A 57,671-nucleotide genomic window follows, 5' to 3' on the forward strand; every position below is an offset into this window, starting at 1 on the left:
ATCCTGGCCAGCGTGGCTCGATTTTGTCAGCGCACTTCAGAGACAGGACACTAGTGGCGGCTTACCGGGAATTTGAACAACGGGTTCAGTTACTGAGTTCGACGAGGGGCGACAAGACGGAGATGGTGTTGGCCGCCGTTCGTCATTTGCCGGATCGGTTCAGAATGGTGGACGTCGAACGGCTCTGCCCTCACGTCACCAGGGACATGATTCGCGTTGTGCTCAATAAATTGAAGAAGCAGGGAGAAGTCTGGTCCGAAGGCGCAGGCGCTGCGGCAGTTTGGCGGAAACGTGGGAATAACCCATGAATGGTGGTAATGGAGGTGGTAATAACTCCGCGTGCGAGCGGCGCAGGGCTTTCTATGAACGCCACAAGTCCGTCGCGGTCGTGATGATCCTGCTCGTGTTCCTCGCCCCGATCGTCGGCGTGTTTGTCGATGGGGTACGCGGGGCGGTCCTTGGACTCGCGATTTCAGTTGCCGCGTATTACATTGCCCCGTATGCCACGCCTCAATAGACCCATTCGCCCGCACCGATGATACCGAGCTGAGGCGAGCGGCGACGAAGAGCTGCTTGCGGAAGCCCAGTGTCCGTACTACCCTCTCTACTGTATCGCTGCCTGACGTTCGTTCTGCTTTTCGCCCATCGCCGTACCACGGAGAGACGCCATGGAAGACTCATCGCTCGGGGATGTGTTTGATGCCCACGTGAGGCATGAGTTCGTGGACCACGACGTCGACGCGACGATGCGGACGATGACGGCGGAGCCGTACCTGATTCATCTCCCGACGCTTACCGGGGGAGACGGCGCCGCCGAGGTTCGCCGCTTCTACGAACAGTTCTTCGTGGGGAAATGGCCGGTCGATACGAACGTGACCCGCATCTCTCGAACCGTCGGCACCGATCAGGTGGTCGATGAGCTCATCCTCAGCTTCACGCACGATGTGCGTCTCGACTTCATGCTGCCCGGGATTGCTCCGACGGGAAAGCGTGTCGAACTGCCGACCGTCGTCGTGATGAAGTTCGAGCACGGCAAGATCGCACACGAGCATATCTACTGGGATCAAGGATCGCTGCTGGCTCAAGTTGGCCTGCTCGATCCACGGTCGCTCCCAGTGATCGGCATCGAGCAGGCCGCGGCGCTTCGCGCACATGCCGCGCATTAGCAAGACTTAGTATGGCACTGAGCGGGCGCTCACAGGCCCCGCCGGCTCACAATCAGGCCGACGCGCTCCTATGGCGAAGGGCTGCTCCATGTTGTCCTTACCGTTCAAGCCCTAAACGTTTTTGGCCTCTGCTCACAAACTCCCGGATGCCTACGGTAGGGAGACGATCGTCGCCTGGATCGCAAGGAGGTGTCTGATGCCGATGTACGAGTACAAGTGCCTCGACTGCGGCAAGGAATCGGAGGTGAGTCTTACCTTGAAGGATCACGAAACGGGCGCCGCCACCTGCCCGTCCTGCAAGAGTACGCGGATGGAGCAGTTGATCAGCGCGGTCACGGCGAAGACCAGCCGCAAGAGCTGAGGTCGAATCGTCAATCACGGATCACGGCCTTCCGCCGCGGTTGCGGAGACCCGGGCGACGTGCCAGCATTGGTCGGGAACGCGCTAGAACGCTCGGGAGGGGGCGGGCGGGGCTGGCTTGTCCGGTTGCTCGAAGATCAGGAGCTGTGGGCCGATCCTGATGCGGTCCTTGTGAAGCAACGGCTGCTCGTCGACCCGGGCGCCGTTCACGTAGGTGCCTTCCGCGCTGCCCAAATCTTCGACATAGTACGTCGAATTGATGTTCACGAGGCGGGCATGATACTCGGACACGTCTCGATCGGTGAGGATGAGATGATTGTCGAGCGCCCGCCCAATTGTAAATTCCATTTCCTCCAACGGTAGTTCTTCTTCACCGCTGCCCAACAGGACGACCCGCAGTTTCGCCTGTCCCATGATGGATCCTTGTTTCATGTTACGCACCGGCTCCAAGCATGCATGGCTCCTGCCTACTCGATTCCTTTGGTCAATGGCCGTGTGGACGTTTCGCAGGAAGTGTGCCGGGTGCATTGACGCAGGGCCGACCATTTAGAGAAGCGTTCGAACAGAAACGATCACCCGTCCACGGCGAAGGAACACATTCTGTCACTGGCACTCGAAAAATGTACCGGCGGTCCGTTTAGCCCGCACGGGGTCATTTTGCCTTGATGCACTCGATATCCAGCTTGATGAGCACGTCATCGCCGACGACGAGCCCGCCGTTGTCGAGCGTCTTGCTCCAATTGATGCCGAAATCCTTGCGATTGATTTTCCCTTCCGCGGTGAAGCCGGCGCGAAGATTGCCCCAGGGGTCCTTGCTCACGCCGTTGAAATTGCCGACGAGCGTGATCTCCTTCGTCACGCCGTGCAGCGTCAGGTCGCCAACAGCCGTGTAGTGATCCCCCGTCTTCTGATAGCTCTTCAGCTTGTACGTCATCGTCGGGTATTTCTCGACATCGAAGAAGTCCGGGCTCTTCAGATGCGTATCGCGCTTTTGGTGGTTGGTCGTGATACTCGCCGTCTTGATCGTGGCCTCGATGGTTTTCACCGTCTTGGCATCCGGGTCCATCTCGATGAATCCACTGTAGTCCATGAACTGTCCGCGCGTCTTCGAGACCACCATGTGATCGATGGAAAAGCCGATGGTCGAATGCTCCGGATCGACGTTGTAACGGGCCATTTCCGCCGTCGCGGTGTCGGCCCCGGCCCATACCGCGAAGACAATCGCCCACACTCCGTACGAAACTCGTCGCATGTCTTCCTCCTGTCTCGTGCCTCTTGTGGCTCTTGTGCTGCGAGCCGCATCGCCGCCACGTCGGCGCGCCAGAGTACTGACTTCCCCCGAGACGGTCAAGAGCCGGCACTTCATTTTCTTTTTCTCTCGACGCAGCCATCTCCGACTCGTCGGAGAGCGGTATAATGAGGCATCATGCGAGCCCTCGTGAAGACCGAGCGGGCGCCCGGCCTCGTCCTCCGGCAGATGGCCGAACCCCAGCCGGCCGAAGGTGAAGTGCTGATCCGGGTCAAAGCAACCTCCCTCTGCGGGACCGACGCCCACATTTATCGATGGGACGAATGGGCACACAGCCGCATTCACCCGCCACGGATCATCGGCCACGAACTCTGCGGCGAGGTGGTCGAACTCGGACCAGGTGTGACAATGGTCGCCGTCGGCGATTATGTTGCGGCCGAATCACACCTCACGTGCGGTGTCTGTTTTCAATGTCGGACCGGGCAGGCGCACGTCTGCAAGAACTACCGGATCTTGGGCATCGATGTGGACGGCTCCTACGCGGATTATCTCGTCTTGCCCGAGCGGGTGCTGTGGAAGACGGCCGCGGACATTCCTCCCCATCTTGCGTGTGTCCAAGAGCCCCTGGGCAACGCCGTCTACGCCGCGCTGGTCGAGGATGTCGCCGGACGGTCGGTCTTCATCAGTGGGTGTGGACCGACGGGGTTGTTTGCCGCAGGTGTGGCGAGAGTGGCGGGCGCCTCGGTGATTCTCGCGTCCGATGTCAGCGACTATCGGCTGGGGCTCGCCAAGCAGATGGGTGTCGATCACACACTGAACGTGCAGGCGGAATCAGCCGAGACAATCGAGAGCACCATCCGGGATATCACGGGTGGGGAGGGGGTCGACGCGGCCCTGGAGATGTCCGGCCATCCCGCGGCGCTTCACTTGGCATTCCGTTCGGTGAAGAACGGCGGCCGGGTGACCTTGTTCGGAATTCCCACCGGTCCCGTCTGCTTCGATCTGACCAATGAAATCATCTTCAAGGGCATCCGCGTCTATGGCGTCACCGGCCGACGGCTCTTCGATACCTGGTTCCGCTTGGCCGGACTCTTCAAGGCCGGCCTCGACATCCGCCCGGTCGTCACACATACGTTCCCGTTGGAGAAATTTGCCGACGCGTTCGCCCTCATCGAGAGCGGCCGGTGCGGGAAGGTCGTCCTCCGTCCGTAAGCGTCGGCCTCACTCCGATCTCCTCGCGCGGGGTTCGTGAAGAGCCGGCCGGCTCCCGCTGGCTGCGGAGCCTGACCTCATTTAGTCGACACGCCGGGCGCCTCAGGGCCGGTTGATACCGCTTTCACCTTCGCTTCTTTGTACTCACCGTCCGGAGTCCATCCTCCACCGAGCGCCCGATACAACTGGACGACCGAGACGAGATGAAGCCGATGGGAGGCGGTCAACGCCAATTCCGCATCGAATAGATTCCGCTGCGCGATCAACACGTCCACATAGCTCGCGAGCCCACCTTTGTACCGGAGATTGGCAAGTCGCAGGGCCGAGCGCAGGGCCTCGACCTGCGCTTGTTGGGCGTCCCGCTGCTCGCGGGCCGTCTTGACGGCGATCAGCGCGTCTTCCACCTCCCGAAAGGCCACGAGCACCTGCTGCTCGTACTGGGCGACCGCCTGTTGCGCCTGCGCTTCGACCGCTCGCTGCTGGAATCCCAACGCCTGGGCGTTCACGAGCGGCGCGGTAAAGCCAAACCCGGCCTCGAAAAACTGTCCGTCTTTCTTGCCCCCTCCCTTGACCAGTTGGTGCAGGATGGGGTTTGCATAGCCCATGATCGAGGTCAGACTGATCTTCGGGAAGCGATCGGCCTTCGCGGCGCCGACCCGCGCGGTCGCGGCGTGCAGGTCCTGCTCGGCCTGAACGATATCCGGCCGACGCTGCAGCAATTCAGACGGAAGCCCAGGGGGCACCTCCGGCGGCATGATTTGTTCCGTCAACGTGAGGCCGCGCGCGATCGTTTGCGGATTCCGGCCCAGCAGCACGCTCAGCTCATTTTCCTTCTGGATCATCTGACGCTCGAACTCGGCGGCTCGCGCGGCGGCGTTCGCCCGCTCGGCCTCGAACTGATCCGCATCGAGCTTCGTGATCGTGCCGTGCCGGAGCTGCGCTTGAGCGATCCGGACCGATTCTTCCCAGGACCTCAGCGTGCGGCGCGCGATATCAAGCTGCATATCGAACTGCAGGAGGTCGAAATAGGCCTGCGCGACGCTGCTCACCAGGTCGAGAATGATCGCGCGCCGGTTCTCTTCACGGGACAGCAGGTCGGACAAGCCGGCCTCCGTGGCTCGGCGAATCCGTCCCCAGACGTCAATTTCCCAGCTCAGATTGGCCGAGAGGTAGTACGCAAAGGGATTCGGGAAGCCCGGGAACGTAAAGACGGTCTGCCGGCCAAGGACCGGTGCGTTCGTCGAGGCGATGAAGCCCGGCGCAAAATCCATCTTGGAAACCATCAGGCGCGCCTGGAACTCTTCGACCGTGGCCATCACGCGCTTGAGATCCTTGTTCTCGACCATCGCCGTGCGGATGAGCTGCTGCAGTTGCTCGTCGCGCAGGAGCTGCCACCACGGCAGATTCGCGAGCGAGGTCATCTCCGTATCGCTCATGACGCGGAAGTTTTCGGGCACCGAGACGGCGGGCCGTTGATAGTCCGGCCCCATCGCGCACCCCGTCAACAGCAGCACCGTCAGGAGCAAGAACAACACTTTCTTCAACCTTGTTCGACGCCGAGCGTCGTGGCACGCGAACAGGATTAACGAACGTCCTTGCTGGAAATCGCCACGACCGGTTCTTGAGCTACTACACTCCATAATTATGGGTTCACCCTTATTCGGTGCGGAACCTCGTGACCTGCGAACAGGGTTAGCGAACGTCGGAGCCTTGAATCGCCATTGCCGGTTCATGAGCTACGATGCGCGACCTGAAGCGTTCGCTCACGCTGCGGACCAGGATGAAGAACAGCGGCACGAAGAAGATCGCCATAAACGTGGCCGCGAGCATGCCGCCGAGCACGCCCGTCCCGATGGACTGGCGGCTGGCGGCCCCCGCCCCCGTCGCAAACGCCAGAGGGCCGACGCCGAGGATGAACGCCATGGACGTCATGATGATCGGGCGAAACCGCAAGCGCGCGCCTTCGACGGCTGCGTCATGCAACGAGAGCCCGGCCTCGCGGCGGTGATTGGCGAACTCGACGATCAGGATCGCGTTCTTCGCCGCGAGACCGATCAAGGTCACCAGCCCGATTTGCAGATAAATGTCGTTGGTCATCCCGCGGACCCACACCGCCGCCAGCGCCCCGAACACTCCGAACGGGACGGCGAGGATGACCGCGAACGGCACGGTCCAGCTTTCGAACTGCGCCGCGAGCACCAAGAAGACCATCAGCAAGCCGAAAGCGAACGCATAGACCGACTGATGGCCCACCTTGCGCTCCTGGTAGGAGATGCCGCTCCACTCGAGCGCGTAGCCTTTCGGGACCAGCACCTCCTGCGCGATCGCCTCGAGCGCATCGAGGGCTTGCCCGGAACTGTAGCCGGGCGCGGAGGCGCCGAGGACCAGCGCCGTATTGAATCCATTAAAGTGGGTGACCGGATCGGGGCCGCTCGTGTATTCGGTGTCCACCACCGTGTTCAACGGAATCATCGCGGGCCCGTGACTGTTCACGGAATTGGCCCGGACGTACACGTTTGCGATATCTTCGGGCCGCATGCGGTATTGCGCCTCCGCCTCGGTCTGAACTCGGTACACGCGCCCGAACTTCACGAAGTCGTTCACATAATAGTTGCCGAAGTAGGCCTGCATGGTGTCGAAGATCTCCGAGATCGGGACACCCAGCGCCTTCGCCCGCTCCCGGTTCACGCGCGCATAGAGACGCGGCGCCGTCACCCGGAAGCCGGTTCCGATCCCGCCGATGGCCGGGTTCTGGCGGGCCTTCGCGATGAATTCCTGAGTGACGGCAGAGAACTTGCCAAAGTCTCCACCGCTCGGATCTTGAATCTGCGCAGAAAAGCCGCCCGTCGCGCCCAGACCGCGGATCGAGGGCGCGTTGAAGGCCAGGATCAAGGCTTCCGGGATCTTTGCGAACTCCCGATAGGCCGCTCCGATGATGCCCTGAACACGCTGCTCGGGCTTGGTGCGCTCGTCCCAGTGGCGAAGCGGCAGGAACATCGTGGCCGAATTCGACCCGCGTGTATTGAACACGAAGTTCATGCCCGACATCGCGTCGGTGGAATGGATCGCGGGATTGGCGAGGAAGTACTGCTCGAGCCTGGTGAGCACCGCGTCCGTCCGCTGCTTCGACGCGCCGTCCGGCAACTGCACGATCGAAATGAAATAGCCCTGGTCCTCGTCAGGCAAGAACCCCGGCGGGATCACCCGGAAGATCAGCGCGGTGATGCCGATCAGGATGACGAAGACGGCGAGCGCGATCACCGGTCGGTTTGTGACCGTCCCGACAGCGGACGTATACCGATGCTGCACGCCCGCGAACGCGCGATTGAACAGGCGCCAGAACCCGCCGGCCCGCTCCGGGTTATAGCCCGGTTTCAGGACCAGCGCCGCGAGCGCGGGGCTGAGCGTGAGCGCAACGAAGCCCGAGATCACCACGGAGATCGCGATCGTGATGGCGAATTGCTTGTACAGTTCGCCGGTAATGCCGGCGAGGAACCCGACCGGGACGAAGACCGCGCAGAGGACCAGGACGATCGCGATGACCGGTGCCGTCACCTCCGCCATGGCTCGCTTGGCGGCTTCCTTCGCCGAGCAACGTTCTTCCCGCATGTGCCGCTCGACGTTTTCCACGACTACGATCGCATCGTCCACGACGATGCCGATCGCCAGCACCATCCCGAACAACGTCAGCGTATTGATCGAAAACCCGAACGCCGCCATGGCCGCGAACGTGCCGATCAACGAAACCGGCACGGCAACCGCGGGAATCAGCGTCGCGCGCCACGTCTGCAGGAACAGGTAGACGACCAGGATCACCAAGATCAGCGCTTCACCCAACGTGATGACGACTTCCTTGATCGAGACCTCGATGAACCGGGTCGTATCGTATGGAATGTCGTAATGCATGCCGGGCGGAAACGATTTGGACAGCCGGTCGATCTCGCCGCGCACCCGCTTGACCGTATCGAGCGCGTTGGCGCCCGGCGCCAAAAACGTCAGCAAAAAGACGTTCGGCTTGCCGTTCCACCGACCTTCGAGAACATAGGATTGGGCTCCCAGTTCGATGCGCGCGACGTCCTTCAGGCGAATCATCGAGCCGTCCGGCATGGCGCGGACGATCATCTCCTCGAAATCTTTGACATCGGTCAATCGCCCGAGGGTGATCACCGGAATGGTCAACTCGGTCCCTTTCAACGCCGGTTCACGGCCGATCTGGCCGGCGGGAAAGTCCCGATTCTGCTCTCGGATGACGTTCGCGATATCAGTCGGGATCAGACTGAACTGCGCCATTCGGACCGGATCGAGAATGATCCGCATGGAATAGTTCTGCTGCCCAAAGACCTGCCCCTCCCCCACGCCGGGAATCCGCTTGAGGTTGTCGATCACGCGAAGAATGGCGTAGTTCGAGATGTAGACCGTGTCGTGCGTGGGATCGCTCGAGCTCAAGGCGATGACGCACAAGAGATCGGGAGAGAACTTCTTGATGCTGATCCCTTGCCGCACGACTTCGGGCGGCAACTGGGGCTCAGCGAGCGCCTCGCGGTTCTGCGTCTGGACTTGCGCGATGTCGACGTTCGTGCCGATCTCGAACGTCAGGCGCATACTGAGGTGGCCGTCGTTCGTGCTGGTGGAATCGTAGTACAGCAGATTGTCGATGCCGGGAAGCTGTACCTCGATGGGCCGGGCCACGGAATCGGCGACCACTTCGGCGCTCGCCCCGGGATAGTCGGCCTCAAGTTGCACGACCGGGGGCGTGATCTCCGGAAACTGCGCGATCGGCAATGCCTGTAACGCGACCAGGCCGACGACCACGATCACGATCGACAGAACCGACGCGAAGATAGGCCGGTCGATAAAGAATGCGGAACTCACTTCGGCGCCTCGCCGCTCGGCTGGGTCGGCTTCGCGGGGGATGCCGCTTCCGGTGTCGCTCCATTTGCCGACACCGGCACCGCTTTCACGGGCCCCCCTGGCGTCACTTTGTGGAAGCCGTCCACGATGACCTGTTCACCGGGTTTGAGCCCTTCTTCGATGATCCATTGGTTGCCCTCCCAGCTCGCGGCCTTGACCGACCGCATCTCGGCCTTCTCACCCTCGGCGACGACGAACACGATCGGCCCTTTCGGCCCCTGTTGGACGGCCCGTTGGGGCACCAGAATCACGTCGGTCTTGACCGTGCCCTTGAACCGGACGGTCACGAATTGGCCGGGCATAAGCACGCGATCGGGGTTCGGGAAGACCACGCGGGCCTGCCGCGACCCCGTCTCGGTCTTGAGCCCGACATCCGCGAAGTCGAGGACGCCTTCGTGCTCATAGATGGAGCCGTCGGCAAACTTGAGGACCCCCGTGAGCTCGTAAATCCCGGGATGCTGCACGCGTTTCGCGATGATGTCGCGGCGGCGCTTGAGCAGGAAACTCTCGGGGGCGCTCACGATGACATACATGGGATCGACTTGGTGAATGATCGTGAGTAGATCGGTCTGCGCCGAAATGAGCCGCCCCTCATAGAAGCGCGTCCGCTCGATGAGCCCGCTGATCGGCGCAACGATCAGTGTGTTGTCCAAGTCCCACTTGGCTCTGATGAGATCGGCCCGGAAGGTATCGAGCGCCGCCTTGGCGGCCAATTCCTCCGCGATGGCATCATCCACGTCTTTTTGGCTGACCGCTTGCTCGGCGAGCAACGGCTTGACGCGGGCCAAATTCTGTTGCGCCTGCACCAACCGCGCTTCGGCCTGCTCGATGCGGGCCTTCGTGCTCGCGACCGCCGCCTGGAACGGCACCGGGTCGATCTTGTACAGCTTGTCCCCTTTCTTGACGTCCCGCCCTTCCTGAAAGTACAGCTCTCTGAGAATCCCCGTCACTTGAGACCGAATCTCGACCGGGCGAGACGACTCCGTTTCACCGATGAACTCCGGCTCATCGGGCACGTCTTGGGTGCTCACCGTCATGACCCTGACTTCCGGCAACGGCGGAGCGGGCGATGAGGCCGTTTCCTTCTGACACGCCGCAACGAGCACGAGGAGCACGATCCCCGCGATCGAGCCCATGTATGCCGCCGGCTTCTTACTGAATGCCCGTCCTCGCTTCATCTTCTTCCAATCCCGGAGTCGTCCGTAAGCAGACGATGACACAGCTGCACGGAGAGATTCAATCGGGCGCCGCGTCGGATCACCGTACGGAGGCCGCGACGCCGTTGATGGTCTTGCCCGCTTCAGAGAGCGCTTGCGCAAGCGTGATCAACCCGCGCGGGCGGCAGCATCCGTTGTCTTGAAAGTCGATGTGGCCGCTCTCGAGGCCGGCGTACATCTCCCTGAAGAGCCGGGCGGTCGACTCCGAGCATCCCAGCCGAGTGAAGGTTGGAACGACGGCGTCGAGCGGCAGCACTTCGACCTGAACAGGACGATGAAACACATCGGCCGCCACACGTGCCACATCGGCCGGACTGTAGAGTGCCGGGCCGGACAACTCGAGCACGCGGTGCCCCTTCGGACGATCCAGCAAACATTCGGCAGCCAGCAGTCCGATGTCACGGGTCGCAATCATCGGAATCGCCCGATCGGCGGAGAGAAATGATGGCAGCACGCCGCGCGAGCGAGCCTCGTGTAACGCCGGCACCCAGTTTTCCATGAAGTAGGGCGCGCGGATGATCGTCACGTTGCGGGCCGCGCCTCGAAGCTGCGCTTCGGCGTCGTGCAGCACCTGAATCACGCCCGTTCCTTCGGCGTGGTGGGCTCCGATGGACGACAGAAACACGACGTGCCGAACCTCGCTGTCCCGGACGGCATTCGCGACGGCCGACACCAGGGCACGCCGGTCGGTAAGATAGTCGGGAGCCTCATAATGCGGCGGCACAAGGAGATAGGCTCCGTCCACATTCTTCAGTGCCTCGGTCAGCGCCGCCCGATCACTCAGGGAGGCGACAACGATCTCGGCGCCGTTCGCCTTCCACGGCAGGCCTTTCTCTTCCGATCGTACCAACACCGAGACCGACTGACGGCGGGACAGCAACGTCTCGGCGACCACCGATCCAGTATGGCCCGTCGCCCCTGCCACAACAAACATGGTTGTCCTCTCTGGTTCAGCTGTCAAAAAATCAATCCAGGATCGGTCGGCGCCGTCCCGGGTGCGGCGTTCATCGTTGCGCCGGGACCGTTTGGGCCGCGCTTGACAGCCGGCGGTCGAGGCGCAGCCTCGGCCTGGGGAGCGCCGTTCGGCCGGTTGCGCGGCTTGGATGAATCGGCCGTCGGCATCGAGCGCCTGAGTCGCTCGCCGCCGGCAGTCGGTTGGGGGCCTTCGATCGTCTTCTCGATGGCTGCGGCATTGGCGAGCGGGAGAAAGCCAGCCGCTCCTCCGATGAGAGCCACCGCAACGAGGGTGGCCCTGAGCAATCTACCGTTGAACATCATCGTGGTCCTCATGTCAGCCCACCGCCTTGAAGGCCTTCACATCGATGTCGGCGGCGACTCGTTGGCTCAGCCATCGGGTCAGCCACCCGTCGACCGACCACTTCCCCCCGCCGGTTGCCAGCAGGGCGAGCGCGATGCCGATGACCAGCAGGTGGTACTCGAAGCCTTCGCCGGTCTGTTTACCGAACCAGTTCATGAAGAATCCTTGCGGCCAGTGAACCATGGCAATGGCCCCCGCCATGATCATAATGTAGCTCACCGCGGTCACGCGGGTCAGGAAGCCGGCGATCAACGCCAGACTCCCGATCGACTCGCCGATGATTACCAGGAAAGCGATCAACCATGGGAGGTGCATGACGTTCGTAAAGTAGCCCATCGTGCCGCTGAAGCCATTGCCGCCGAACCACCCGAGCAGCTTTTGCGCGCCGTGCGCGAACATGACGACACCCGCGCTGACGCGTAAGATCAGTCCCGCCCAATTGTCGTCCGTCTTGACCAGATCGTACATATCGAACCTCCTCTTACTCGGCTCCATTCCTCACGACGTCATGAGGAACGACCGGGCCGTTTCCTCACTACATCCATGACGCCGCGTGTCGCGAGCCAATCCTTCATGAGCAAGCCGAGCACGAGCATCGGCCCCATGACGAGCAGCGCGTACCAGGTCCACCACATCGATGTATTCATGTTCGACCTCTTGAAAAGCTTCCACGATCACGATCGGTGTGTACAGCAAGGTCCATTCCAGGCTGCCTCGCGTCAATCGGGGGAAATTTTTTGAATGAAACACGGGCGTTCGGGCAGTGATCGCAGAAAGAGGGCCGAAGATGACGAAGCGGGCGGACGATGGATCGTCAGTGACGAAGGTGCTCGTCACTCCTGGGAAGGCCGCGGCTGGTCACACGTGGGGCCGAGAGATGCCGAGCTTCTTGATCTTGGAGTTGAGCGTCGTCCGCTTCATACCCAAGCGGGCGGCGGCCCCCGACGGCCCGCCGATGCGCCAGTTGCTCTCCTTTAACGCCAGGAGAATATGCTCGCGCTCCGCGTCTTCGAGGGTCCCTGCGCTGGTCGTTTCGGGGCGAACCGGTGCCGCGAGTTCGGCGACGGGGACGGCAAGCTCGGCTCCGGTGGAGAGGATCACGGAGCGCTCGATGAAATTTTCCAACTCGCGCACGTTACCCGGCCACGAGTAGCGGGACAGTGCGTCCATCGCGGACACGGGGATCATCGTGATCGTCTTTCCCATTCGGGCCGCATACCGCGCGGCAAAATGGCGGACGAGGATCGGGATGTCGCCGGGGCGGGCGCGCAGCGGGGGCAGCGTGATGGGAAACACGTTCAGGCGGTAGTAGAGATCGCTCCGGAATCGTTGCTCGCGGACCAACACGGCGAGGTCGCGGTTGGTCGCGCCGATCAGCCGGACGTTGACTGTAATCGTACGCGTGCTTCCCAGCCGCTCGAATTCCTGCTCCTGGAGCACGCGCAGCAACTTCGATTGCAGCTCCAGCGGGATGTCGCCCACCTCGTCCAAGAACAGCGTGCCGCGATCGGCGAGCTCGAACCGGCCGATCTTCTGAGCGATCGCGCCGGTAAAGGCGCCCTTTTCATGGCCGAACAACTCGCTTTCCAGCAGGCCGGTTGGAATGGCGGCGCAGTTGAGTTTGACGAACGTCCGATCGCGCCGCCCGCTCAGATGGTGAATGGCTCGCGCGATCAACTCTTTGCCGGTGCCGGTCTCGCCCAACACGAGCACGGTGGAATCCGTGGGCGCGACGATCTCGACCTGCTTCAACACGCTCTTGAGCGGCTGGCTCTCCCCGACGATGTTTTCGAAGTTGTTCTCGGTTCGGATCTCCTCTTCGAGATACAGCTTTTCTTTGGCCAGCTTGTCCTTCAGCGTCGCGATTTCCTGATAGGCCAGCGCATTTGCGACGGCAATGGCGAGTTGACGCGCCACGTGGTCGAGCAGATCGATCTCGTCGTGCGAGAAGGGGACCGCATCCACGCGGGACACGGTCAAGGCGCCCAACGGTCGTTCATGTGCGATCAGCGGGAGGCAAGCATGCGCGCGGACGCCGGCCGCGACCAACACCTGCGCAACCTGCGACGGCATGGTCTTGAGGTCGTCGGCTGAAAAGACAACCGGTTTGCGCGTACGAAAGGCAATCCCGCCCGGCGTGCCGTCGACGGGGGCTAACGTCCCCTCCTCGATCCATTCGCGCCCTATGCCGGTCCCGGCATACAACCGGAGGCGGTCGGATTCCGGGTCATAGAGGACCAGGCTTGCGCGATCGTGACGCACGGCCCGTTGCAACGGGTTCGCGACCACATCGAGCAAGCGCCGGAGATCGACGATCGAGACGGCGGCATTGTTGAGGTCGAGCAAAAGGCGCAACCGGTCCCGTTCTCGGCTCAATGCGTCGCGGTGCAGGATATTGTCAACGGCCACGGCGACCTGTTTGGCAACTTGGGAGAGAAATTCGAGATCGGTCGGGTGGTACGCCGCTCCTTTTTGGCTCCCGAATCCGAGCGCACCGAGCCGGCGAACGGCCGTCGTCAAGGGCACGATGCACACCGCCTTCGTCCCATCCTCCTGCATCAGCCGGGTGACGGCCGGCCACCGTGTTTCTTGGCCCACGTCTGGAATCAGCAGCGGCTGCTGATGTCGCCAGACCCAGCCATCGGGGCACTCGTCGACCGGCCATTCGTGCCCTCCGATCATCTCGCCGTCGACATTCGTTCGGATTGACTGTAAGCGCATCGTCTTACGGGTCTCGACATACAGCGAAAGGCCAACGATGTTGACATCGACGACATCCGGGAGCCGAGCGGCCAGCTCATCGAGCAACGCCGCGAATTCGACGTGCCGCGCAATCGCCTCCGCGACATCGAGCAAGGACCGATACCGGCGGGCGAGAGAGCCGTCTTGATCCGGCCTGTCGTCGTTCATGTCATATTCTCGTGCTCATGAGCATACGTGACCGCACGATCGAAAACCAACCGGCGCAGCCGAGCGGGACCTCGTTGAACGTGCCGTCCTCCTCGAACTACAATGGATTCGATTCCACCATTCTCCGTGGGATCAGCAGCCCATGGCCTACCGATCGTTTCACACCGCCGTCGAACAGCAACTCAAGGATATCCGCGCCGCCGGCTTGTATAAGACCGAACGGGAGCTTCTCGGCCCGCAAGGCGGGCGCATCGAGGTCCGGCAAGGCTCCGTTCTGAACCTATGCGCCAACAACTATCTCGGGCTGGCGAATCATCCGGCGATCCTGGAGGCGGCCATCGAAGGCCTGCGTCGGTATGGCTATGGGATGGCCTCCGTGCGGTTCATCTGTGGGACGCAGGACCTACACAAGCGATTGGAAGCGGCGATCACGTCGTTTCTCGGGACGGACGACACGATCCTTTATAGCTCGTGCTTCGACGCGAACACCGGCCTGTTCGAAACACTGCTCGACGAGCGTGACGCCGTGATCAGTGACGCCCTCAATCATGCGAGCCTGATCGACGGCATCCGTCTATGCAAGGCGAAGCGGTTCCGGTACGCTCATTCCGACATGGCGGAATTGGAAAGGGTGTTGACAGACGCCCAAGGTGCCCATCTGCGACTCATCGCCACCGATGGCGTCTTTTCGATGGACGGTGACCTCGCGAAGCTGGATCAAATCGTCGATCTCGCCGACCGCTACGACGCCTTGGTCGTCGTCGACGACAGCCATGCGACGGGGGTCTTGGGCCGATCGGGCCGGGGCACCCCTGATGAGTTGGGAGTGGCGGATCGCGTCGACCTCGTGACCAGCACATTGGGTAAAACGTTGGGAGGCGCGTCCGGCGGCTTCACGTCCGGGCGGCGGGCGATCATCGAGCTGCTGCGGCAACGCTCACGGCCATATCTCTTTTCCAATTCGCTCGCGCCCGTGATCGCCGCCGCCGCCCTGCGGGCGCTGCAGCTCGTGATCGAGGGCGATGCGCTGCGAGCGGTGCTCCGCGACCACGCGACCTATTTCCGCGCGGCCCTCAGCGATCTCGGCTTTCGTCTGGTACCCGGCCATCATCCGATCATTCCCGTCCTGCTCGGCGATGCCACGCTTGCCACACAAATGGCCGATCTCCTGCTGAAGGAAGGGGTCTACGTGATCGGGTTCAGTTATCCGGTCGTGCCAAAAGGGCAGGCTCGGATTCGCGTGCAAATGTCCGCGGCACAGACGCGCGCCCAGCTCGAGGAGGCGGTCGCGGCCTTTGCCAGGGTGGGTCGACAACTCGGCGTCATTCGCTGACGTACGATGAGAAAGGCTGGGCCGACTATGAGCCGCTGCCGAGGCAGTGGACCACCGCCTCGGCGATCGCCGATTCCTCATCGACTGCGACGACGAGCGCCGCCGGCGTGGCTGAATCGACACTGATCCGGGCGGTCTTTCCCGTCGGCACATTGACTGCTGTTCGATTGCGCGCCTCGTCCAGCCGCAGCCCGCACCACTCCATGCCGCCACAGATCCGGGCTCGAATGTCTGCCGCATGTTCTCCAATGCCGCCGCCGAAGACGACCGCATCCGCACCGTCAAGCACCGCCAGATAGGCGCCGATGTACTTGCGCACGCGATAGCAGAAGAGGGTGAGCGCCAGTGCCGCCGCCTCATCGCCCTGCGCCTCCGCGTCGAGGAGTGCGCGCACATCGTTCGAGCGGCCGGAGAGGCCCAATAAGCCGGACCGTTCATTGAGCCACTGCTCGACCGTTTGGGGTGACACGCGCTCTCGTTCGGCGAGATACGCCACGATGGCGGGGTCCAGATCGCCGGATCGCGTGCCCATCACCAACCCTTCGAGCGGCGTCATCCCCATCGACGTGTCGATGGATTGCCCGCCCGACACGGCCCCGGCGGAACAGCCATTTCCCAGTTGCAGGGTAATCAAGCGAAGAGCGGTGAGGGGTTGGCCAAGAGCCCGCGCGGCCGCTTCTGCGAGCGACTTGTGCGCGATGCCGTGAAAGCCATAGCGCCGAATCTGATGTCGGGCAGCGAGATCGCGCGGAATGGCGTAGGTGGCCGCGACCATCGGCATCGCGGCGTGAAATGCGGTATCGAACACGGCGATCATCGGCCGCGTCGCGCCGAGGGCGGCACGAGTGGCGCGAATCACGGTGAGGCTGGGCGGATTATGCAGAGGCGCCAGCATGGTGAGCGCGTCCAGCTCGGCGATCACGTCGCCGGTCAGCAGCGTGGGCTCACGAAATCGTTCACCGCCATGAACGACGCGATGCCCCACGGCCTGAACGGCCTGCGTATCGATATGGCGGAACAGCCACGCCACCGCGGCGCCATGATCGTGAATCGGCTCCTCAGGCGTTCGCCGTTCGTGGCCGATCATGGCCACCGCGGCGCTTTGGGATCCGATTCCGGTCACGGCGCCGGAGAGAAGAGTACTGAGTGCTGAGTGCTCGGCGTCGGACCGGGAGGTCGAGGAAGGCGGAGCCTCAAAGAGACGAAACTTCAGGGATGAGCTCCCGGCATTGAGAACGAGGATCCGCATTAGATAAAGAAGTGCTGAGTCCCGAGTGATGAGTGATGAGCGGAAGAGGACTCGGCAGGTTCTTGGCGCACTCTGCACTCATGACTCAGCACTCAGCACTTTATCATCTCCTCACTGTCGCACGGCTTGCGCTCGCTTCTGAAGATAGGCGTTGCGGACGGCGCCGTACAGATCGACCGTGGCTTCCTCCACCCCTTGGAACGTCTCCAGATTAATCGAGCGTTCGTTGACGATCTCTTCGGTGCGCGCGCCGAAGTTGGCAAAGAAGGCGGCATCTTGATCTGTGACCCACGCCGGCTGCCCCACACGGATCGTCGCAAATGCAAAATAGTTGATCGGATCAAGCATGATGTCCGCGACATAGCCAAGCGCATCACGCAACGTAAAGGGTGGGAGCAGCGGCAGGACGAGGTACGGGCCCGGCTTCACACCGTAAAAGCCGAGGGTCTGGCCAGTGTCTTCATCCGGCGTCTCGAGGCCGAACACTTCCTTTGCAAAGTCGAGCGTGCCCGCGATCCCGAACGCCGTGTTCACCACAAAGCGAGTCAGCTCGATGCCGGCGCCCTTAAACTTGCCTTGAAAGATGTTGTTCAAGAAACGCGGAACGAACCGCACGTTGTGAAAGAAGCGACTGAGCCCGCGCTCGATTTCATCCGGCATCACTTTGTCATACGCCGTCGCCACGGGCTTCAAGACATACCGGTCGATCTTTCGATTGAGATTGAACATCGCCACATTGAACGGCTCCCAGGGGTCGTACTCTTCGACTTCCTCGGCCCGCTCGCCGGGTTTCGCGAAGGGATCGTACAGCTCCTCTTCGAGCCCTCCGGCCTCCGGGGAGACGGCCGGCGGGGGGCCGGGCGCACCCGCTTCAACAGAGGGAACCTTCGGAAGTGGCTTGGATGGCTGCGCGGCCGGCCGCGCGGCCGCGGGGCTGACTTGAGCGGGTTCAGCCGGCCGTGGCCTGCTCTCACCTTCCGGGCGTGAGGCCGGTGTGACTGCCCGACCTTCCTCCGATTTACGATCCGCCAACTCCGCGCACCCTTGCGAGATGAGCATCGCCACAGCCAGTGCGATCGTCTTGAGCGCCCCGTGCCTCCGTCGCCGCACTCGTCCCTCCTGAGACAGTTCCCACTAAGCCAAATTGCCGCGGCACTGTAGCAGAAGCGGCGGACGCAGAAAAGCCCCGAACAGTGCTCAAGAAGAAGATTGTGTCCTAGGATTAGAATCCCAAAGCGTGCGGCATGCCATCGTCGCCTGTTGTTCGGAGAGCCGCCGCATGAGTTACTGTCCCTCTTTGGGAAGCGCGCCTTGAAGAGCCGTTCGGGAATTAAAGGCATAGTGAAGACCAACGTACGGCGGCTTGGACGGTCCATTCAGGCCCAAGGGCGCATTATCCCCCGTTACTCCCAAGCGTACCGATGACTGCAGGTACGAGCGCGGAGACCTTGATCTGATAGGTAGCCAGAAAGAGCTTATTAAGGGTCGCAAGGATACTAAAACAAAAGAACAGATAGAGAGCGACACCGGCAGTGCGCCGGGCTTCGCGCTTCACGACGGAGAGGCCGTCCATACCTCCTGCTCTCGAGCCGGCCGGAGACCTTCACTTATCGTCTCGCCAGGGAAGATAGGAAGATACTGTCAGGAGTGACAGGTGGTCACCCTCCCAGCGGCGACGCTCATGCTGCACCTCTTCGGTTGCTCTCCGTCGGCCCGGGTCCATCCGGCCCAAGCTGACGACCGACGGTGGCGTACGCGCCTCCCTCATCGGCTCCGTGACAACCTCCGAGTGCTGAAGGACGATCTTCGCTCAGCCTTGCGGTAACGGTTCGCAGTCGGAAAATGGCCACCACAGCCGAGGCCTCCCCTCAATGTTGGCGGACCAGGAAGGCGGCGGCATCGTCCGTCCATTCCAACTCGCTGTACAGAAGGCGGCGAATCAGGCTCAGGAAGGAGATTGTTGGGGTGGCTGAGGGGGAATGAGAAGATGGCCCGTTCTCGTTGACGCCGGATTGCAGGGAAGGTGGTAGCGGCGTCTTTGAAGCGACGACGCGTATCAATTCGGCGGAGACGTGCGTGCCGGCGGGAAGTCGCGCGACCGCGTGGATACCGCGATCTCGTAGTCGGTGTGAGGGATACGACCATGGCATGCCCGCTCTGATGAAGTTGTCCTGACTGTAGTCGTTCGGGAATAACAACACCGCATTCGAATCCAGATCGACGTTGTAGAGGTAGATATAGGCGTCGCGGGACGTCGTGACGGTCATGATCGCTTCATCGCCGTCGACATAATTGGATCGATTGAGGGAGAGGTGCACCCGAAAATTCCTGTCATGCTCGTCGCGTTCGGGTGCGATACACGTTCTGATTTGAGCCGTGTATCGGCACGCCGTACAGCCGACATCATCGGTCAACTCGCTGAAGATGACCTCTTCCTGGACTTGTCGGCCCTGATGGCTCGCGCGGAGCAATGTTTCTGTCAGGCTGTATTCACCGCGCAAGGATTGCTCCTGCTGAAAATCGAGAAACCGGTGGTCGAGCCGAACGCCCAAGACCTGCTCCATTGCTGTTCGCCGGGCATCCGCGATCGCCTGCGCTCGCGCTTGGTGTTTCGTGTCCTGCTCCCCGAACGGCACAGATGCGCGGGACTCCACCCACATACATCCCTCGGCCTCGGGTCCTTGCACCCGAGGAGCGGCCGGCGAGGCCTGCTCGTGTCCTCTTGTGTCCCTGGTTGCTTGCCGAACATCGTGAGGCTCGCTCGTGCACGAGCCTAGCGCCAACGTGAACAACATGAGTCGAGATGGCAGCGACCAATCACCCATACAATCGCTACTCGAACAGAACCAGACTCCCTTTCAGACTTTCCAGGTCGCCTAAGAGCTGCGGCGTCTGTTCGGTGTTGTATTGGCGTCGAGCCACTCGTTCGACCTGCGGCTTCAGATATTCAAATAGCTCGGGCACCTCGATCTTGCCATCGTGGTTCATGTCCGCTTCCCCACCAAGCCCCTTTAGCAGGAAATAGGTCATGAGACCATGGGCTTTGTCATCATAGCTGCTCGAAATCTGAGTACTGCCGCTCGCCGCAATCACGATGGTCTTGCCGGTTGCGATCACAGGGTTGGTGACTTCCGTCACAATCGGACGCATCGACTTCGCCATCAATGATCGTCCCCCGGCGCCGGAGAAGCACGAATCCAAGATCACGACGACTTCCTTGGCCGGCAGATCGGCGAGGTGCGCGTACAGGCGCCTCAGCGAATAGCCGGTGTTTTCGATGAAAGTCAGATCGCCATCATAGGGCAGCAAGAACGCATCACCCGTTTTGGCGTTGAAGGTGCCGTGCCCCGAGTAATAGATGAAGATGACGTCATCCTTTTCGACGCGATTGGCCAGCCAGGTTTCAAAGTATTTTTCCAAATCGCTTTTCGACGCGCGGTGATTAATCAGCAGTGCCACGTTTTCCGGCGGGTAGCCAAGCGTCTGCGACACATAGTCGGCAACGACGGCCGCGTCTCGCTCGGCAAATTCGGCCCGCGGCAGCGGATCCCTGTATGTCTCGACCCCGACGACAACCGCATGGGCCTTGTTTCGTATGTGGGTCGTCTTTCGGGGTGAATCGACATCGCTCACCTTCACAAGGTTCGATGGGCTACCGGCCACCGGCTGTGCGACGGGGACAGTTTTAGGAACGAGCGTCACGTGGAGCGTGTCTGGATCGACGCCATAGGCACGCTCGCTCACGAGGTCCACGCCCAGGCCGATGAGGCCATAGCCTAAGAACGCCAAATTGCCCCATACCCACCCGCCGAATTTCCGGAGCAGTTTGACGTCTTGTGGTTCATACCCGTCCTTTTCAATATGAATGGTCGGTTCTTTTCCCCGTCGAATGGGGAGGGTGACCGGCTGAACCGTTTCGTATGTTTGGCCGTTCACGAATGCCTTGGCACCAGGAGGACTTGTGGCAAGCGTCACGTCGACGGTACTGCCGGCCATAATCGTCGCACAGCCAGAAAGGAGCAGGATCACCAGGACAAGGGGAACGAACGTGAGGGTTCTCATGGCGAGCCTCACAATGGAAATCCGCGGTAGCCAGAGGCAGAACGGAGAAGGCCCTCTTCCTCCTCAGGATCCTGACGTCAGGAGAGGTGATGGCTCAGGTGGAGCCGCCGTTCGTTGATCACGTGTCCTGCGGAAGAGAACGTGCCTTCCGCCTCCCGACTCACTCCAACTGCTTCGAGCCGTTGATCAGCATAGATCACGGTCGTCCACCAGCCGGCAGAATACCTGCTTGCTGGGCGCCGTGAAAAAACCCCGCAGTTCAGTCCGGCCGAACGACGTCTTTCACGTTCCTATGGAATAGTTGTTATAGCGGCCTTCAGGTCACGGGCTCCTGTTTTGAAAGCCGTAACCCCGGCGCTCTTCACCCTGCTCGAACCCGTTGCGCAGCACCATAATCCATGTCACAAACCGTATGGTCGACACAGCGAACGCCCGGATGCCGATGGCGCGTCCCAGCCTGCTGTCGGGAGAAAAGGGGGCGTGGCACAGCGCAAGAATGGTGCATACCGTGGCAAGTACGCACATCTTGAAGACAGCTTCGGGGAAAGTCCAGGCAGCAAAAGGACGATGGGGATGACATAGAGAATGTCGCCGCCCCAGTCCCGAGCGGGGTCAGTAGATCAAGCGCGAAGACGCACAAGCCGAGGGTCGCCCCGAGAAACTCGATTCGCGGCACAGTGTCGAACCTATGAAACCACCCTTGGAACATCTCTTGAGGTTCAACGCTACGAGAAACGCCCCCCACCGCCATGGGGACTCCTTAGGCTGCGTCATCCTTATACATCGGCGAGCCGCGAAACAAATCTGTAAAAAGTGACAGCATGGGAGAATGCGATAGAGATCCGACATTCTCTCTTCGTCGGTCAGAAGGTCGTGTCATGCCGCTTCACCTTCCCGAGGATGGCGAAGGCATCCATCCTTCAACAGAAAGCGGATCACTGAAACGCGAGAGGTGTACCTCGGCATTCGACGGCGGACCACTTCCGGGAGAACAGTTACGAACACCGGCTCGTTATTCCACACGAAAACGCTTTTCGAAACTCTCATCCGAAATTCTGCCACAACGGTCCCTATAACGGTCTCTCTATTGACAGCTATAGGTGTGCGCTCGCATCGTGCATTGAACGATCGTTGTGTCGTACATCTCGGCATAGAGGCATTCGGTAAGTGATGGTTCGATACCGATTCCCCAGGCTGCCCGCGCGCAGGCAGGCGCTGGTGGGGCGGTTTCGGCAGCACCATGCATTGCTGGTCAGCCAGATGCTGGCTCACCTCGATTATTTGGAGGAAGCCATCGAGCGGCTCAGTGAGCCCGTTGGCGAGCCGCTGCGCTCTTTCGCGGCGATGCTGGCGCCTCTGGATGCGATCCCGGAGGTGAACCAGCGGACGATTGAAGGCATCGTGGCAGACATCGGCTTGGACCTGCGCCCCTTTCCGTCGGATCGGCATCTGGTGAGTTGGAGCGGCCTCTGCCCCGGCCATCATGAGAGCGCGGGGAAACGCAGGATCGGCACGCCCCGGAAGGGCAACCGGTGGCTGCGCTACCACGTTGGTCGAAGCGGCCATCGCGGCGGTTCGCGCCAAAGACAGTCGGCTCGCCGCCCGCTATCGGCGCATCATGCGTCACCGCGGACATAAGAAGGCAGTCGTGACCGTCGCCCAACACCATCCTCGTGATTGTCTATCACATGCTCAAGCACGGGAGCCCGTACTACGAACTCGGGGCCGCGTATCTCAATCAGCGCGAACGGGTACACGCCACGCGCCGCTATGTCAAACAACTGGAGCGTTTGGGCCACCGCGTGATCTTTGAGCCGGCGGTTTACCAACGGCGGCATTTTCGAAGTAGGTTCTCGTCAGCCCCCTGCTGCTTGTCTCTGATGAAGAAACGTGGCCCCGAGGCGCAGTGAAATGCCCACTACTCGCTGCTCCTTCGGTCGTCGTTCTCGCGTCCTCTATAGCGTTCATACACGCTGTGGCCGTGCGCCTGCTCATGTGCGTTGACGCCCGCTTTCTGCGTTAGCGGCCATTGCTCACTACAGTCATCACAGACGAAGACCCATTCCTCGTCGCGACTGTCTTGAAAAGCGGCCAAATTCCACTTGGTCATACATACCTCCGGGTGACTTGGCTTTGAGACCAAGGGGTGGTAATACGTGCAACGTTTGCCGCTTGCCAGTATAGGCTCAGCTCCTACCTTGACAATCCTAGTTTGTGCTACGGGAGAACGTTTAGGTGCCGTCGTCGCGGAGACACATACAGCAGGCAGGAACGCGATGAATAAACAGTTCCATCGAAGATCACCATGATCGCCGACGCGCTCGTCCGGAAAGGTCGCCGGGAGAAGGTGGGCGAAAGGGAACGCCCGCACCTTCCCCCGGCAGTCACGCGGCTTTCGCCTAAAAAGAGTTCCCAGATCGTTCGTCTTGGATGCTGATGATTCGCATCATCTCATCGGTCAACGATGTGCTGTTGGTACGATCCGGCGTGCTCATGGGTCTCTCTTGCAGTATGCCGAGCAACGTGACCACTTCGTCATTGACCCTCGCCTGATCTCCCTGACCGACGGCCGCACGCAGTTTGTCGAGCTGCGCCTGATACGCCGGTGTACCACTCTGCGCGACGATCACGACACTCGCGCGCTTCTGATCTTGTGCCGCCGCATTGCTCACCGCCATGCCGACGCACGCGGCGATTGTCAGAGCCGTCGCTGTCCCGATTGCCCACGCTTTCATAACGCCTCCAATTAGGTGATGTAGTAGGTGGAAGGGGAATCGTTTCTTGGTCCATGCGTGTCCCTACACTCAACAACGATGCCAGTGCGCCGCGCCAGCACCGATTGCCAACAGCAGGGGCGAAAGTCACCCGGATGGGTGAGCGCCTTTAACCCATACGGATTGTTTTGGGCTTTGTACGGATGAACGATCCATTCGCGACACGTATCAAGACCGATACGCCGTGTATCTTTTCGGTTGATGCGAAGGAGACATCAAGCTAGCAGGATAACAATTCCACGCTTCGCAGCATTTTGAGAGTTAGCTCGATGGCGAGTGAGGGTTGAGACGTTGCTAGCCCTCTAAACTTAGGTATGAACTACGAATTGCAGCGCCGTAGGCGGCTACGATAGCATTGGACACCTTCACAGCCTACGTGTTCACCTGTGACAACCTTCTGGCGTTCCGAAGTCACCATTCCAGTAGTCCTGACGTTCATCGCCGCGCTCGATCTCCTCACACCGGTTGGCATCGTGCTATGCGTGTTGTACGTTGTGCCCGTTTACCTTTCGAGTCGCTTGCCGTTCGCCCCGACTCGACAATCGCACTCGGTATACGGTGTGGCGGCCGTGAGTAGTGCTTTGACTCTCCTTGGGTTCATCGTCTCCCCGAACGGCGGTATCCAGTCGATCGCCGTGACCAACCGACTTATCGCACTTCTGCTGATCGCGTCGGCAGCCATCCTTGTCTTGAGACAAGTCCGGCTCTTTGCCGAGAACGTCGAACTTCGGGCACTCTTGCCCATCTGCTCGTACTGCAAAAGCATTCGTGACGAACGAGGCGGATGGCATAGAGTCGATGACTACCTGCACCGCCACACCGGCGTTCAGTTCACTCATGGTATGTGCCCGGACTGTCTCGAAGTGTACATGGAAGCCGTCCGCAAAGAATCGATCGTCCAATCAACTGCCGTCGTTCGGTAGAGATTGGAGTCCTTTGGCTTTGCAGCAGTTCGAAGAAGCGATGGTGGGGCGCGAGCTCAAGATGATCGCACTCAAGCCGGAACTTGATCAAGCAGCCACGAATTGGCGATTCTGAAGCCGACAGGTCCAAGGGCGCCGCCCAAGGCCTCGATTCAGTGATCTTCACGCCGCGACCGTCTCTCCATTTTCAATTCCCCTGAACACAAGGGATGCCGCGACCGCCGCACGGGCGTGCGCCGTCGGCATCGCTCCGCACGCTGCCCGTTACGGTCTAAGCGGCCTGAGGAAATAAAAAATGAAGGCCGTGAGACTGACAGGTCGTCCGGCTTTCCCGTGTGCCGTCGGCGAGCTCTAGAGTTATCACCGTCACACGCCCGTGCGAATCATAGGAATACCGCGGCCCTGATAGACCACCTCCTTCAGAAGTCTTCGTTCTCTATCATACGTATAGATATGTCACGCGCGGAAGTCGGCATCGCCGACGCCATGACGAGCATGAACAGAAGAACGACAAGCTTGATGAACTTCATCGTGAACGCCCTTTGCGCATGAGCCACTGGAGCACAAACAACAGCAAGACCGACCACGGGCCAAACCGCAACCGTGGGCTTTCACAGGTTGACATACCCTACAGCCTCGTCCCACATCAGTAATGCGAAACCAGCGTGATGTGTACTATCATGCCGGCTCCACCGAAGAAACATCCCGATGGTCAGCAGAGGAAGGTAGTGGGCGCCGCAACCAAACGGCCGGCGAAAAGCGCAGCGGGGTCAGCAGGCTCACGAGGTAGGTGGACAACGCTGAGCGCCGCCATAGCCAGCCCTTTGGCCGCGTCAGGGTGAGGCAGTTGGAGGGGCGTCATCGGTTGCTGAATGACCTTCTCATGAAGAGGGCGGAGGAATCGATGTCGAAGGCGGAGGAAGTGACGGGTGCGGACGCCAGCGCCGTGCGGAGGACAGCCCTTCCCGGCCGGCTGCTGATCGCAGTCGTCTTTCTGACGGCGATGGCGGCCTTTTTCTACTTTGATCTGAACAGGTACGTGTCGTTCGAGGCGATCAAGACGAATCGAGCGCGGCTTCTGGCATCTGCCGATGAACACTATGCGGCCGCGGTCGTCTCATTCATGGCCATCTATATCGTGCAGACTGCGTGTGCCCTGCCGGGTGCCACGATGTTGTCATTGATCGGCGGATTTTTGTTCGGCAGCCTCCTCGCCACTGTCTATATCAACGTCGGGGCGACGATCGGCGCGACACTCGCCTTTTTGGGCGCCCGTTACTTGTTCCACGATTGGGTGCAGCAGACGTTCGGGCATCGCCTGCATGGCTTTCAGGAGGGCTTCGCCAAAAACGCGTTTCACTATCTGCTGACCTTGCGCCTCATTCCCCTGTTTCCATTCTTCCTCGTCAATGTCTTGTCTGGTCTGACCCGGGTCCCCACCCGCACCTATGTCGCGGCGACGTCGCTTGGCATCATCCCCGGGAGTTTCGTCTATACCTTTGCCGGGGAGCAACTCGGCACGTTGACGTCGCCGGCCGAGATCGCATCGCCCCGCGTCCTAGTGGCACTGACCCTCTTGGGCGGGCTCGCGCTCGTTCCCCTCCTCTACCGAAAGATGAGAAGCGCGCACCCCGCCACGTAGCGGCGCAGCATCCTCCCGAGTCAGTACCATCCATCATGATCAGACTGATAGGATGAAGAAGCGATGCGACGACTGATGAAAATAATCATTGGAGCGGGGATGTTGGTCGGGCTGATCTATGTCTACTATACGGAAATCAAACCGACCGTGATCTTCGGCCTCCGGTCAGATTACGCCCATGCGATTCCGTTTCAACGGATCCCTGCCGGCCTCGACAGCCTGCGCGCCGAATCATGCGGCACCTGCCACAGAGAAATCTACGAAGAATGGAAGACGAGCATTCATTCTCAGGCGTATGAGGACCCGTTCTTCCACGCCTATTGGACGAAAGACAAGCATGTGTGGGTCTGTCTCAACTGTCATGCGCCGTTAGAGAATCAACAAGCGACGCTCATTCAAGAGATCCCGCGGGCTCGGGTGGAAAAAGCCACGGAGGTTCCGAATCCCGGATACGATCCTGAATATCAGAAGGAGGGTGTCACGTGCGCCGCGTGTCATGTGCGGGACGGCGTGATCCTCGGCCCGTTTGACGATTCCGCCGCACCCCATCCGACCGAATTCGATCCGAACTTCCGGACGCCGCAACTCTGCTACCGCTGCCACAATGTGGTCTCGGGTCCCGCGCAATTCTATAACGTCGGCCCCTGCGGGACCTATGCCGAATACGAGGGCAAGTTCTTTATGAAAGAGCGGGGCATGATCTGCCAGAGTTGCCATATGCCGGAAGTCCAGCGTCCGGTCGCGACGGATGGCCCCATTCGCCACGGGCGACGCCATCTGTGGCGAGGCGGACACGATCCCGAGATGGTGAAACGCGCGGTCGCCGTTCAGGTGACCGCCGAGCCAGCCACGCCGAGGCCGGGCGAGGACCTGCAGGTGACGGTAACGCTGATCAACGCCGGGGCGGGACATAAACTGCCGACCGGTGATCCGGATCGCCATTTCACCGTGGAATTTGAAGTGGTCGACGGCAATCACAAGATTGTGAAGCAGCAATCCGAGACGATGGGGCGCTGGATCATGTGGCAGCCCGCGATCATTGAACTGTATGACAACCGACTGCTGCCCCTGGCCAGCCGCGAATACCAGTTTGCCTATCGCTTGCCGGCCAGCGTGGACGGGCTCACGCTGCGCACCCGTGTGCGGTATCACATTCAGTCCGAACGCCAACATCAAATGCTGATCGACAAGTTCGGGTTGACGGCGAACGACCCATATCGGTTCACGGTCTATGAGCAGGAAGTCCCGTTAGCGGGGAATCTTGCGGCGCGCCTGGCCAACCAAGAACTGGATTCCCGGCTGGGATGCCAGGCGGCTCATAACGGCTGAGTTTCTCGCCGTCTTCCATTCATCCCAATTTCCTTTTGGTCGGCGTTCCTCCCCCCTCTATTTTCTACGCATTCTCCGTCCCTGGCCGTGTGAGCTTGCGGGCGGGTATGCTGAACGTATGAGTCGAACGCGGGGAGGCAAGGCCGGATGCCGCTTGGGCGCCTCGTTGCGAGATCGTTCTTGCGCGGGCGTGCTGGCTCTCCTGGTTTTCCTGGTTTTCCTGGCGGGGTGCAGCACCACCTATCATCCACAGATTCGCCCAAAGGAGAGCCGGCAGACGGTGCCGGCGATTGCCGAGTTGCATCCATTCGAAGCGGCGCCGGGGTTACGATCGGGCCACGAGCACTATGAGGTCGTCGCGGACGGTGTGCGTCCGGCAAAGCCCAGTGAATTGACGGAAGCCATTACCGAGGCCATCCGGAGTGATTTGGGCGAGAATCGCGTCTTCACCCAGGTGGTGGCATATCATGAGCATCCGGATCTCGTTCTCACAGGACAGATCGGACGATTCTATGAGCATTATCGGCCGCAGATTTGGACCTTGATTCCCTGGGCTTCGCAACTCGCATGGCTCTTTGGCGCGAACACGTACCAGACCGACGGCGCCGTGGATCTCACGCTCATTGCCCTCAGTCCTGACGGGCAGGTCTTGGGACGGTATCGTGGCAAGGAGACATTTGGGGAGACGTTGACCCCGAACAAAGAGAATGGTCCCGGGGTCCGGCTGAATCAGGCATTGACCGAGGCGGTTCATCAAATTCGGCAGCAATTGGTGGAAAACCAGTCGGCGCTCCTTCGAGCAGAGCGCACGCAAACTCCTTGACCGGCTTCGTCTCGACGGGTGCGCCGGCATCCTTCACCATCCACCATCACGATCCGACGTGTAACCGTGGCTTCACATAAGCCGCCGCTAATGGATGGCCCTCGGTAGCGAGCACACCTATGGGCGGCCAACCACTTGACGGGAAGACACCCGCGTAGGTCTACAGCATATCGACCGTTTCTCCTGCGGCCGCCGTACGGTATACGGCGCCACCCTACAGACGCTCCGCCGCCGGTTCTCTAGAATCTTCTCACTAGCGCCCGCCGCGGACGAAACGTGGATTGGAGGAGTCGCGATGCCATCACCGCTTCCGCAGTTCATCCCGCCTTCCGCGGACCAAGGGAACTTGCGAGGAAACTTGATTGATATCATCCAACGGCTCTCCTTCGCTCGAGATCTTCCATCCGTCACGGCGATCGTGAGCGAGTCGGCGAAGCGCGTGCTGGGATGCGACGGCGCGACGTTCGTGCTGCGAGATGGCGAACAGGTCTACTACGTGGATGAGCGCGCAATCTCGCCGTTGTGGAAAGGGCAGCGATTCTCGATCGACGCGTGTGTCTCCGGCTGGTGCATTCGCCATCGTGCGACGGTCGTCATCCCCGATGTCTATACCGACGGGCGCGTGCCGATCGACGCGTACCGGCCGACATTCGTGAAGAGTCTGCTGATGGTCCCGATCCGCAAGGCCGACCCCCTCGGTGCTGTCGGCGCGTATTGGCGCAACCTTCATACGGCGGAAGCCACCGAGATCGCGACCTTGCAAGCCTTGGCGGACACGGCCGCCATCGCACTGAGCAACGTCGAGTTGTTTCAGGAGCGGGTACACGTCGAGGAGCGGCTCCGCGAGAGCGAGCAACGATTCCGGGCCATCGCGGAAGGCAGCCCCGTCGGCAGTGCGATCGCGCATAAGACCGACGGCCGGATTCTCTACGTCAACGATCAGTTCAGCCGCATGCTGGGCGGGCCACAGGAGGATTTTCTCGGTCGGCCGAGCACGGACCTCTACGCCGACCCGCACGATCGCGGCAGACTCCTGTCGCTCTTGTCCCATACGTCGCTCTTGCAGGATGTGGAGTTGAAGCTGAAGCGCCTGGATGGCCGCCCCCTCTGGGTGTGCGCCTCGGTTCACGCCCTCGAGGTCGATCACGCCCCGTCACTCCTGTTCGCGTTTGTCGACATTGCCAGACGCAAACAAGCCGAAGAAGCGTTGCTGCAGAAGCAGCGGGAACTGCGCGGACTGGCCTTCGAGCTGAAGCGCGTCGAGGACAAGGAGCGCCGGCACCTCGCGGCGGCACTGCACGATCAACTGGCCCAAGTCCTCGCGTTGTGCCAGCTCAAACTCGCCAACGCCAAGCCGCAGAACACCCGACAGGTGTTGTCCGAGATTCGAGCCTATATCGATGAAGCGCTGCGCGCCACACGAGCGCTGATGAGCGATCTTCGGCCCCTTCTCTTAGGACAAGCCGGAGATCTATCGACCGCCGTCGCCTGGGTCGTGGGAAAACTGGAGCGGCATGGGCTGCGGGTGACCGTGCGAGAAGAGCCGACGAATGCCGCCCTCGACGACGAGACGCTCCGGCTGGCGTACGAATCGATTCACGAGCTGCTCTTCAATGTCTTGAAACACGCGGGAACCACACAGGCGTCTCTTTCCGTCTGCACGGCGGAGGAGTCGCTGGAGATTGTCGTGGAAGACCGAGGAAGGGGCTTCGACCCTGGCGAAGCCCGCATCTCTTCATCTCAGGGTGGCTTCGGCCTGTTCAGCTTGCGCGAACGACTTGCGGTCGTGAACGGGCAGTTAGACATCGAGTCCTCCGTCGGCACCGGGACGACGGCCAAGGTGGTTCTGCCACTCCAGAGGAGGGCCCCCTTCCCCCACACCCAAACGCGGGACCGATCAGCCGTGCGCCATGTCGCGTCGAACGGCGGACACAGACGGATTCGCGTGCTGCTCGCCGACGATCATCAGATGATGGTCGAGGGTCTGCGTCATGTCATTCGCAGCGAGTCCGATATGGAAGTGATTGGCGAGGCGGCGGACGGCACGATGGCGGTCGAGCTTGCTCGAACACTGGCTCCTGACGTGATCATCATGGACGTCAACATGCCGCGGCTCAATGGCATCGAGGCGACAAGGCTCATCAAGGATGAGAACCCGCGGGCTCGCGTGGTTGCGTTATCGTCTCATGTCGAGCCGAATATTGCCGCCGCGATGAAGGAGGCGGGCGCGTCCGCCTATCTCGCCAAGGCGGATGCGTGCAGGAGTCTCTGTGATACGATTCGCGGGGTGTACGGCTGCGCCGCCATCCACGCGTAATTGCTGGTCGAGGAGGCGCGATGGATTCGCGGAAGGACTACTATGCGGTCTTAGGAATTCGCCGGAACGAAGCCGGCGAAGGAATCCAGGCGGCCTATCGCCGGTTGGCGAAGGCCTACCACCCCGATCGAGCAGGCGATCAAGGAACGCAGAAGTTTCAAGAAATCCAGGAAGCGTATGAAGTCCTGTCGGACCCCACCACACGGAAGGACTATGATGAGCGGACCACGACGAGACGGTGGCGAGCGCCGGAAGACCCCGAACCGCTGGTACGAGGACGGGCGGTGCGCATGCCGGCGCCCGAACCCCTCGTGCGAGAGCCGTTATGGATTGATGGCTTTCCCTCGGCCGCAGCTTCGCTATGTCCGTTCTGCCGATCCCCGAGAGGCTCGCCCTGCCGATTCTGCCTGCTCTCGGTCCTCTGGGACCGCACAATGAAGGAGTGGCTGGCCCATGACCTTCTGATCCTCAGCCGACGCTGGTCATTGTCTCCAACCACCCGTCCTCCCCGTGCCCGTAGGACTTCCACTGACAGACGGCTGTCAGCGTAGTTCCTATACTCATCCTTCTGCCGGCACGCCTCCCTGGTTTGGAGGTCCCATGCCCCGCGCATCCTGCTCGTCGATGACGATGTGGTCCTGCTCGATGCGCTCTCCAACACGGTGAAGGCCCGTCTTGGAGGGATCGTGGACACCTGCCCGGCGGCCGACCTCGCGGTCGACCGGACGAGCACGATCGATTACGACGCGATCGTCAGTGACATCAAGATGCCCGGCATGGATGGGCTCGCACTGATGCAGCAGGTGCTGCACCGGCGGCCCGGCACGCCGACCCTGCTGATCACGGGTCACGGCGATCGCGACCTCAATATCAAGGCCTTGGCTGCCGGCGCCTATGCCTTCATCCCGAAACCCATTGATCGCGATTTTTTCTTGGCCTGGCTCAAACGCGCCATTGAATTGCGGCACCTCACCCGTACCATCGAAGCCCAGAATCAACATCTCGAACAAACGGTTCGCGAGCGCACCGAGGCGCTGGAAGAACGGCACCGGGAGCTTCAGGCGGTCTTGGAGCGCGAGCGCAAGCTCATGGCGGCCGGGCTCGCCTTGGCGGAATCGATCGATCTCGACAAGACGTTGGCGCGGCTGGCCGATCTCATGGTGCCGGAACACGCCGACTGGTGCTTGATCGATCTGATTCAGGAGCGCGGTAGCATCTGTAAGCGAGTGGCCGTGCGCACGAGTCGACCGGACAAGGAACCGTACGCCGTCGAATTTCAGCAGAACTATGCGCCCGATCTCGCCCGGCCGCATCCCATGCTCTGGGCCGCGAGGACTGGGCAGACCGACTATGATCTGGATCTGGGGGACGACTGGATTGAACCGCGGGCCCGCGACGCGCGACACGCCTTCCTGCTGGCTCAGATGGAGGCGACCGCCCTGATCATCGTGCCGCTCCACATGCAAGGTCGCGTGGCCGGGACATTCTCGCTCGTTGCGTCCCGGTGGTCGGGACGCCGGTATACCGGGGAGGACGTGCGCTTCGCCGAGGAGATCGGCCGTCGCGCGTCGATCGCGCTGGAAAACGCCGCTCTGCATCAGCGACTCCGGCTCGAACTCGAGGAGCGCGAGCGGACCGACGAGGCGCTGCGGCGGCGGACCGAAGAGCTCGAGGCTACGATCCGAGCGGTTCCCGTCCCTCTCTGGATCGCGCATGACGAGGAGTGCCGGGTGGTGACGGGGAATCCCGCTGCCGATACGTTGCTCCATATGCCGGAGTCCAGCAACGTCTCTCAGCAGCCGGGCCCTGAACAGCACGTGAAGGTCGTGCATCGACGCGACGGCCGGGAGCTGCGTCCCGACGAGCTTCCGCTCCAGCGTGCCATCGCGACGAAGAACGCCGTGCATGTGTCCGAAATGGAGATCGTGCTGCCGGATGGACAGATCAAGGTCGTCTGCGGGAGCGCCGTGCCCCTCTTCCATCCCGATGGCCGGGGCCGTGGCGCCATCGCGGCGCTGCTCGACGTCACCGACCGCAGCCTGGGCGAGGCGAACATCCAGCGCGAGCGCGAACGGCTGACGCTCGCGCTGCATGCCGGCCCAGATGGGCGTGTACGAGAGCGATCTCGTGCGAGACATCCGGTGGTGGTCGCCGGAGCTGTACGCGATCTTTGGCGTGACGCCCGAGACATTCACCCCCACACGGAACTCGGTGCTGGCGCGCGTCCATCCGGAGGATCGCGAGGGCTTGGTCCGGCGCTTTCAAGAGGCGCTGGCGACTCGGCAGGCCTATGTCCACGACTTCCGAATCCTCAGAAGCGATGGAGCCGTGCGGTGGATCTGAAGCCGAGGCGAGGTCGTGTACGACGAGAGCGGCCGGCCGGTGCGGCACTTCGGTGTCGCCATGGACATTACCGACCGTAAACGCATTGAACAGGCGCTCCGCGAGAGCGACGAGCGGCTGGGGCAAATCGCGTCGGCTTCGGACTACGTCCTGTGGATGGTTGAGATGAACCCCGAGCGGGTGATCTATGTCAGTCCCGCATTCGAAACCCTCTGGCGGCGATCAGCAGCGGATCTCTACGCCGACGCCCGGGTGTGGACCGAAGCCATCCATGCCGAGGATCGGCCACGGGTGATTGCCACCTACGAGCGCTGGCTTGGGACCCTCGAAGCGGAATCTTTCGAGATCGAATACCGGATCGTGCGTGCGGATGGCTCGATCCGCTGGATCTTGGACCGGGGGAAGGTGGTCGGGCACGGCACCGGGCGCGTAGACCGATTAGTCGGCGTGGCGCAGGACATCACGAAGCGCAGGTTGGCCGAAGAAATGTGGCGAAAGACCGACACCATGCTGCAACGCGCACAACGGGCAGGACGGGCTGGGGTGTGGGAGATCGATGTCGTGACCGGCCGGCTCACGTGGTCCGAGGCCTACTACGATCTCTTTGGTTTGCCGCGCACGAGTGAGCCGTCCGTCGACGCCTGGCTCGGCTGCATTCATCCGGAGGACCGCGCCCGGATCGCCACGGAGTTCTACCGTGCGATGGCGGAAGAGTGCGATCAAAACATGGAGTTCCGGATTCTCCTGCCCGATGGCCGTATGCGGTGGGTGCATCGGCAGGGCCAAGTGGAGCGGGACAGCAATGGCCGCGCCCTCCGCGTCAGCGGCGTGACCTTCGACATCACGGAGCGGCGAGAAGTGGAGGAAGCTCTTGAATTCGTCACGCGTTTCCCGGCCGAGAATCCCGCGCTCGTCATGCGCCTGAACGAGGGGCGTGTCGTGAGTTTCGCCAATCCGGCCGCCGAACGGTTGCTGGCTCTTTGGGTCCGGCGGCTCGGGGACGACGCGCCGAGTGAAATGGTCGATGTGGCGCGCACGGCACTGAGCGAGGGCGCGAAGCGGAATATCGACCTCTCGTTCGACGACCGGACGTACAGCGTGACGTTCGCGCCGGTGCGTACCGCCAATTACGTCAATCTCTACTTCAGCGACATCACCGATCGGAAGCACCTCGAGCGGGAGCGGGAGGACCTCCTTCGGAAATTGACGCGGTCGCAGGAAGAGCTGCTGTCGAAAGTCGCCGATCTCGAACTCTTCCATGATATTGCCGTGGAACGAGAGCTGAAGATGATGGAGCTCGAGAGAGAGGTGCACCGGCTCAAGGCCATGCTGGCGAATTCGTGACGGTGCAGCGGCTCACGCCGCCCGCTTGGCGGCGACGGCCGCTTCGACGCTGAGCCGCCCAGCTCCGTAGACCCAGACGTACAGCAGCCCACCGAGGATCGCCAGGTTCTTCATGAGATGGAATTGTTGATCCTGAATGGCCGCATCGATCACGAAACTCATTGACGTCAGACGAAAGGTGATGGTGGCCGCTACGAGAACGACCATTAAGGCCGACGCGCACCCACTGACCCACGACCAAAAGCACCGCCCCTCCAATTTCCGCAAGAATACCGACGGCGACGATGACGCCCGTACCTCCGGTCAGTCCCATCGCCGCGGCGTACTTCTGCGCGGCGTCCGGGTTCATCAGATTCTTGACGGCGGACACGACGAAGATCAGCGCCAACAACATGCGCCCCAGCAGGGCGAGAGCCCCCTGCAGCTCGGGCGTCACCCCGACGTTCCGGTCTGGCGCCGTCTCCTCATCGCGTCCCCACGGCCCAGCGCCATACGCCCACACATACAGTAAGGCTCCGGTCATCGCCGTGTTTTTCAAGAAATGGGTGAGCTGATTCGGATCACCGACACGCGCATGGAAGATCGCCGTGACGATGATCATGAACGCGACCAGCATGATCGCGGCTTCGCGCGTCATAAAGCCAAGCGCCAGCGCCACCCCTCCTCCAATCTCAATCAAGCTCGCGCACAGATAAAGAATCATGGTGGCCACAGTCAGGCCGTAGGCCGTCATGTAGGCCATCGTGCCTTCGGGGTTGAGAATCTTGTGGATACCCGCCCAGACGAAGATGGCGGCGAGCAGGAGACGTGCGGCCGCACTCACGGGTCCTTCGTACAGGCCCACGATGCCTCCTGCGCTCCGCGCGCCTCGACGGTTACGGTTACGACTCCGTCTTCCAGAGATCGATGACGTGGCCCTCCTCGTTCAATTCCACCGTCACGCGCGTGCCTTCCTCGATCGGCTTGGTCTTCACTTCCATGCGCTCGAGTGGAAAGACTCGTTCCCCTTCCGGGGTCCACAATTTGATCTCTTGCTTGGTCTTGCCGGCATAGATCAGCTTGCCGGTCACCAAGCGGTGCGCGCCCTGCTTGTGCTTCGCCGTCCCATGGTGATCGATGACGAGATTGTCCTCATTGAGCCAGAGCGTCACCTGATCGCCGACAGCCGCGTCCTTGGGCGCCGTTTTCGCGCTGATCGTATAGTGTCCCACCGGGGTCTTGACGTACACGAGCCCCGACTGGATCTTGTCGACCACGCCGGTCACTGTCAGGTGATTCCCTGGCTTCATCTGGGGCTGATCGCCGATCTCCAAATCGACGTTGAACCGATGCACGTCGATGACGCGGCCCGCTTCGTTGAGCTCCACCGTCACGGGCGTCCCCTCTTCCAGGACCGAGAGCTTGGATCGGCCGCGTTCGACGGGGAGACTCACCTCACCTTCCGGGGTTTGGACCTTGATCTCCTTGTGATCGGCCGCGGTATAGGTGAGATTGCCCGTGATGTAGCGATGGCTCGGATGACTCTCCCCCTTCCGATGGACGTCGATGACCGCATTGTTCTCATTGACCCACATCTCGACTTGCTCGCCTGGCTTCAATCCCTCCAGACCGCTGGTCGCCGAGAACGTCATCGATCCCCACGCGGTCTTCACGAACGCGACGCCCGATTGCACCTTGGTCACTTCTCCTGAGATTTTCATGTGGGTGCCGGTCGGGGAATGTCCTTGGTCCGCCCAGACGGGGGCTCCGACGGCAAAGCACAGGACCGCGACACTGATCATGATCACACGCATGTTTCCCTCCTGGTGTTCTTGAGCGCGGTCTTTATCTTGCCCGGTTCCGCGTAGAAACGTAATCGGGACTCTGCGCAGCGGGGCGTAGGCCGAGTGCCGCGGCCATGCGCCTCGTGCGACCTACACCGGTTCCTGATTCTCGCCACCGCTCGCGCGCCTCACCCGATCTTGTAGAGTTCGAGGGAATGAGAGAGGGAGGACACGAGTGATGGCGACAGTCTATGAACGGCGACAAGACGTGACAAACAGGTTCTGCCGGAGATGCGCTGGAGGATCGTGCAGCGTTCTGACGACGGTCACAAGGGCGGCGGGCCATGGCAACGTGAGCTCTTCGGTTGGGGCGGCCAAACGCCCAGCGAACGCCTGAGCCCGAGCACCCGAAAGGAACTACGAAGAATGAGGCAAGGCGGCGCGGCAACACGCCGCCACGCCGCCCATTTGGCCGTTACGCGTCTTCGCGGTCGGGATTGTCCAGACGGAAGAAATTGCTGAGCGAGCCGTCGGTCTTGTGCTCTTGATACACGAAAATCAAACCCCGTTCATCAAACGGCTCGAACCATTCGTCCCAACTGATTTCCTTCAGGTCCTGGCCTCCGTAACCGGGAAAATTCAACCGCAGCACGCCCGGCCGGTGTTCGTGCTCGGTTCCTGGAACGGTCGCCGGTACGGCGCCCCGCTCTTCGGCCCACTGCATGATGACGTCATGGTTTTGCGTCGCGAGGGATTGTCCGGGCCGGTCTTCATGGTCGTCCACCGTATCGATCCATTTCGAATAGCGAACAGCCTTCGACGCGCTGTGAGACGCTGGCCGTGCCTTGCGCCTTTGAGTCTTGGTGTGCCGCGGCGTTGAGGCCTGTTTGACCGGTGCGTGTGCTCCGCCGCGCGACGCGCGCGTTCCCGCATTCGCGTGCGAGAGGACATCCTGGAGTTTCGTGAGTGCCTCCTGTGCCTTCTGTAAGTAGGCAATCGTCTGGTTGATGGTCCGCTCCGTCTTCGCGCTCCCTTGCGTCTTTGGTGTCGACGTCGGCCGGTGCGTCCTCGAACGATTCCCTCGGTGCGTTTTCGTCTTCATGGCCATGGCTACCCTCCTTGCCTTATCTCAGCCTCTACACGTCGCGAGCGATGGCCGACTATCGGGGCAGGGCGAAATGCCTTGTCAGGGTAACAACAGTAGAAAAGAGCTTGGCCGGAGACCATCGTAGGTTGCAGTCCGATTTCGCTCGCAAAGACGTGACGGTATGAGTGTGCTCGCTGTCGGCACAGAACAAAAGGGAGGCATCATGCACTTTGGAGTGGTTGGCTTGTTGGTGGTGGTCGTTCTTTTTAGCTTCACGGCAGCTCATGCCGACACGATCACGATCAACCCATCGTCGGTCGGTGGTCCCAATAAGACGTTTTCCGTCTCCTCAATGGACCTCTCGTACTCTTCGATCGTCAACCAATCGCTGAGTGACGGCTCGTTCACCGAAAGCGGCACGGCGATCATCACGCAGCTAAATGGGGCGAATGGCGCGCTGAAAGGCACCGGACTGAACAATAACTACGTGCTCTCCGCCGCGTTCTCGGCGACCGGGTTCGCGCAACCCGTCGGACCCGGCACATTTCAGGCGACGTTTCAGAGCTTCGATGTACGACTGTATGCCAATGCGACAACGCTGATCGGGCAGTCGACCGGCCTCCTTCCGAATACGAATAGCGCGACGATTACCTTTGACAGCGCGACACACGCAACCGGGACATTCGATGTCGCCTTTGGCTTCACGCCGGTCGGGAGCTTTTTCCGGTCCCGTATTAGCAATACGATCTTCGCCGGCTCGGGCGCGCTCACGAGCATCCACACCGGGACAGGGGAGTTGACGTTCCAGACGGCGACCGGCGTCTCGCAAGGGCTCCTCATCACCGGAGATTCGAGTGTGGGTTCGGTGGGTGGAGCGGTGATCGTGAATCCTGAACCGTCGAGCGTGCTGCTGTTCGGGTCAGGCCTGGCTGGCTTCGCCGCCGTCCGCGCCAGGCGACGCAAAGGGTGATTGACCCTTCTTCGCTATTACTAGCCAGATGAATCTTCGGAGCGGAATTACCCCGCGTGTTTAGGTAGATCGGGCCCGCGGCGAGGGTGCCGGCTCTTTTTCTACTCACCTCTCCAGCCACACCCGACGGTTACAACGTCCCCGGCGGCGGAAGAGACGTCAACCCCCGCAGATGCGAGTTCAACCGGGCCTGGTCCTGTTGTGAGGCGAGCAGAAACTCGACACCGAATCGAAAATCCGCCGTCCAGCGCACGGCTCCTAACTCGATGAGCACGGGATCGTCGCCTGTCAGGTGAAGGTTGAGCCGCAACTGGGCACCGGCCGGGACGGACGCATAGCCGCCGATCGCGCAGCCGTGCGGCGAGAGATTGTAGACCTGGCCGCTGCCCACCACTCGATCGCCCACATAGGAGACGGGACAACTCGTTGCGATCCGCGCCGCTGTGCGCCGTTCCATCCACCTTTCCTCTCTGCACGATAGCTACTTCACCGGTGAACGCAACAGGCAGGCCATGCCCTAAGTACATTTTAATCGTAGGCCTTCGCGTAGCGTTGCGTTCAAAAATGTTCAACCGGCGACTATTCCCTTGTGGTCGGACGCCAGGAACCCTTGGGGTAGTTTGGCCAGAAACGAGTGGAAAGCACCTGATCGGGCGGACGCTGTGGCCTCCGTTCACACGGACGCCACAGCCGCTGACATTAGGTCTTGAGGACGAGCGGGGCAAACGTGGGATGGGCCGCCATCGTCCGATAAAGCCCGTCGACCATCGTATCTGGCGTGATCTCTCTGCCGACAATCCGAGCATATTCCTCTTGAACGAGCGCAAAGAACTGCGGCTGCAACTCGGCCGGCACACCGAGCAGCGACGCGAGCGAGACGAGATGCTCACCAGAGCCTTGGACCATCTCCTGGGTCAGACTTTCGAAATTGATGCCGGCGAACACGTTGACCTTCTCGTTCTGGACGATCACTCCATCGTTGGTGCAACCCGATGTCCCGCTCGAAATGGCGAAGGTCTGCATGCCGGTTCCATTCGTCGTGGCTATCAAGGCCTGCTGGACAATGTGCTTCTTCGCCGCCGAGTCGGCCCAGAGCATCGCTCCGAGACCACAGCCGGGCCCGGTCTCCATCGTTCCTGCCGCCCACGCACTGCCGAACGGCGCACACAGCAGCACAGTCGCTACTAGGACGCTCTTCCTCATGTGTCCCTCCTTGCTGGCCCCTCAGGGCACAATTTCTTCCCGAGAATTACGAGCAGTGTAGACAGCGGCGGACCGCTGGGCCTATCGGGCCGCGGGGCCGATGCGCTGTACGCGCGCTCTGAGATTACGCGTAGGCAGACAGGCCTTCAACTTCGCGATCGATGAAGCGATAACAGGGAGGAGCGGCGTACCGGCATCGCTATCCCGCGATCCAGCCGTAGAAGCGCCGACTGGGATCGGGGCCTTCATCGAGATACCCCATCTTGATACGGCTCAGATAATCAGCGGGAACGTCACGCCGAACGGCGCCGACATCGACTCCGAACAGTCGCGCGGCGTTGAGCCCGAAGATCTGCTCTTTCACCGCACGAGTCACCGGCTGATATCCGTTCTGCTCGACGAGGCGTTCGGGAATCTGAAACCGCCGGAAGGCTTCGATCTGCCATTGCGGCGTGCCGTACCAAATCGAATCGGTCCCCCACAGCACGTGGTCGGAGCCGAACGCGGCGATCAGTTCGCCGAGTAAATGGGCGCAGATCTCCGGATGCGTGATCACCAACTGACCGAACGTCGAGCCCAGTTCCATGTAGATGTTCCCAAGCTCCGGATGGTCCCGCTTCAGACGACAGAATTCCGTTGACCACGGAATCTCCCCCGTTCGCCGGTACGTCTCCTCGATCGCCGCCGCGGTGCGGAAGCCCGAATGGTAGACGAGAAAATCGATGTCGGGAAAATCTTTGGCGGCTTGAATGAGGTCGCGCGGATGGTTGTACTCTTCTACCGGTCCAAGCGGCAATCCTTTGTGGACGCAGAGCCGTCTGACGCCGAGCGCCCGGGCCTTCTCCAGCATGGGATAGGCAATCCGCTCATCATCCATCCACCATCCGTGATCGACGCCGCGAGGCGGCGAGCCGGTGTAACACTTCCAGGCGTCAACTTTCAGCGTCTCGGCCTGAAACGCCATGAATTCCAAATCGGCCGCTCCCAACTGAGGCGTGACCAGCCCGTGCGCGAGCATGCGTTGCGATGCCGTCACGCGGTTCAACTCGTCCCGGATATGCGTCATCTCGCGAGGCGGAACAACGGCTTGCTGAGGATACGGACCCGGTGGCGTGCTGATGAGCGCGATCGTCGTTTCGCTATCCAGAAAGACTTCCTTCACGAAATTCTCCCATGACAAGTCGTCTCGCGTGCCGCGATCGTGCTGAAGCGCCGGATTGAGACCGGCCTCCCGTGCACGGCGGCGCAAGGCGAGCAGCGCGTCGGCTGTCACTGCCCCTTTGCGCGTCGCTTCTTCACGGCCGGGGTCATAGCCGGCTCCGACATAATGGGTCTGGACATCGAAAATAAAGAACGGATCGCCCTGACGTTCGCGAAACGCGGCGGCCTCAGCAAGCTCAATGGGCAAGACATCGAAGAACCGGCCGAACACCGTGTTCATCGCCAGCAATGAGGCGGCGACCGCGCCTGTCGTTCGAAGAAATTCACGCCGGCCCATCCCGAGCTGCCGTCGCGTCGTGTCGATCAACTCGCCGGCGAGGTGCTCAGAGTGCGATTGTGCGGCGGTCTGTGCGGGAGGCACGAATTCTTCATTGGAGACGATTTGAGTGGGCAGGCCGCCCGGCCAGCATCCGCCCTGACGAAACCTTCGTGGGTGACGATTCGGAGCCATGGGACAAGGATGGAACGAGGCGATTCTTGAAGAACGGCATGTGGCGTGTCAAGCGCCGACTGGTTGGGGGAAGATCGGGGATTCGAGCGTGACTCAGGGGAGGTGATAGGACACGGCGACGTCCAGAGCGGGATCCCCGTGATCGTCTTTGCCGTCCAGGCCGACGCTATACAACTCATGGGACGTCTGATTGACGAGCATGGGGAGTTCCGTGAACGGATCGAAGAACGATGGACCGGCTTGCGCCACGCGAGCCATCGGGTTGGGTTCCGAAGACGGTGCACGGAGGCGTGCCTGCAGGCCTGTCAGGCGGATTCGCGCATCCGTCTCCAACACCATGCCGCTGATGACCTGCCAATTCAACGGCGCGTCCGCGGCGATGAGGTTGTCGATGGGATTCAGCAGATAATCCGTCCAGGTCCGCGCGGGCGCATGGGCGAACTCGTAGTAGGATGGCATCTTCCCGCTGCGGGTCCACGGTGTCGTGGCGACACGGTCATAGTAGTCCGCGTACGCGTTCAGTGTTCGCTGTTTGGGCACCGGCATCCGCAGCACCATCGCCCCGGTGAGTGAGGGCTGCTCGAACCGCCGGCTTAGCCGGTTCTCCATGCGCTTGGTGTGAAGGACGAACTCATTCTGCACCGCCCATTTCATAGATCGCTCATCGGCGTCCAGTGGTTTCGCGATTCGAATGATTCGCTGAAGCACTTTGGTCTCTACGCTCGGACGCTGGAGCAAGCCGTTCAACACGGCCATATCATCGTCGATCGCGGCAACCGCGAGCATTTTCATCGCGAGTGTCCGCGACTGGCCCGCAACCTTCCTCCACGCCTGCACATCCGCTTCGATTCGATCCAGAACCGTCATGATATTTTGGCCAACCCCGTCGGCAAGATAGAGGCGGTGGATGTCAAGGATCTCGCCGCATGCCATCCCGCCGGTGTAGCCAAACCCCCAGTCATCAAACGGCAATGTCAACCATTGCTTGTACCGCGTCAGGCCGGTTCCTTTCGGATCAACCGTGCTGTGCACTCGCGCGGCATCGGCCGTCCACTCGGCCATCGGGTCCCGCACTTTGAACCAGCGCGATGTCCCGCCCCCTTCGTGCGGCCCGGGAATGATCAGCCGCCCTGTCGGGTCCTGCGTGAAGCACCCGCTGTACGGTGCTGGATGGACCGTTAACCAGCGATCGTACCCGATCCGCAGCGGATCTTGGCTCTCCTCTGCGTCGAACCCGAGAAGCAGCAGGTAACCATTATTATTTGGATCCTCGATCGCTTTCGGAGGCCCATTTCGGGTGAGCCGCTGAAACGTCTCACTCGGCTTTTCTTCGAGGTGCACCCACGTGCCGGCGACCACCGCGATGAGCAGAACAACCCAGACCACCATCGCGACGATGAGCGCGATCGTAAGACGCGTGAACGAACTGGTCAGCCACACCATTCGTTTGATCAAGAGCGCGATCTGCCCAGTGATGAAGCTGGCGAGTTGGCCGAGCACACCGGGACCCGGAGGCCGTCGCTGCCGCTTGGTCCCCTCCGCTGAGCTACTTTCTGTCGCCGACGGAACAGACGCGTTTCCCGTGACACGCTCCCAGTAGAGATCCGGCGACTTTGGCGATTGTCGTGCCGTATCCGCGATCGAAAAGGATGGTGTCGGTTGGGGCTCGGGTTCGCTTTCCACGAGCGGCTGACTCGTCGTCGAGGCGTTCCAATCCTCCGACGCGCTGACCGCCTCGGTAGGTGGTTCATTTGCGGCTTCTTCTTCGATATTCACGCTGGAGGCGGGCTCTTCGTGGAGTGCGGGCGGCGCCATAGTATTCACAGGGGGGAATGGCACACGATCGTCATCAGCTTCCCGGTCTCGGCCTTCGATCACAGGCGATGGCGGCATAACCTCGTCGTCTTCGTGATCATCCTGATCGAACGGTGCAACCGCCCCACTGTCCCCATCTTCGAGCGCAATCGCTTCTTGGGTGGGCGTAGCTCCCGCCGATGGCTCAACCTCTGGAGTTCCAACGTCGACGGAAGCTTCTTTGGTGTCTTCGATCTTTTCTCGGTTTGGCGATTGAGCCGAGGCGACCGGCATACGCGCCGCCACGCGGTTCGCGACAAAACTCGAGGGCGCTAGTTTGATGATCTTGGCAAACAGCTCTTGGGGGTATGCGGGACGCTCGGGGTCCGGATCGGCGAGAAGCACCTCGATGGCCTTTTCATACTCAAAGACGGCAGCCAGCGGATCGCCGGCCAGTTCGTGTGCCTGGGCGAGCAGATCCAGAAATGCAACGCACCGGGGAGCAGCGTTGAGGTACTCGCGCAAGAGCGACTGCGCCTCGGTGTACTCCTGCCGCTGAAACGCTTCCTTCACGAGCGTTTCGAAGGCGGTTCGGGCGGTCCCGAGGTTCCCGAATTTCAGCAAGAGAGTGGCCAGGAGGCGGCGCGCCTCCGCATGCGACGGGTCGGCGGCAAGAAGCTCCTTTAGGAGCGCGAACGAGCGGCTGTACTTGCCGTCGTTCATCTGTTTGAGCGCCTCTTGTAACAGATTCGCGGCCTTGTCGGTTCTCAATGTGGCAGACTCCTCGGGCGAACGCTGTAAATGTAGCACCGGATTGGGGGTTCGTCGAAATCGAGATGCGGCCGCACGAGCGTCAAGACGGAGGCTGCTGACCGGACAGACTAGGCCGGAGGGCCACTGTGTCGGCGGGGATTCCGATCAAGCGTCTCGCGGACCTTGCGAGCCAACAACTCCGGCGTGAACGGCTTTTGAAGAAATGCGCTTCCGGATGAGAGAACGCCATGATCGATCATCGCGCTTTCCGTGTAGCCCGACATATAGAGGACTTTAAGGTCGGGGTGGGCGGTGCGCAGCTCGTCGGCGAGCGCGCGCCCGCTCATTTGAGGCATCACGACGTCGGTCATCAGCAAGTGGAGGCGACCGCCTCGCTGGCCGCCGATCAACTGCGCCTCGAAGCCGTGTCGGGCTTCGAGGACCGTGTAGCCGAAAGACCGCAGCGTATCTCGGATCAGCACGCGGACTGTCGGCTCATCTTCAACGAGCAGAATGGTTTCCGTTCCGGACGGTACGGCGACGGGTGCTTTCGCAGCCTCGGCCACATCGGGGACTGGCTCGACGACCGGCAGATACAACCGAAAGTTCGTGCCTTCGCCAACTCGGCTCTCGACGACGATGTGCCCGTTGCTTTGTTTCACGATACCGTACACGGTCGCGAGTCCCAACCCGGTACCTTTCCCCTGCTCTTTGGTCGTGAAGAAGGGCTCGAAGATTCTCGCCTGGGTCGCCGCATCCATCCCGCAACCGTTGTCTTGAATCGACAAGACGACATAGCGACCCGGGGCGATGGGCCCGTCGACGGCATCGAAGGGTGTCGTCACTTCGATCATCACCGTCTCGATCGTCACTCGCCCGCCCTGTGGCATCGCATCCCGCGCATTGATCACGAGGTTCATGATGACCTGTTCGATCTGGCTTGGGTCGGCATGGATGCGGCCGAGGTCCGGCGCCAGCGCCGTGACCAAGTGCACGTCCTCGCCGATCAACCGCTGCAGCATCGCATCCAGCGTCTCGATCACGGTGTTGAGGTTCAGGACCTTGGGCGTCATGACGTGACGCCGGCTAAACGTGAGCAGTTGCTGCGTCAGCGAGGCGGCCCGGACGGCCGCTTTCCGGATTTCCTCGACGTCCGGGCGCACGGCATCGTCCGTCCGCAAACGACCGAGCAGAAGCTGACTATAGCCCGTGATGATGGTCAAAAGATTGTTGAAATCGTGCGCGATCCCGCCTGCCAATCGGCCGATCGCCTCCATTTTTTGTGCTTGCTGGAGCTGCGCTTCCCGTTGTCGAAGGGTTTCGGCCATGCGCTTGGGGAGCGTGGTATCGCGTGCGAGACCAACGATGGTCGACTCGCCCCCCTCGCTTGTTTCGGCGAACAGGGAGCACTCAACAAAAAGACACTCTCCGCCTTTTGTCCTGAGACGAAGCTCGACTAATCGTGACGTCCGTCCGCGTCGTACCGCATTTAATGCTTCGAACAAGACCTGCGCGTCGTCGATGTAGACTAAGGCTGAGAGCGGCTGACCGATCCATTCGGTATCGGACCACCCCGTCAAGGCTTCGAAGGCGGGGTTCAACGACAGGATGATCGAATCGGAGGAGAGTGAAAAGATAATATCGGGAGACAACTGGATCAGACGATCGAAGCGTCTCTCTGGAACAGCGAGACTGTGAGGATGCGCGCCTCCGGGAACCGTCATGGCCCTCTCGTAAATGGGGCAGGCGGCTCCACGCAGACCCCCGCCGCCACTGGAACTGATATAGAAAGGTACCTTCGGAGGTGAAAACTGTCCAGAAAGAGGGATTTCGAACGCTGGTACGAGAGAACCCGGCGAGCAGTGAATGGCGCGACAGCCATTCAGTGCTCACCGGGTACGACCCTGTCAGCCACAGACCATTTCAAAACGTCGCGCCTGTGCGGCAAACGCCTCCTGCAAGGCCGCCGACAAGACATCATCGATGGTTTCGGCAAAGATGAACGTCATATCGGCGCGGTTGTCTTCTGGGACTTCCCGAAGATCCTTCTGGTTGGCCTTCGGGAGAATCACCCGCTTGATGCCGGCACGTCGAGCGGCGAGGACTTTCTCTTTCACGCCGCCGATCGGTAGCACGAGCCCGCTGAGAGAGATTTCCCCAGTCATCGCCGTGTCGCTCCGTACAGGAATATTCAGGTAGAGCGACGCGAGGGCCGTCGCCATGGTCACCCCCGCCGATGGCCCATCCTTCGGGATCGCTCCGGACGGCACGTGGATGTGGACCGCATTTCGTCGGAATCGCCCCACATCGAGGCCCAATGACTCCGCGTGCGACCAGAGATAGCTGCGCGCCGCTTGTGCCGACTCCTGCATCACCTCACCGAGCTGACCTGTCAGAGTGAGGCCCCGGCCGCCAGGGAGCAGCGTCGCTTCGACGTAGAGCACGTCGCCCCCGGCCTCCGTCCATGCAAGCCCGGTCGCGACGCCGGCCGGCAACTTCTTTCGTGCCTCTTCCGGCATGAACCGCTCGGTGCCGAGCCAATCCGCCAATCGGTCGCGATCGATCCTGACCGGCTCGTTGCCGGCTTCGGACTCGGACCGTTTCAAGGCCACCTTACGAGTGAGCCGCCCGAGCATTTGTTCGAGTTGTCGCACGCCGGCCTCTCTGGTGTATCGGGCAATGATCTCGTTCAACCCCTTGTCGTCCAGCGTGACTTGCTCGTCCGTGAGCCCGGCTTCCTTCAGCCGACGCGGCCACAAGTATCGCCGAGCGATCTGCGCCTTTTCCTGCTCGCTGTAACCCGGGAGGCGGATGACTTCCATACGATCGAGCAGCGGCTGCGGAATCGGGTGCAGCGCGTTTGCCGTCGTAATGAAAAAGACCTGCGACAGATCGAACGGCAAATCCAAATAGTTGTCGCGGAACGTATGGTTCTGTGCCGGATCGAGGACCTCCAATAATGCCGCCGCAGGATCGCCTCGAAAATCACGGCCCATCTTGTCCACTTCGTCCAGCATGAGCACAGGGTTTTTGACCCCGGCTCGGCGAATGGCTTGAATGAGTCGTCCCGGCATTGCCCCGATGTACGTGCGACGGTGCCCGCGCAATTCCGCCTCGTCATGGACGCCGCCAAGACTCATGCGCTCGAACGTGCGTCCCATCGCGCGCGCGATCGACTGGCCCAGGCTCGTCTTGCCGACCCCCGGCGGACCGACGAGGCACAGGATCGGCGCCTTCGCACCCGGGTTCAGCTTCAACACCGCCAAGTGCTCGACGATCCGCTCCTTCACTTCTTGGATGCCGTAATGGTCTTCATCCAACACGTGGCGGACTCGGCCAAGCGCCAACTCGTCGGTTGAAGCCTTCGTCCATGGCAGCTCCAGGACCAACTCCAAGTAGTTACGAATGACCTGATGCTCCGGTGAGGCAGCCGGCGTCTTCGCGAGCCGAGCCAGTTCCCGGTCGGCTTCCTTCCGTACGAGCTCGGGAAGATCGGCCTTTTCGATTTGCTCTTTGAGATGCGCAAGCTCCGAATCCTCGCTTTCGGTCTCGCCCAACTCCTGCTGAATCGCCTTCAGTTGCTGACGCAAGACGTACTCTCGCTGGGATTTCCCGATTTCCGCCTGCGCTTCGCTCGCGATCTTGTTCCGAAGCTGCAACACCTGCACTTCATGAGTGAGGGACGTGTAGAGCCGGCGCAGCAGATCTTCCCGCGACGATGCCTCGAGGAGCGCTTGCTCGGCTTCGACGGTGAGGTTCAAAAGCGAGGCCACGCGATAAGCCAAGGTCGAGGGATCGCGCTCGGCATGTAATGCCTGAACCACCTCACGAATGCCGGGCGATTGAATCAACCCCGGCAGCTCGTCGACCTTGTCGAGGATCGCGCGATGCAACGCATCGATTTCCGCGCTCATATCAGAGGCGGATTCGAGTTGGCGCGCCCGGACGAACAGAAACGGTTCGTTCTGCTCCGCCCTCAACAGGACCAGCCGGTCGACGCCTTGCAGCAGCGTTTGCATGACGCCTTCATTGGTGCGCGCGACCTGCTTGATCACCGCCTTCACGCCGATTGTAAAGAGATCGTCAAGGGACGGCTCTTCGAGATCAGGGTTGCGCTGCGCGACGACAAGGATGGTTTTCTCTTCGGTCTTCAACGCGGCTTCAAGCGCCGCAACCGACCGGGGCCGGCCCACGGTGATTGGAAGCATCACACCGGGGAACAGCACCGACCGCTTAATCGGCAACACGGGCAAGGTCACAATCGGTTTCTCCAGAACTTGATCCACGGAATACCTCAAAGTTTAAGGGTTCAGAAACACGTGCTACGCGAGGTAACCATGATTCTTGGAATGGAAAGGGGCTAAGTCACGACCGGTCTGTGCCGGCCGCGGATGACAGCAGTCTGGTGGGGGAATGGAATGTGAGCCGGCGTTCAGAGCGAGCGGTCAAGTCGACGGAAGGGCGGCGCGGCGATACCAACACCGCGCCGCCGCAGATATATCGATGTCAATTGACCTGTCGCGACCGCCACAAGCCAAGCGCCGCCAAACCCGTGCCGAGCAGCAGCAACGTAGCTGGCTCGGGAATGACAGGCTGGTTCTGGGTCTGGAAGGTCAAATTGCCGGAGCCTTGAATCGTTCCGCCGGTGAAGCTTCCAAACGTGAATCCGCTGACGTTCGTGTTGTTGCCCGCAAAGTCAGCAATGTTCAGCTGGAACGGCCCGCTGAAGAATCCGCCGACCGGTTGGAAATTGACGACAACGTGGAAGTCACCCTTGGCAAGGTCCGCCCCGAACACGTGTGCTTGCCCGCTGACGAGACCCGTCGAAGTCCCCACCTGTGTGCCGTTGGCGAACAGATCGAGCTTGAACGATGAGAATGTGGCCGTCAGGCCCGTAGACCCCGTCAGAGGCACAACGGTCCCGGCACCGCTAAATTGTCCGGTCAGCGTATAGCCAGGGCTCTGATTGAGTCCGCTATTGATGACGGGAGTCGTGAAATCAGCTTGCTTGAAATTGCTGAACGACCCCGTCCCCGTCTCTTGAAAATTACACGGGTTCGCCACCGTACACGTGCTCGCGCCCCCGGTCGTCTGTTGGTTGACCGTGGCTTGATAGCTGAAATCGACGGTTCCTGCTGTAAACGAAGACTGCGGCGCGCCCACCACCCCCGGATTCACTTGAAAATTGACCGGGGCGGCAAATGCAGCCGTGCTGACGAGCGCAAGGGCCAGCGTCGCAAGGCCCGTGCTCATCATGCGGCATCGTACACCCATAAAAATCCTCCTTTCCTCGTCGACCGGGTTGAATGTCGGTCGGGGGTGAAAGGAGCAGGCAGTGTGCCACAACCATAAACTATTGTTTAAATGTCAAAAATCTTGCGTTTCTACCAACCAATGGATGTGAGACTTACCTAGCTGTCACCTGCCCCTTGCACTGCTCGCCTGTAGCAGCAAGGCCCCAATTAATTAAGTTGGCGATTTGTTATGACAATTTAGACATTGCCTAAGGACTAATGCATTGAACGGGAGGGCAATGTATGTCAACGGCAGCAGCGGCCAGGAGATGAGAGCAGACTGGTCAGCGTCCGCGGCCAGACCTTCGCGATGTCTTCAACGTTGTGGCGGTACTGACCAGCGATTAGGATGGACACGAGCACAGCTGAGGACCGAATCGACGCGGCGAACATAGGAGACATCGGAAAGACAGGAAACACGGACGCGGAACCGACATGGGCAACGCAAAGCGGGAGCAGCCCTGCGGACTGCTCCCGACTCTTGCTAGCCGGTCATCCGTTTGACATTCGCACCCGGGTTGACGGCTCGTACGCTTTGTTCCCGCTGAACCGGCTGGGCCTCCTCTCCGGTCATCTCGCACGTGCCATCAAACGTGACCCCTTCCTCAATGGAGAAAATCGGGGCCTGGATGGATCCGCTGAGCACCGCCGGCGCCATCAGCTTGACCCGCTCTGTCGCGATCACATCCCCGGTGATTTTGCCTTTGCTGATGACCGTGCCCGCCTGAACTTTGGCGGTAATGACCGCTTCCTCTCCCACGATCAAGACACCGTTGGTTTGAATCTCACCGTCCACGCGGCCATCGACGCGAACCGTACCTTCGTACGCGATCGCCCCTTTGACCTCGACGCCCTTCCCCACAAAGGCGATGATATCTCCGCTCGCAGTACTCGCCTCCCCGGCGGCCGATTTTGGCGCCGGAGTTTCACCCTCTTTCTTCCACATACCTGCCCCCTGTCGCTAAACGGTTAACCAGTCGCGTGACGATAGTCTGACGAGGGGCATTGTCATATCAGCTTCATTTCGCTTTGTCTGTAGGACAATAGTCCTACTACGGTCGCTGGGCCTTCGTATCAAGCCGCTCCAACTCGGCCACGCACGCCTCTAGCCGAGGCGGCAGGACTTGACGATGGGTCAGCACCCATGGAAGCCCGGTGAACGCTTGTGCAATCCCGAAGGCTGTCCATCGGTCCTTCGCCGCCGCGCGTAACGCGCGAAAGGTATGGAGAAGCGCAACGTGGAAGGGCCGCCGAAGCCACGACAGCCATAAGGCATTCCGGCACAGCAGCCGGCTTCGTGCCCCTACATCGCGGCTCGGCGATGGCCGGTGGTAGACCTCCAGATCATCCACGTACACCATCGCCCAGCCGGCGACCGCGAGATCGAGCGCCAGCAACGCTTCTTCTCCACCGATCAAGAATCGCGGCTCGAACCCACCCACGCTCAATACCGCCGACCGCCGAACGATGGAGGCGCCGGCCAAGAATCCCAAAATCGGCGCCCCCGGCAAACCTGGATCACGCGGGAGAGGGCTCAGCGCCATCCGGCGGCAGGTCGGATCTTCCACCCCGCCGGGAAGGACCAGCACACGCGCGGTAATCACCGCGAGCCGGGGATGGCGATCGAGCAGTGCGGCCCTGCGTGCGAGTGCGCCTGGCGCCCACCAGGCATCGTCATCGCACAGCGCCACGTATTCGGTCGCCGCCGCCTTGATTCCCACATTCCTTGCTGCGGCACCTTGGTTCTCGTCGAGGCGAATCACCGTGATCTCCGGGAAGCGCGACTGGAGTCGAGTTGCCGTCCCGTCGATCGATCCATTATCCACGACAATGACGCGAGGCCGTTCAGGACGCGATGAGAGGCGGCTCACGGTCGCCGTCACCTCTTCGACGCGGTTAAAGGTCGGAATGACGACGGTCATGGGGACACCACTCCTCGCCGCACTAACCCTGTGCCGGATCTTCCTCACCCGCCAGTAGCGTTCAGGGGCAAATGCATCTGCGTAGCCGGGCCGCCCAGCCGTGGAGAGCGCGCGTAGTTGTGAGCAATAACAGTGAACGGCGGCCTCCTTGCGTGTGCTCGCGAGCTGTGAGTGGCCGATAACGGGTTCCAAGAGAACGCCCCAAGCCTCGCAGGCTTGGATCCGCTCCTCGACAAGGCCCGGGATGCGTCGGTAGAGCGCATCCTCGTAGAGGAACCATCGCCGTGCAGGATAGCGGTCGATCAGCGCAAGGGCGGCCTCGTGCGCGAGAAGGTGATCGCTGTGAAACAGCCCGAGCGGGACAAGCAGATTCTCGCCGGGCACTCGGTCCAAGACGTCGCTGAGTGCAGTGGAAATCGCGCCGCGGGACGGGGTCTGTCCATACTGACTGTCACAGAAATTCAGCCAGACGGGTCGCGCGTCGAGCAGTGCCAGCGCCGATGCGTCTTCCGCTCGGCGAATGCCAATGACATCATCAGCCGCTTCAAATCCAGCCGCACGATCCCATTCAGTGATCGCGTGGCCGGCCGGCGGGCTCCCGGCAAAAACGGTCACCACTGTCGAACCCGGATGGGCTTCAAGGAGACAACCGCAGGCAAAGACCGCGTCGTCACAGTGCGGAGAGATGACGACCAGGCCGCCTTGGAACCCGTCGATTCCGTCCATTACTTCACCGCCTCAATGAACAAGGTCTCGCGCTCGCGGTTGTCCAGCGCGACGATATCCGTGTACGGACTCTTCGTCTGTTTATAGGCACAGCGCACCACGTCACCAAATCCCGCCTTGCGCAGCCACTCATCGGCGAACTCGAATGTAAACGGCGTTCGGACCGATCCATACCAAATGATCTGCGTGACCAGCTTGGCACCGGGGGTTGCGGCATCGGCATCCGGTACATAGAAGTACCGCGTGTCACGGTCGAGATACGCGGCAATCGCGCGATCGAGGTCCGGGACGCCGATGCGGAGCACCCCGCGCGGCTTCAGGACGCGATGCAGCTCGCCCAAGGCCGGAAGCACGTCGAGGTACGGCAGATCCTGCAACGCATGAATCGTGACGATGTATCGAAGAAGTTCGAGGCGACCGGCAATCCTTCACGGATGTCACAGGGAAGATCGATATCCTCACCGGCGCGGATGTCGGAGTTTATCCAGCCCGCGGCCGCACACGGCCCACAACCCCAGTTGAGGCGCCGAACAGGCACACCGAACGAAACGGGAACCACGGCACCCTGCTACAGGAAGGCCACCCGATACTTCACGGCCCCGTACAATCTCCAGAAGACCGCCAGCGGCGGAATCAGAGCTGACGTCACGACCATCTCCGCCAGATGACTGATCCGGCGAGACGTTCCCTTCAAGCGTCGCCGGCAAAACGCGGCGGTGGATCCGAGCCAGACACAAGATGCGGCGACGGCCGCGACTCCCCATCCCATCAGCCCGGCGAGAAGCGCCGCAACCAGTGACAGGACGGCCCGATAATAGTGCCAGGGCGGTCCCTCTTGAATGTGTTCGCGGTAGAGCACGGGATGTTTCTTGAACAACAGGGCATTGAAGACGCTGTTGCGCTGGAGCCGCAGACTGACGCCCCATGGCGCGGGGCGTACCGGGTGGATGACCACCGCCTCGGGTTGGGCCAAACAGCCGTACCCTCGCTCGAGAATCGCGAACTGCAGATCGCTGTCTTCTCGCCACGCACGTGTAAATCGCTCATCGAATCCGCCCACTTCCTCAAGAACGCGGCGGCGGTAGAAACAGTTGGCGGTGGCGAGGGGCGCTCGCTCCAGTCCGGCGACCGATTTCTCATAATCCGTCGGCACCGGCGGCAGCGGGACGACAATCCGCCCCCACGCCCCTGCCACCCCCTCGTCTTCAAAACACCGCAGGCCTGCTGTCAACCAATCCGGAGCCGGAATGCAATCGTCATCGGTGAAGGCGATGATCTCACCCTGTGCGGCACGCCATCCTATGTTACGCGCGGCGGCGGGGCCATGGCGGTCGGTGACGAGAAGATAGACGACTCGGGGCCGTCCCCGCTCGGCCCAGCGCTCGACCACCGACCCTGCCTCACCTCCCGGCGCATCATCCACAATAATGATTTCGTACTGCGCCGCATCGAGCGTCTGATTGCACAGCGCACCGAGGCACCGGTCGAGCAGGTCCGGACGCTTGTAGGTCGGCACGACGATGGAGACGAGACAGTGCTGACTGCTGAGTGCCGAGCGCTGAGATGAGAGGAAGTCGGACGTGGAAACAGCTGAAGAAGGAGACAGGAACGATAGCTGTCCGGCTTCCTGACTTTTCGAGCCTGCCTTCATTGTTCACATCCCGATAGTTTTAGACTCAACGCTCAGCACTCATCACTCCGGACTTCTTCTTGAGCAAGAACGAGCCGATCACGAGCGCATCGAGCGGCGAGGTCCAGAACGACTCAATGGCATCCCGCGGGGAGCAGACGATCGGCTCTCCACGCGTGTTGAAGGAGGTGTTGACGAGGACGGGCACGCCGGTCCGTCGCTCAAAGGCTTTGATGAGGTCATAGTAAAGCGGGTGCTGCTCGCGATTGATCGTCTGCACGCGGGCGGTGCCGTCGACATGGCGGACGGCCGGGATTCGGTTCGCCTTGTCGGACCGTACCTCATCGACGAACAACATGAAGGGCGACACCCTGCCTGGTGCAAACCAATTCGCGGCTTCCTCCTCCAAGACAACTGGGGCGACCGGGCGGAAGTCCTCTCGATCCTTAATTGCATTGAGGCGATCCTGCATCGATGCGCTCAGCGGCGACGCCAGAATCGACCGGCCGCCGAGGGCGCGAGGGCCGAACTCCATCGGGCCCTGAAACCACCCGATGATCTGATCATCAGCCAGCAAGTCGGCGGTCTCTTCGGCTACATCTTCGAGACGGCGATAGGCTAACTTGGAGCGGACGAGGAACGCATGGATCTCTTCATCACTATAGGATGGTCCCAAGAATGCGTGCTCCATCGCCGAGCGCCGTGCCGAAGGGGCGGCACGTTCTCGCGCGTCGACCCACAGTGCGGCCCCAAGGGCGGTGCCCGCGTCGCCGGCCGCCGGCTGCACCCAGACATCATGAAACGGGCCGCGATCGCGGATCTTCGCGTTCATCACGCAATTCAGCGCGACGCCGCCGGCCAAGCACAGCCGGCCCACACCTGTCGTGCGATGCAGCCACGCGACAAGCTCGAGCACCGTTTCCTCGATCACCAGTTGAAGCGACCGCGCAACATCGTAATGGTGCTGCTCAAGTGGCCCGCCCCGCTCGCGAGACGGACCGAAGCGCTCGATAAGGCGCGGCGCGGCGACGGTATAGTGGCCGTCCCCATTGACTCGGACGATGTCCCGGAACTGTTCGGCGTACCGAGGCTTGCCATAGGAAGCCAACGCCATGACCTTGTATTCATCGGAGGAATGCAGAAATCCCAAATAGCTCGTCACTTGCTCGTACAAGATGCCGAGCGAGTGCGGCATCTCGACCTGCCCGAGTCCCTCGAGTGAGATTCCACGGCCCAGGCTGTAGCTGGTCGTCGCGCGCTCACCTCGGCCATCCAAGGTCAATACGGCGGCCTCCTCGAACGGGGATGCGTGAAACGCGCTCGCCGCGTGGGCGACGTGATGCGCGACGAAATGCCACCGAAACGGACCATCCGGACGGGCGCCCTTGAAAAGCGCCCTCAGGTGATGCGGGACGCCCGACGCCAAGTGTCGCGGCGCGTTGATCACGTAGGAGAGAAACAACGGCTCCCACGGCGACTCCCAGCCGGCCGGCGGCGCGGCACTGGGCTCCAGTGGCAAAAAGATCGCCGGATCGGTTGAGCGGCCGTCGAGCAGGATGTATGGATCGTATGAGTAGGCAATGTGGTCTACATCCGTGAGGTTGATTCGGGCGGCCCGGAGACAAAAATCGATCGCGTGAAACGGCAGCTCATAGGCCGTGAACGGAATAGGCCGCTTCCCATGCTTGATATGCGTGAAGCGCTCTTCTTCGGCGGCCGCGATGAGCCGGCCGTCCTGGACGAGACACGCGGACGGATCATGAAATGCGGCGTTAATACCGAGGGTGTACAAGCGGCACTCCTTTCCATGGCGACGCGGTCGCCTGCTCCAAGAGCTCCATCGCGGCATGGACCACGGTGTTCGGCGTCACACGACGGAGACAGTCGTGGTGGCCCTCCGGACAGATGCTCTTGTAGCAATACTTGCACGGCACGTCGTGAAACAGGACGCGGTGTGGGACTTGCCAGGGCGTGTGCTGCGGATTCGTCAACGCGTAGAGATCGACGACCGGTGTGCCAACGGCGGCGGCGATGTGGACCGCTCCTGTATTGTTCGAGATCACGAGCGGGGCGCGGGCAAGCAAGGCCGCAAAGCTCGGGAGATCGAGCAGACCGGCCAGCGAATGGGAGCGGACACTCAGCGACGATCGGATCCCCTCGATCAGGTCTCGCTCCGGCTCGGTGCCGGTGAAGAGGATGGTACAGTCTGCGGCGCGCGCCACGGACTCCGCAACGGCCCCGAAGCTTTCGGCTGGATAGCGCCGCGAAGGGGCGCTCGCACCCGGATGCACGATGACCCACCGTTCGTCGCGACCCACGATGTCGCCGAGCAGCCGATCGATCGCCGCGAACGCGTCTTCCGGAATCCGCAGCGCCAACCGTTCATCGGACGGTCGGGCGCCCACGGTGCGGACGAGGTCGAGTTGACGTCGCACTTCATGCCGAAGACAGGTATCGGGTTCGATTTCCCGGACCCAATGCGTCAATAACTGATAGGGATTCTCGCGGCAGTGCGCGAGCCTCATCGGGATGCCGGCGAGATAACACAGTAGCGCCGCCGGCAGCGCGCTTTGGCTGTAGACCGTGAAGATCACGGCCGCATCGTAGCGACCGGCCCGCAGCTGCTCCACCAATAGCAAGTCGGGCTCACTGGTCACGCGCCGGGCCGTCGCTTTCATCCACGGCGCCTCATACACCACGACCTCATCCACGCCGGGAAGAAGCCGGCCGGCCTCGGCGCCCAATGGAGAAGACAGCAACGTGACGTGACGATCGGGAACCGATTCCTTCAAGCCACGCACGGCTGGCCCGGTCATGATGACATCACCCAAGGTATCCAGCCGAATACAGAGGATACGGATCGCCCGCTCCCAGGCGCGGTCCTGCTCAGACAGATTCATAGGCTGGCCTCACCTCAACGGCGTCGGAGGCTTCCCACTCATCGCAGCCGACAATCAACCGAGCCGCTTCCTTGAGGTCCCGGGCCACATGATCGGGCCACCGCCGACCGCCGAGACGCCACTCGGTTTCATGACCGTTGTCAATCAGGACCGTGCGACAGCCGGCGCGGTGGCCCGCTTCCACGTCATGCAGGATGTCGCCGATCATCCACGACTCGGCCAGCGAGACGCCCCATTCATTGGCCGCGCGCTGTAACAGGCCCGGACCCGGCTTCCGGCACAGACATTCGACTGCGTATGCCGCAACCATCCCTTCTGGGTGATGCGGGCAGTAATAGAAGCCTTTCAGGGTCACCCCCTCCGAGGCCAACAGACCTTCCAACGCCGCGGCGACCGACCAAAGCGCGCGCTCCTCGAAATAACCGTGCGCGACGCCGGCTTGGTTGGAGACGACGATGACGTGAAACCCGGCACCCTCGAGTCGCCGCAACCCCTCGCCCGCCCCGGGCAGCAATCGGATTCTCGCCACATCGCAGCTATAGGGCACGTCTTCAATGAGCGTTCCGTCCTTGTCGACGAAGAGGGCTTTCTTCAGTGCTGAGTGCCGAGTGCTGAGGGCTGAGTGATCGGTCTGCAATACGTTCACGATCGAATCCCTCTATGCGAACAGCCGGGCTCCCTTCACCTTTTCACCTACACCTCACGCAGCATTGTTTCTCCACTCAGCACTTCCTCACGGCCACGACGTCTCGCGAAGCGGGATCACGGTGATCTCCGGGACGACGGTCTCGGGCGGCAACTGCAACAGGGAACGCACAGTCTCGGCGACGTTGCGGGGGTCCTGCAAGGTTCCCCGGTCAATGTCGGGGAACCGGTCGAGCAAGAACGGCGTCCGCATCCCGCCGCTGATCACGGCCGTCACTTTCACCTGATGCGGTCGCGCCTCGACGTGCAGCGCATGACTGAAGCCCAAGAGCCCCCACTTGCTCGCATGATAGGCGGCGGCATTCGCCCAAGCCCGTTTCGCCGCGGTCGACACGATGTTCACGATCTGCCCCGCCCGCCGCTCCTTCATCAGGGGCAGCACGATCTTCGAGAGGACGAACGGCCCTCGGAGGTTCGTACACATGATGCGGTCCCACTCGTCGAACGTCAGCTCTTCGATCGACACTGTCCGATCGATGGCCGCGTTGTTGATCAGCACGTCGATCGGACCCAGTTTGTCGATGACGCGTCGGACGGCCTCCTCGGCCTGCCGCGTGTTGCCCACGTCGCAGACCGCCGGCAGCGTGGTCATCCCGTCGTGCCCAAGCTTCTCGGCCACCGTCTGGGCAGCTTCATGCCGGATGTCCGCGACCGCGACTTTCATGCCGGCCTCGCCGAGCGTTCGGCACAGTGCTTCTCCGAGCCCGGAGCCGCCCCCCGTAATGAATGCAACCTGACCCTGCAAGTCCCGCATCGTGCCCTCCTATTTC

51 protein-coding genes and 1 pseudogene (1 of these 52 running past the window's edge) are annotated in these 57,671 nt (G+C 61.4%); 17 read left to right on the plus strand and 35 right to left on the minus strand.

Annotated elements, in window-relative coordinates:
• The 4 genes and pseudogenes from AC1U7K_RS13480 to AC1U7K_RS13495 form a co-directional block, all read left to right on the plus strand.
• Positions 1-308 (plus strand): annotated as a pseudogene (locus AC1U7K_RS13480) (Fic family protein); the annotation flags it as partial.
• Positions 309-391: 83 nt separating this feature from the next.
• On the plus strand, positions 392-517 hold the full coding sequence (locus AC1U7K_RS13485) for a hypothetical protein (RefSeq protein WP_480251942.1): 126 nt from the start codon (positions 392-394) through the stop codon (positions 515-517).
• 151 nt (positions 518-668) lie between these two features.
• Entirely contained in the window at positions 669-1,166 is a 498-nt protein-coding gene (locus AC1U7K_RS13490) for an ester cyclase (protein WP_480251944.1), read from the plus strand.
• 196 nt (positions 1,167-1,362) lie between these two features.
• Entirely contained in the window at positions 1,363-1,527 is a 165-nt protein-coding gene (locus tag AC1U7K_RS13495; protein WP_480251945.1) for an FmdB family zinc ribbon protein, read from the plus strand.
• 83 nt (positions 1,528-1,610) lie between these two features.
• Here AC1U7K_RS13495 and AC1U7K_RS13500 read toward each other — a convergent pair whose 3' ends face one another.
• Entirely contained in the window at positions 1,611-1,940 is a 330-nt protein-coding gene (locus tag AC1U7K_RS13500; RefSeq protein ID WP_480251946.1) for an FHA domain-containing protein, read from the minus strand.
• A gap of 238 nt (positions 1,941-2,178) precedes the next feature.
• Entirely contained in the window at positions 2,179-2,778 is a 600-nt protein-coding gene (locus tag AC1U7K_RS13505) for a YceI family protein (RefSeq protein ID WP_480251948.1), read from the minus strand.
• A 174-nt stretch (positions 2,779-2,952) separates the two neighbouring features.
• On the opposite strand from AC1U7K_RS13505, the gene tdh reads away from it, so the two are divergent.
• Complete coding sequence (gene tdh, locus AC1U7K_RS13510; RefSeq protein WP_480251949.1) at positions 2,953-3,987, plus strand: L-threonine 3-dehydrogenase; 1,035 nt, start codon at positions 2,953-2,955, stop codon at positions 3,985-3,987.
• A gap of 77 nt (positions 3,988-4,064) precedes the next feature.
• On the opposite strand, the gene AC1U7K_RS13515 is transcribed toward tdh, so the two are convergent.
• From AC1U7K_RS13515 to AC1U7K_RS13550, 8 genes are all read right to left on the minus strand, one after another.
• Entirely contained in the window at positions 4,065-5,522 is a 1,458-nt protein-coding gene (locus AC1U7K_RS13515) for an efflux transporter outer membrane subunit (protein ID WP_480252200.1), read from the minus strand.
• Positions 5,523-5,679: 157 nt separating this feature from the next.
• A complete protein-coding gene (locus AC1U7K_RS13520; protein WP_480251950.1) occupies positions 5,680-8,859 on the minus strand; it encodes a multidrug efflux RND transporter permease subunit in 3,180 nt (1,059 codons plus the stop codon).
• Complete coding sequence (locus AC1U7K_RS13525) at positions 8,856-10,076, minus strand: efflux RND transporter periplasmic adaptor subunit (RefSeq protein WP_480251951.1); 1,221 nt, start codon at positions 10,074-10,076, stop codon at positions 8,856-8,858. Before AC1U7K_RS13525 ends, AC1U7K_RS13520 begins: the two co-directional genes overlap by 4 nt.
• A 79-nt stretch (positions 10,077-10,155) precedes the next feature.
• Complete coding sequence (locus AC1U7K_RS13530) at positions 10,156-11,049, minus strand: NmrA family NAD(P)-binding protein (RefSeq protein WP_480251952.1); 894 nt, start codon at positions 11,047-11,049, stop codon at positions 10,156-10,158.
• Positions 11,050-11,072: 23 nt separating this feature from the next.
• A complete protein-coding gene (locus AC1U7K_RS13535; RefSeq protein WP_480251953.1) occupies positions 11,073-11,405 on the minus strand; it encodes a hypothetical protein in 333 nt (110 codons plus the stop codon).
• Position 11,406: 1 nt separating this feature from the next.
• A complete protein-coding gene (locus AC1U7K_RS13540) occupies positions 11,407-11,901 on the minus strand; it encodes a DoxX family protein (RefSeq protein ID WP_480251954.1) in 495 nt (164 codons plus the stop codon).
• 38 nt (positions 11,902-11,939) lie between these two features.
• The gene (locus AC1U7K_RS13545; protein ID WP_480251955.1) at positions 11,940-12,080 is read right to left on the minus strand and encodes a hypothetical protein; all 141 of its coding nucleotides are present in this window, start codon (positions 12,078-12,080) and stop codon (positions 11,940-11,942) included.
• A gap of 211 nt (positions 12,081-12,291) precedes the next feature.
• Positions 12,292-14,343, minus strand: coding sequence for a sigma 54-interacting transcriptional regulator (locus AC1U7K_RS13550; protein ID WP_480251956.1), 2,052 nt, complete (start codon positions 14,341-14,343; stop codon positions 12,292-12,294).
• Between the two features lie 142 nt (positions 14,344-14,485).
• Here AC1U7K_RS13550 and AC1U7K_RS13555 point away from each other — a divergent pair, with 142 nt between their 5' ends.
• Positions 14,486-15,676 (plus strand): glycine C-acetyltransferase, encoded by a 1,191-nt coding sequence (locus AC1U7K_RS13555; RefSeq protein ID WP_480251957.1) that lies wholly within the window; start codon positions 14,486-14,488, stop codon positions 15,674-15,676.
• A gap of 25 nt (positions 15,677-15,701) precedes the next feature.
• Here AC1U7K_RS13555 and AC1U7K_RS13560 read toward each other — a convergent pair whose 3' ends face one another.
• From AC1U7K_RS13560 to AC1U7K_RS13580, 5 genes are all read right to left on the minus strand, one after another.
• Positions 15,702-16,925 carry an acetate/propionate family kinase gene (locus tag AC1U7K_RS13560; RefSeq protein ID WP_480251958.1) on the minus strand — a complete coding sequence of 408 codons (1,224 nt, stop codon included), beginning with the start codon at positions 16,923-16,925 and terminating at the stop codon, positions 15,702-15,704.
• Positions 16,926-17,036: 111 nt separating this feature from the next.
• Complete coding sequence (locus tag AC1U7K_RS13565) at positions 17,037-18,035, minus strand: MlaA family lipoprotein (protein WP_480251959.1); 999 nt, start codon at positions 18,033-18,035, stop codon at positions 17,037-17,039.
• A 283-nt stretch (positions 18,036-18,318) separates the two neighbouring features.
• The gene (locus tag AC1U7K_RS13570; RefSeq protein ID WP_480251961.1) at positions 18,319-18,498 is read right to left on the minus strand and encodes a hypothetical protein; all 180 of its coding nucleotides are present in this window, start codon (positions 18,496-18,498) and stop codon (positions 18,319-18,321) included.
• A 295-nt stretch (positions 18,499-18,793) separates the two neighbouring features.
• Positions 18,794-19,585 (minus strand): DUF4384 domain-containing protein, encoded by a 792-nt coding sequence (locus tag AC1U7K_RS13575; protein WP_480251962.1) that lies wholly within the window; start codon positions 19,583-19,585, stop codon positions 18,794-18,796.
• A gap of 172 nt (positions 19,586-19,757) precedes the next feature.
• The gene (locus AC1U7K_RS13580) at positions 19,758-20,987 is read right to left on the minus strand and encodes a caspase family protein (protein WP_480251964.1); all 1,230 of its coding nucleotides are present in this window, start codon (positions 20,985-20,987) and stop codon (positions 19,758-19,760) included.
• A gap of 1,218 nt (positions 20,988-22,205) precedes the next feature.
• On the opposite strand from AC1U7K_RS13580, the gene AC1U7K_RS13585 reads away from it, so the two are divergent.
• Positions 22,206-22,625 (plus strand): transposase, encoded by a 420-nt coding sequence (locus tag AC1U7K_RS13585; RefSeq protein WP_480251965.1) that lies wholly within the window; start codon positions 22,206-22,208, stop codon positions 22,623-22,625.
• 35 nt (positions 22,626-22,660) lie between these two features.
• The gene (locus tag AC1U7K_RS13590) at positions 22,661-22,897 is read left to right on the plus strand and encodes a hypothetical protein (RefSeq protein ID WP_480251966.1); all 237 of its coding nucleotides are present in this window, start codon (positions 22,661-22,663) and stop codon (positions 22,895-22,897) included.
• A 489-nt stretch (positions 22,898-23,386) separates the two neighbouring features.
• On the opposite strand, the gene AC1U7K_RS13595 is transcribed toward AC1U7K_RS13590, so the two are convergent.
• Positions 23,387-23,722 (minus strand): hypothetical protein, encoded by a 336-nt coding sequence (locus tag AC1U7K_RS13595; protein WP_480251967.1) that lies wholly within the window; start codon positions 23,720-23,722, stop codon positions 23,387-23,389.
• A gap of 425 nt (positions 23,723-24,147) precedes the next feature.
• On the opposite strand from AC1U7K_RS13595, the gene AC1U7K_RS13600 reads away from it, so the two are divergent.
• From AC1U7K_RS13600 to AC1U7K_RS13635, 8 genes are all read left to right on the plus strand, one after another.
• Positions 24,148-24,684, plus strand: a complete 537-nt coding sequence (locus tag AC1U7K_RS13600; RefSeq protein ID WP_480251968.1) for a hypothetical protein — start codon at positions 24,148-24,150, stop codon at positions 24,682-24,684.
• Between the two features lie 883 nt (positions 24,685-25,567).
• Positions 25,568-26,326 carry a TVP38/TMEM64 family protein gene (locus AC1U7K_RS13605; RefSeq protein WP_480251969.1) on the plus strand — a complete coding sequence of 253 codons (759 nt, stop codon included), beginning with the start codon at positions 25,568-25,570 and terminating at the stop codon, positions 26,324-26,326.
• A 63-nt stretch (positions 26,327-26,389) separates the two neighbouring features.
• Entirely contained in the window at positions 26,390-27,655 is a 1,266-nt protein-coding gene (locus AC1U7K_RS13610) for a hypothetical protein (protein ID WP_480251970.1), read from the plus strand.
• Positions 27,656-27,773: 118 nt separating this feature from the next.
• Positions 27,774-28,478, plus strand: a complete 705-nt coding sequence (locus AC1U7K_RS13615; RefSeq protein WP_480251971.1) for a hypothetical protein — start codon at positions 27,774-27,776, stop codon at positions 28,476-28,478.
• Between the two features lie 295 nt (positions 28,479-28,773).
• Positions 28,774-30,795 carry a response regulator gene (locus AC1U7K_RS13620; RefSeq protein ID WP_480251972.1) on the plus strand — a complete coding sequence of 674 codons (2,022 nt, stop codon included), beginning with the start codon at positions 28,774-28,776 and terminating at the stop codon, positions 30,793-30,795.
• A gap of 20 nt (positions 30,796-30,815) precedes the next feature.
• Complete coding sequence (locus AC1U7K_RS13625; protein ID WP_480251973.1) at positions 30,816-31,346, plus strand: J domain-containing protein; 531 nt, start codon at positions 30,816-30,818, stop codon at positions 31,344-31,346.
• A 63-nt stretch (positions 31,347-31,409) separates the two neighbouring features.
• A complete protein-coding gene (locus AC1U7K_RS13630) occupies positions 31,410-33,218 on the plus strand; it encodes a response regulator (RefSeq protein ID WP_480252201.1) in 1,809 nt (602 codons plus the stop codon).
• On the plus strand, positions 33,154-34,482 hold the full coding sequence (locus AC1U7K_RS13635; protein WP_480251974.1) for a PAS domain-containing protein: 1,329 nt from the start codon (positions 33,154-33,156) through the stop codon (positions 34,480-34,482). The genes AC1U7K_RS13630 and AC1U7K_RS13635 overlap by 65 nt, the downstream gene beginning before the upstream one ends.
• Here the strand turns inward: AC1U7K_RS13635 and AC1U7K_RS13640 are convergent.
• The 3 genes from AC1U7K_RS13640 to AC1U7K_RS13650 all read right to left on the minus strand — a co-directional run bounded on the left by AC1U7K_RS13640 (position 34,457) and on the right by AC1U7K_RS13650 (position 37,353).
• The gene (locus tag AC1U7K_RS13640; protein ID WP_480251976.1) at positions 34,457-35,326 is read right to left on the minus strand and encodes a DoxX family protein; all 870 of its coding nucleotides are present in this window, start codon (positions 35,324-35,326) and stop codon (positions 34,457-34,459) included. The genes AC1U7K_RS13635 and AC1U7K_RS13640 overlap by 26 nt on opposite strands.
• Before the next feature lie 37 nt (positions 35,327-35,363).
• Positions 35,364-36,275 carry a hypothetical protein gene (locus tag AC1U7K_RS13645; RefSeq protein ID WP_480251978.1) on the minus strand — a complete coding sequence of 304 codons (912 nt, stop codon included), beginning with the start codon at positions 36,273-36,275 and terminating at the stop codon, positions 35,364-35,366.
• A gap of 445 nt (positions 36,276-36,720) precedes the next feature.
• Positions 36,721-37,353 (minus strand): hypothetical protein, encoded by a 633-nt coding sequence (locus tag AC1U7K_RS13650; RefSeq protein WP_480251979.1) that lies wholly within the window; start codon positions 37,351-37,353, stop codon positions 36,721-36,723.
• Positions 37,354-37,555: 202 nt separating this feature from the next.
• Between AC1U7K_RS13650 and AC1U7K_RS13655 the strand changes: the two genes are divergently transcribed.
• Positions 37,556-38,302 carry a PEP-CTERM sorting domain-containing protein gene (locus AC1U7K_RS13655; RefSeq protein ID WP_480251980.1) on the plus strand — a complete coding sequence of 249 codons (747 nt, stop codon included), beginning with the start codon at positions 37,556-37,558 and terminating at the stop codon, positions 38,300-38,302.
• A 130-nt stretch (positions 38,303-38,432) separates the two neighbouring features.
• Here the strand turns inward: AC1U7K_RS13655 and AC1U7K_RS13660 are convergent, their stop codons facing one another.
• The 16 genes from AC1U7K_RS13660 to AC1U7K_RS13735 all read right to left on the minus strand — a co-directional run.
• Complete coding sequence (locus AC1U7K_RS13660; RefSeq protein ID WP_480251981.1) at positions 38,433-38,759, minus strand: PilZ domain-containing protein; 327 nt, start codon at positions 38,757-38,759, stop codon at positions 38,433-38,435.
• A gap of 242 nt (positions 38,760-39,001) precedes the next feature.
• Complete coding sequence (locus AC1U7K_RS13665) at positions 39,002-39,505, minus strand: DUF3015 family protein (RefSeq protein ID WP_480251982.1); 504 nt, start codon at positions 39,503-39,505, stop codon at positions 39,002-39,004.
• 199 nt (positions 39,506-39,704) lie between these two features.
• The gene (locus AC1U7K_RS13670) at positions 39,705-41,087 is read right to left on the minus strand and encodes an amidohydrolase family protein (RefSeq protein ID WP_480251983.1); all 1,383 of its coding nucleotides are present in this window, start codon (positions 41,085-41,087) and stop codon (positions 39,705-39,707) included.
• Between the two features lie 183 nt (positions 41,088-41,270).
• Positions 41,271-43,742 carry a tetratricopeptide repeat protein gene (locus tag AC1U7K_RS13675; RefSeq protein ID WP_480251984.1) on the minus strand — a complete coding sequence of 824 codons (2,472 nt, stop codon included), beginning with the start codon at positions 43,740-43,742 and terminating at the stop codon, positions 41,271-41,273.
• A gap of 110 nt (positions 43,743-43,852) precedes the next feature.
• On the minus strand, positions 43,853-45,448 hold the full coding sequence (locus tag AC1U7K_RS13680; RefSeq protein WP_480251985.1) for a hybrid sensor histidine kinase/response regulator: 1,596 nt from the start codon (positions 45,446-45,448) through the stop codon (positions 43,853-43,855).
• Positions 45,449-45,631: 183 nt separating this feature from the next.
• The gene (gene lon / locus AC1U7K_RS13685; protein WP_480251986.1) at positions 45,632-48,010 is read right to left on the minus strand and encodes an endopeptidase La; all 2,379 of its coding nucleotides are present in this window, start codon (positions 48,008-48,010) and stop codon (positions 45,632-45,634) included.
• Between the two features lie 220 nt (positions 48,011-48,230).
• Positions 48,231-48,998 (minus strand): PEP-CTERM sorting domain-containing protein, encoded by a 768-nt coding sequence (locus tag AC1U7K_RS13690; protein ID WP_480251987.1) that lies wholly within the window; start codon positions 48,996-48,998, stop codon positions 48,231-48,233.
• Between the two features lie 504 nt (positions 48,999-49,502).
• Entirely contained in the window at positions 49,503-49,964 is a 462-nt protein-coding gene (locus tag AC1U7K_RS13695; RefSeq protein ID WP_480251988.1) for a bactofilin family protein, read from the minus strand.
• Positions 49,965-50,070: 106 nt separating this feature from the next.
• Positions 50,071-51,666, minus strand: a complete 1,596-nt coding sequence (locus tag AC1U7K_RS13700) for a glycosyltransferase (RefSeq protein WP_480251989.1) — start codon at positions 51,664-51,666, stop codon at positions 50,071-50,073.
• Entirely contained in the window at positions 51,666-52,043 is a 378-nt protein-coding gene (locus AC1U7K_RS13705; RefSeq protein ID WP_480251990.1) for a class I SAM-dependent methyltransferase, read from the minus strand. The genes AC1U7K_RS13700 and AC1U7K_RS13705 overlap by 1 nt, the downstream gene beginning before the upstream one ends.
• Before the next feature lie 191 nt (positions 52,044-52,234).
• The gene (locus AC1U7K_RS13710; RefSeq protein ID WP_480251991.1) at positions 52,235-53,317 is read right to left on the minus strand and encodes a glycosyltransferase family 2 protein; all 1,083 of its coding nucleotides are present in this window, start codon (positions 53,315-53,317) and stop codon (positions 52,235-52,237) included.
• A 25-nt stretch (positions 53,318-53,342) separates the two neighbouring features.
• Positions 53,343-55,088, minus strand: coding sequence for a carbamoyltransferase family protein (locus AC1U7K_RS13715; protein WP_480251992.1), 1,746 nt, complete (start codon positions 55,086-55,088; stop codon positions 53,343-53,345).
• Positions 55,069-56,196, minus strand: a complete 1,128-nt coding sequence (locus AC1U7K_RS13720) for a glycosyltransferase family 9 protein (protein ID WP_480251993.1) — start codon at positions 56,194-56,196, stop codon at positions 55,069-55,071. The genes AC1U7K_RS13715 and AC1U7K_RS13720 overlap by 20 nt, the downstream gene beginning before the upstream one ends.
• On the minus strand, positions 56,183-56,842 hold the full coding sequence (locus AC1U7K_RS13725; protein ID WP_480251994.1) for a D-glycero-alpha-D-manno-heptose-1,7-bisphosphate 7-phosphatase: 660 nt from the start codon (positions 56,840-56,842) through the stop codon (positions 56,183-56,185). Before AC1U7K_RS13725 ends, AC1U7K_RS13720 begins: the two co-directional genes overlap by 14 nt.
• An 87-nt stretch (positions 56,843-56,929) precedes the next feature.
• Positions 56,930-57,655 (minus strand): SDR family oxidoreductase, encoded by a 726-nt coding sequence (locus AC1U7K_RS13730; RefSeq protein ID WP_480251996.1) that lies wholly within the window; start codon positions 57,653-57,655, stop codon positions 56,930-56,932.
• 9 nt (positions 57,656-57,664) lie between these two features.
• Positions 57,665-57,671, minus strand: the 3' end of a protein-coding gene (locus AC1U7K_RS13735) for a glycosyltransferase (RefSeq protein WP_480251997.1). 1,928 nt of this gene lie beyond the right edge of the window; 7 of the gene's 1,935 nt are visible here — the last part of the coding sequence; the start codon falls outside the window, past its right edge — the gene reads right to left on this strand; the stop codon is at positions 57,665-57,667.

The organism is Nitrospira sp. Vd2 (genome assembly GCF_979581665.1).

What these genes read in the sequence shown, in the direction of transcription:
- AC1U7K_RS13625 (WP_480251973.1), top strand. Translation starts at nt 30,816, where the DNA reads ATGGATTCGCGGAAGGACTACTATGCGGTCTTAGGAATTCGCCGGAAC.
- AC1U7K_RS13505 (WP_480251948.1), bottom strand. Translation starts at nt 2,778, where the DNA reads ATGCGACGAGTTTCGTACGGAGTGTGGGCGATTGTCTTCGCGGTATGG.
- AC1U7K_RS13650 (WP_480251979.1), bottom strand. Translation starts at nt 37,353, where the DNA reads ATGGCCATGAAGACGAAAACGCACCGAGGGAATCGTTCGAGGACGCAC.
- AC1U7K_RS13535 (WP_480251953.1), bottom strand. Translation starts at nt 11,405, where the DNA reads ATGAGGACCACGATGATGTTCAACGGTAGATTGCTCAGGGCCACCCTC.
- AC1U7K_RS13700 (WP_480251989.1), bottom strand. Translation starts at nt 51,666, where the DNA reads ATGGACGGAATCGACGGGTTCCAAGGCGGCCTGGTCGTCATCTCTCCG.
- AC1U7K_RS13555 (WP_480251957.1), top strand. Translation starts at nt 14,486, where the DNA reads ATGGCCTACCGATCGTTTCACACCGCCGTCGAACAGCAACTCAAGGAT.
- AC1U7K_RS13665 (WP_480251982.1), bottom strand. Translation starts at nt 39,505, where the DNA reads ATGAGGAAGAGCGTCCTAGTAGCGACTGTGCTGCTGTGTGCGCCGTTC.
- AC1U7K_RS13680 (WP_480251985.1), bottom strand. Translation starts at nt 45,448, where the DNA reads ATGACGGTTCCCGGAGGCGCGCATCCTCACAGTCTCGCTGTTCCAGAG.
- AC1U7K_RS13730 (WP_480251996.1), bottom strand. Translation starts at nt 57,655, where the DNA reads ATGCGGGACTTGCAGGGTCAGGTTGCATTCATTACGGGGGGCGGCTCC.
- AC1U7K_RS13490 (WP_480251944.1), top strand. Translation starts at nt 669, where the DNA reads ATGGAAGACTCATCGCTCGGGGATGTGTTTGATGCCCACGTGAGGCAT.
- AC1U7K_RS13710 (WP_480251991.1), bottom strand. Translation starts at nt 53,317, where the DNA reads ATGAAGGCAGGCTCGAAAAGTCAGGAAGCCGGACAGCTATCGTTCCTG.
- AC1U7K_RS13695 (WP_480251988.1), bottom strand. Translation starts at nt 49,964, where the DNA reads ATGTGGAAGAAAGAGGGTGAAACTCCGGCGCCAAAATCGGCCGCCGGG.
- AC1U7K_RS13530 (WP_480251952.1), bottom strand. Translation starts at nt 11,049, where the DNA reads ATGTTTGTTGTGGCAGGGGCGACGGGCCATACTGGATCGGTGGTCGCC.
- AC1U7K_RS13485 (WP_480251942.1), top strand. Translation starts at nt 392, where the DNA reads ATGATCCTGCTCGTGTTCCTCGCCCCGATCGTCGGCGTGTTTGTCGAT.
- AC1U7K_RS13720 (WP_480251993.1), bottom strand. Translation starts at nt 56,196, where the DNA reads ATGAATCTGTCTGAGCAGGACCGCGCCTGGGAGCGGGCGATCCGTATC.
- AC1U7K_RS13620 (WP_480251972.1), top strand. Translation starts at nt 28,774, where the DNA reads ATGCCATCACCGCTTCCGCAGTTCATCCCGCCTTCCGCGGACCAAGGG.
- AC1U7K_RS13615 (WP_480251971.1), top strand. Translation starts at nt 27,774, where the DNA reads ATGAGTCGAACGCGGGGAGGCAAGGCCGGATGCCGCTTGGGCGCCTCG.
- AC1U7K_RS13645 (WP_480251978.1), bottom strand. Translation starts at nt 36,275, where the DNA reads ATGCGTGTGATCATGATCAGTGTCGCGGTCCTGTGCTTTGCCGTCGGA.
- tdh (WP_480251949.1), top strand. Translation starts at nt 2,953, where the DNA reads ATGCGAGCCCTCGTGAAGACCGAGCGGGCGCCCGGCCTCGTCCTCCGG.
- AC1U7K_RS13655 (WP_480251980.1), top strand. Translation starts at nt 37,556, where the DNA reads ATGCACTTTGGAGTGGTTGGCTTGTTGGTGGTGGTCGTTCTTTTTAGC.
- AC1U7K_RS13690 (WP_480251987.1), bottom strand. Translation starts at nt 48,998, where the DNA reads ATGGGTGTACGATGCCGCATGATGAGCACGGGCCTTGCGACGCTGGCC.
- AC1U7K_RS13575 (WP_480251962.1), bottom strand. Translation starts at nt 19,585, where the DNA reads ATGTGGGTGGAGTCCCGCGCATCTGTGCCGTTCGGGGAGCAGGACACG.
- AC1U7K_RS13570 (WP_480251961.1), bottom strand. Translation starts at nt 18,498, where the DNA reads ATGGACGGCCTCTCCGTCGTGAAGCGCGAAGCCCGGCGCACTGCCGGT.
- AC1U7K_RS13495 (WP_480251945.1), top strand. Translation starts at nt 1,363, where the DNA reads ATGCCGATGTACGAGTACAAGTGCCTCGACTGCGGCAAGGAATCGGAG.
- AC1U7K_RS13560 (WP_480251958.1), bottom strand. Translation starts at nt 16,925, where the DNA reads ATGCGGATCCTCGTTCTCAATGCCGGGAGCTCATCCCTGAAGTTTCGT.
- AC1U7K_RS13660 (WP_480251981.1), bottom strand. Translation starts at nt 38,759, where the DNA reads ATGGAACGGCGCACAGCGGCGCGGATCGCAACGAGTTGTCCCGTCTCC.
- AC1U7K_RS13595 (WP_480251967.1), bottom strand. Translation starts at nt 23,722, where the DNA reads ATGAAAGCGTGGGCAATCGGGACAGCGACGGCTCTGACAATCGCCGCG.
- AC1U7K_RS13550 (WP_480251956.1), bottom strand. Translation starts at nt 14,343, where the DNA reads ATGAACGACGACAGGCCGGATCAAGACGGCTCTCTCGCCCGCCGGTAT.
- AC1U7K_RS13610 (WP_480251970.1), top strand. Translation starts at nt 26,390, where the DNA reads ATGCGACGACTGATGAAAATAATCATTGGAGCGGGGATGTTGGTCGGG.
- AC1U7K_RS13540 (WP_480251954.1), bottom strand. Translation starts at nt 11,901, where the DNA reads ATGTACGATCTGGTCAAGACGGACGACAATTGGGCGGGACTGATCTTA.
- AC1U7K_RS13525 (WP_480251951.1), bottom strand. Translation starts at nt 10,076, where the DNA reads ATGAAGCGAGGACGGGCATTCAGTAAGAAGCCGGCGGCATACATGGGC.
- AC1U7K_RS13500 (WP_480251946.1), bottom strand. Translation starts at nt 1,940, where the DNA reads ATGGGACAGGCGAAACTGCGGGTCGTCCTGTTGGGCAGCGGTGAAGAA.
- AC1U7K_RS13580 (WP_480251964.1), bottom strand. Translation starts at nt 20,987, where the DNA reads ATGAGAACCCTCACGTTCGTTCCCCTTGTCCTGGTGATCCTGCTCCTT.
- AC1U7K_RS13605 (WP_480251969.1), top strand. Translation starts at nt 25,568, where the DNA reads ATGAAGAGGGCGGAGGAATCGATGTCGAAGGCGGAGGAAGTGACGGGT.
- AC1U7K_RS13545 (WP_480251955.1), bottom strand. Translation starts at nt 12,080, where the DNA reads ATGAATACATCGATGTGGTGGACCTGGTACGCGCTGCTCGTCATGGGG.